This window comes from Streptomyces sp. NPDC045695, from assembly GCF_056432025.1.
Genome location: NZ_JBWKJU010000034.1, coordinates 1 through 46,304, shown reverse-complemented (window position 1 = coordinate 46,304; position 46,304 = coordinate 1). Strand labels below are relative to the sequence as shown.

Annotated in this window: 44 protein-coding genes and 6 pseudogenes; 22 read left to right on the top strand and 28 right to left on the bottom strand. The window is 70.0% G+C overall.

Annotation, left to right across the window (positions count from 1 at the left end):
• Both AC07DU_RS32890 and AC07DU_RS32885 read left to right on the top strand, forming a co-directional pair.
• Positions 1-171, top strand: a 171-nt coding sequence (locus AC07DU_RS32890) for a transposase (RefSeq protein WP_479115523.1), incomplete at its 5' end; no start/stop codon positions are given.
• Between the two features lie 352 nt (positions 172-523).
• A complete protein-coding gene (locus AC07DU_RS32885) occupies positions 524-940 on the top strand; it encodes a transposase (RefSeq protein ID WP_479115515.1) in 417 nt (138 codons plus the stop codon).
• Between the two features lie 493 nt (positions 941-1,433).
• On the opposite strand, the gene AC07DU_RS32880 is transcribed toward AC07DU_RS32885, so the two are convergent.
• The 3 genes from AC07DU_RS32880 to AC07DU_RS32870 are packed head-to-tail and all read right to left on the bottom strand — an operon-like array spanning position 1,434 to position 2,319.
• Positions 1,434-1,808 (bottom strand): hypothetical protein, encoded by a 375-nt coding sequence (locus AC07DU_RS32880; RefSeq protein WP_479115513.1) that lies wholly within the window; start codon positions 1,806-1,808, stop codon positions 1,434-1,436.
• Between the two features lie 20 nt (positions 1,809-1,828).
• Positions 1,829-2,047 carry a hypothetical protein gene (locus AC07DU_RS32875; protein ID WP_479115511.1) on the bottom strand — a complete coding sequence of 73 codons (219 nt, stop codon included), beginning with the start codon at positions 2,045-2,047 and terminating at the stop codon, positions 1,829-1,831.
• Complete coding sequence (locus tag AC07DU_RS32870) at positions 2,044-2,319, bottom strand: hypothetical protein (RefSeq protein ID WP_479115509.1); 276 nt, start codon at positions 2,317-2,319, stop codon at positions 2,044-2,046. The genes AC07DU_RS32875 and AC07DU_RS32870 overlap by 4 nt, the downstream gene beginning before the upstream one ends.
• A gap of 10 nt (positions 2,320-2,329) precedes the next feature.
• On the opposite strand from AC07DU_RS32870, the gene AC07DU_RS32865 reads away from it, so the two are divergent.
• Both AC07DU_RS32865 and AC07DU_RS32860 read left to right on the top strand, forming a co-directional pair.
• Complete coding sequence (locus tag AC07DU_RS32865) at positions 2,330-2,566, top strand: hypothetical protein (protein WP_479038538.1); 237 nt, start codon at positions 2,330-2,332, stop codon at positions 2,564-2,566.
• A 721-nt stretch (positions 2,567-3,287) separates the two neighbouring features.
• Positions 3,288-3,494, top strand: a complete 207-nt coding sequence (locus AC07DU_RS32860; protein ID WP_479115521.1) for a TetR family transcriptional regulator C-terminal domain-containing protein — start codon at positions 3,288-3,290, stop codon at positions 3,492-3,494.
• 110 nt (positions 3,495-3,604) lie between these two features.
• On the opposite strand, the gene AC07DU_RS32855 is transcribed toward AC07DU_RS32860, so the two are convergent.
• The gene (locus tag AC07DU_RS32855) at positions 3,605-4,051 is read right to left on the bottom strand and encodes a hypothetical protein (protein ID WP_360903789.1); all 447 of its coding nucleotides are present in this window, start codon (positions 4,049-4,051) and stop codon (positions 3,605-3,607) included.
• Between the two features lie 539 nt (positions 4,052-4,590).
• On the opposite strand from AC07DU_RS32855, the gene AC07DU_RS32850 reads away from it, so the two are divergent.
• Positions 4,591-4,896 carry a hypothetical protein gene (locus AC07DU_RS32850; RefSeq protein WP_479115506.1) on the top strand — a complete coding sequence of 102 codons (306 nt, stop codon included), beginning with the start codon at positions 4,591-4,593 and terminating at the stop codon, positions 4,894-4,896.
• 346 nt (positions 4,897-5,242) lie between these two features.
• Here AC07DU_RS32850 and AC07DU_RS32845 read toward each other — a convergent pair whose 3' ends face one another.
• Positions 5,243-5,746: an N-acetyltransferase gene (locus AC07DU_RS32845; RefSeq protein ID WP_479038529.1), complete on the bottom strand. Its 504-nt coding sequence runs from the start codon at positions 5,744-5,746 to the stop codon at positions 5,243-5,245.
• Positions 5,747-6,091: 345 nt separating this feature from the next.
• Here AC07DU_RS32845 and AC07DU_RS32840 point away from each other — a divergent pair, with 345 nt between their 5' ends.
• Positions 6,092-6,433 carry a hypothetical protein gene (locus tag AC07DU_RS32840; protein ID WP_479115504.1) on the top strand — a complete coding sequence of 114 codons (342 nt, stop codon included), beginning with the start codon at positions 6,092-6,094 and terminating at the stop codon, positions 6,431-6,433.
• Positions 6,434-6,928: 495 nt separating this feature from the next.
• Here AC07DU_RS32840 and AC07DU_RS32835 read toward each other — a convergent pair whose 3' ends face one another.
• The 3 genes from AC07DU_RS32835 to AC07DU_RS32825 all read right to left on the bottom strand — a co-directional run bounded on the left by AC07DU_RS32835 (position 6,929) and on the right by AC07DU_RS32825 (position 9,249).
• Entirely contained in the window at positions 6,929-7,432 is a 504-nt protein-coding gene (locus AC07DU_RS32835; protein ID WP_479115502.1) for a GNAT family N-acetyltransferase, read from the bottom strand.
• Positions 7,433-7,504: 72 nt separating this feature from the next.
• A complete protein-coding gene (locus AC07DU_RS32830; protein ID WP_479115500.1) occupies positions 7,505-8,701 on the bottom strand; it encodes an MFS transporter in 1,197 nt (398 codons plus the stop codon).
• 119 nt (positions 8,702-8,820) lie between these two features.
• Positions 8,821-9,249, bottom strand: coding sequence for an Rrf2 family transcriptional regulator (locus AC07DU_RS32825; RefSeq protein ID WP_479115498.1), 429 nt, complete (start codon positions 9,247-9,249; stop codon positions 8,821-8,823).
• A 322-nt stretch (positions 9,250-9,571) separates the two neighbouring features.
• Between AC07DU_RS32825 and AC07DU_RS32820 the strand changes: the two genes are divergently transcribed.
• The gene (locus tag AC07DU_RS32820) at positions 9,572-10,645 is read left to right on the top strand and encodes a serine hydrolase domain-containing protein (RefSeq protein WP_479115496.1); all 1,074 of its coding nucleotides are present in this window, start codon (positions 9,572-9,574) and stop codon (positions 10,643-10,645) included.
• A 473-nt stretch (positions 10,646-11,118) separates the two neighbouring features.
• On the opposite strand, the gene AC07DU_RS32815 is transcribed toward AC07DU_RS32820, so the two are convergent.
• Positions 11,119-11,706 (bottom strand): hypothetical protein, encoded by a 588-nt coding sequence (locus AC07DU_RS32815; RefSeq protein WP_479115494.1) that lies wholly within the window; start codon positions 11,704-11,706, stop codon positions 11,119-11,121.
• 459 nt (positions 11,707-12,165) lie between these two features.
• On the opposite strand from AC07DU_RS32815, the gene AC07DU_RS32810 reads away from it, so the two are divergent.
• Entirely contained in the window at positions 12,166-12,861 is a 696-nt protein-coding gene (locus AC07DU_RS32810) for a hypothetical protein (RefSeq protein ID WP_479115492.1), read from the top strand.
• 466 nt (positions 12,862-13,327) lie between these two features.
• Here the strand turns inward: AC07DU_RS32810 and AC07DU_RS32805 are convergent, their stop codons facing one another.
• Positions 13,328-14,059 carry an SDR family oxidoreductase gene (locus AC07DU_RS32805; RefSeq protein ID WP_479115490.1) on the bottom strand — a complete coding sequence of 244 codons (732 nt, stop codon included), beginning with the start codon at positions 14,057-14,059 and terminating at the stop codon, positions 13,328-13,330.
• Between the two features lie 95 nt (positions 14,060-14,154).
• Between AC07DU_RS32805 and AC07DU_RS32800 the strand changes: the two genes are divergently transcribed.
• The gene (locus AC07DU_RS32800; RefSeq protein WP_479115488.1) at positions 14,155-15,006 is read left to right on the top strand and encodes a LysR family transcriptional regulator; all 852 of its coding nucleotides are present in this window, start codon (positions 14,155-14,157) and stop codon (positions 15,004-15,006) included.
• A gap of 300 nt (positions 15,007-15,306) precedes the next feature.
• Here AC07DU_RS32800 and AC07DU_RS32795 read toward each other — a convergent pair whose 3' ends face one another.
• Positions 15,307-16,104 carry a maleylpyruvate isomerase family mycothiol-dependent enzyme gene (locus tag AC07DU_RS32795; RefSeq protein ID WP_479115486.1) on the bottom strand — a complete coding sequence of 266 codons (798 nt, stop codon included), beginning with the start codon at positions 16,102-16,104 and terminating at the stop codon, positions 15,307-15,309.
• 529 nt (positions 16,105-16,633) lie between these two features.
• Here AC07DU_RS32795 and ligA point away from each other — a divergent pair.
• Positions 16,634-18,682: an NAD-dependent DNA ligase LigA gene (ligA, locus tag AC07DU_RS32790; RefSeq protein ID WP_479115519.1), complete on the top strand. Its 2,049-nt coding sequence runs from the start codon at positions 16,634-16,636 to the stop codon at positions 18,680-18,682.
• A gap of 4 nt (positions 18,683-18,686) precedes the next feature.
• On the opposite strand, the pseudogene AC07DU_RS32785 reads toward ligA, so the two are convergent.
• Both AC07DU_RS32785 and AC07DU_RS32780 read right to left on the bottom strand, forming a co-directional pair.
• Positions 18,687-19,031, bottom strand: a pseudogene (locus tag AC07DU_RS32785) (IS481 family transposase); the annotation flags it as partial.
• Between the two features lie 68 nt (positions 19,032-19,099).
• Positions 19,100-19,792, bottom strand: coding sequence for a TetR/AcrR family transcriptional regulator (locus tag AC07DU_RS32780; protein ID WP_360903928.1), 693 nt, complete (start codon positions 19,790-19,792; stop codon positions 19,100-19,102).
• Between the two features lie 54 nt (positions 19,793-19,846).
• Between AC07DU_RS32780 and AC07DU_RS32775 the strand changes: the two genes are divergently transcribed.
• Positions 19,847-20,965: an FAD-dependent oxidoreductase gene (locus AC07DU_RS32775; protein ID WP_479115483.1), complete on the top strand. Its 1,119-nt coding sequence runs from the start codon at positions 19,847-19,849 to the stop codon at positions 20,963-20,965.
• A 1,175-nt stretch (positions 20,966-22,140) separates the two neighbouring features.
• On the opposite strand, the gene AC07DU_RS32770 is transcribed toward AC07DU_RS32775, so the two are convergent.
• From AC07DU_RS32770 to AC07DU_RS32760, 3 genes and pseudogenes are all read right to left on the bottom strand, one after another.
• Positions 22,141-22,683 (bottom strand): hypothetical protein, encoded by a 543-nt coding sequence (locus AC07DU_RS32770; protein WP_479115481.1) that lies wholly within the window; start codon positions 22,681-22,683, stop codon positions 22,141-22,143.
• A 304-nt stretch (positions 22,684-22,987) separates the two neighbouring features.
• Positions 22,988-23,272: pseudogene (locus AC07DU_RS32765) on the bottom strand (PIG-L family deacetylase); the annotation flags it as partial.
• Between the two features lie 43 nt (positions 23,273-23,315).
• Positions 23,316-23,978, bottom strand: coding sequence for a hypothetical protein (locus AC07DU_RS32760; RefSeq protein WP_479115479.1), 663 nt, complete (start codon positions 23,976-23,978; stop codon positions 23,316-23,318).
• Positions 23,979-25,288: 1,310 nt separating this feature from the next.
• Here AC07DU_RS32760 and AC07DU_RS32755 point away from each other — a divergent pair.
• Together AC07DU_RS32755 and AC07DU_RS32750 are read left to right on the top strand one after the other, a co-directional pair.
• A complete protein-coding gene (locus AC07DU_RS32755) occupies positions 25,289-26,047 on the top strand; it encodes a trypsin-like serine peptidase (RefSeq protein ID WP_479034214.1) in 759 nt (252 codons plus the stop codon).
• 5 nt (positions 26,048-26,052) lie between these two features.
• Positions 26,053-26,166, top strand: a pseudogene (locus AC07DU_RS32750) (IS5/IS1182 family transposase); the annotation flags it as partial.
• Between the two features lie 142 nt (positions 26,167-26,308).
• Here AC07DU_RS32750 and AC07DU_RS32745 read toward each other — a convergent pair.
• Positions 26,309-26,800: pseudogene (locus tag AC07DU_RS32745) on the bottom strand (PadR family transcriptional regulator); the annotation flags it as partial.
• Between the two features lie 13 nt (positions 26,801-26,813).
• Between AC07DU_RS32745 and AC07DU_RS32740 the strand changes: the two are divergent.
• A pseudogene (locus AC07DU_RS32740) lies at positions 26,814-27,029 on the top strand (ABC transporter permease); the annotation flags it as partial.
• 241 nt (positions 27,030-27,270) lie between these two features.
• Here AC07DU_RS32740 and AC07DU_RS32735 read toward each other — a convergent pair.
• The 3 genes from AC07DU_RS32735 to sigK all read right to left on the bottom strand — a co-directional run bounded on the left by AC07DU_RS32735 (position 27,271) and on the right by sigK (position 29,233).
• Positions 27,271-27,753 carry a peroxiredoxin gene (locus tag AC07DU_RS32735; protein WP_479115477.1) on the bottom strand — a complete coding sequence of 161 codons (483 nt, stop codon included), beginning with the start codon at positions 27,751-27,753 and terminating at the stop codon, positions 27,271-27,273.
• A gap of 68 nt (positions 27,754-27,821) precedes the next feature.
• Positions 27,822-28,571 carry an anti-sigma factor gene (locus tag AC07DU_RS32730; RefSeq protein WP_479115475.1) on the bottom strand — a complete coding sequence of 250 codons (750 nt, stop codon included), beginning with the start codon at positions 28,569-28,571 and terminating at the stop codon, positions 27,822-27,824.
• Complete coding sequence (gene sigK / locus AC07DU_RS32725) at positions 28,568-29,233, bottom strand: ECF RNA polymerase sigma factor SigK (protein WP_479115473.1); 666 nt, start codon at positions 29,231-29,233, stop codon at positions 28,568-28,570. Before sigK ends, AC07DU_RS32730 begins: the two co-directional genes overlap by 4 nt.
• Before the next feature lie 306 nt (positions 29,234-29,539).
• Between sigK and AC07DU_RS32720 the strand changes: the two are divergent.
• Positions 29,540-29,776: pseudogene (locus tag AC07DU_RS32720) on the top strand (chaplin); the annotation flags it as partial.
• Positions 29,777-29,994: 218 nt separating this feature from the next.
• Here AC07DU_RS32720 and AC07DU_RS32715 read toward each other — a convergent pair.
• Together AC07DU_RS32715 and AC07DU_RS32710 are read right to left on the bottom strand one after the other, a co-directional pair.
• A complete protein-coding gene (locus AC07DU_RS32715) occupies positions 29,995-30,411 on the bottom strand; it encodes an ATP-binding protein (RefSeq protein ID WP_479115471.1) in 417 nt (138 codons plus the stop codon).
• Positions 30,412-30,514: 103 nt separating this feature from the next.
• The gene (locus tag AC07DU_RS32710; RefSeq protein ID WP_479115469.1) at positions 30,515-30,946 is read right to left on the bottom strand and encodes a hypothetical protein; all 432 of its coding nucleotides are present in this window, start codon (positions 30,944-30,946) and stop codon (positions 30,515-30,517) included.
• Positions 30,947-31,517: 571 nt separating this feature from the next.
• Here AC07DU_RS32710 and AC07DU_RS32705 point away from each other — a divergent pair.
• Together AC07DU_RS32705 and AC07DU_RS32700 are read left to right on the top strand one after the other, a co-directional pair.
• Positions 31,518-32,168, top strand: a complete 651-nt coding sequence (locus tag AC07DU_RS32705) for a fasciclin domain-containing protein (protein WP_479115517.1) — start codon at positions 31,518-31,520, stop codon at positions 32,166-32,168.
• A gap of 164 nt (positions 32,169-32,332) precedes the next feature.
• Positions 32,333-33,379, top strand: coding sequence for a S1C family serine protease (locus AC07DU_RS32700; RefSeq protein WP_479115467.1), 1,047 nt, complete (start codon positions 32,333-32,335; stop codon positions 33,377-33,379).
• Positions 33,380-33,617: 238 nt separating this feature from the next.
• On the opposite strand, the gene AC07DU_RS32695 is transcribed toward AC07DU_RS32700, so the two are convergent.
• The gene (locus tag AC07DU_RS32695; protein WP_479115465.1) at positions 33,618-35,045 is read right to left on the bottom strand and encodes a lipase maturation factor family protein; all 1,428 of its coding nucleotides are present in this window, start codon (positions 35,043-35,045) and stop codon (positions 33,618-33,620) included.
• A gap of 347 nt (positions 35,046-35,392) precedes the next feature.
• Between AC07DU_RS32695 and AC07DU_RS32690 the strand changes: the two genes are divergently transcribed.
• The gene (locus AC07DU_RS32690; RefSeq protein WP_479115463.1) at positions 35,393-36,919 is read left to right on the top strand and encodes an ATP-binding SpoIIE family protein phosphatase; all 1,527 of its coding nucleotides are present in this window, start codon (positions 35,393-35,395) and stop codon (positions 36,917-36,919) included.
• A 166-nt stretch (positions 36,920-37,085) separates the two neighbouring features.
• Here AC07DU_RS32690 and AC07DU_RS32685 read toward each other — a convergent pair whose 3' ends face one another.
• A complete protein-coding gene (locus AC07DU_RS32685) occupies positions 37,086-37,577 on the bottom strand; it encodes a metallophosphoesterase family protein (protein ID WP_360905086.1) in 492 nt (163 codons plus the stop codon).
• 586 nt (positions 37,578-38,163) lie between these two features.
• Here AC07DU_RS32685 and AC07DU_RS32680 point away from each other — a divergent pair.
• Positions 38,164-38,604: a VOC family protein gene (locus AC07DU_RS32680; RefSeq protein ID WP_453372731.1), complete on the top strand. Its 441-nt coding sequence runs from the start codon at positions 38,164-38,166 to the stop codon at positions 38,602-38,604.
• Between the two features lie 761 nt (positions 38,605-39,365).
• Here AC07DU_RS32680 and AC07DU_RS32675 read toward each other — a convergent pair.
• Positions 39,366-40,202, bottom strand: coding sequence for a PIG-L family deacetylase (locus AC07DU_RS32675; protein WP_479115460.1), 837 nt, complete (start codon positions 40,200-40,202; stop codon positions 39,366-39,368).
• 663 nt (positions 40,203-40,865) lie between these two features.
• Here AC07DU_RS32675 and AC07DU_RS32670 point away from each other — a divergent pair.
• The gene (locus AC07DU_RS32670) at positions 40,866-41,003 is read left to right on the top strand and encodes a hypothetical protein (protein ID WP_479115458.1); all 138 of its coding nucleotides are present in this window, start codon (positions 40,866-40,868) and stop codon (positions 41,001-41,003) included.
• 561 nt (positions 41,004-41,564) lie between these two features.
• Here the strand turns inward: AC07DU_RS32670 and AC07DU_RS32665 are convergent.
• Positions 41,565-41,999, bottom strand: a complete 435-nt coding sequence (locus AC07DU_RS32665) for a hypothetical protein (RefSeq protein WP_479115456.1) — start codon at positions 41,997-41,999, stop codon at positions 41,565-41,567.
• Positions 42,000-42,371: 372 nt separating this feature from the next.
• Here AC07DU_RS32665 and AC07DU_RS32660 point away from each other — a divergent pair, with 372 nt between their 5' ends.
• Positions 42,372-43,766 carry a Mucin-2 gene (locus AC07DU_RS32660; RefSeq protein WP_479115454.1) on the top strand — a complete coding sequence of 465 codons (1,395 nt, stop codon included), beginning with the start codon at positions 42,372-42,374 and terminating at the stop codon, positions 43,764-43,766.
• Positions 43,767-44,038: 272 nt separating this feature from the next.
• On the opposite strand, the gene AC07DU_RS32655 is transcribed toward AC07DU_RS32660, so the two are convergent.
• Positions 44,039-44,350, bottom strand: coding sequence for a DUF4190 domain-containing protein (locus AC07DU_RS32655; protein WP_453372727.1), 312 nt, complete (start codon positions 44,348-44,350; stop codon positions 44,039-44,041).
• A complete protein-coding gene (locus tag AC07DU_RS32650; protein ID WP_479115452.1) occupies positions 44,350-44,535 on the bottom strand; it encodes a hypothetical protein in 186 nt (61 codons plus the stop codon). The genes AC07DU_RS32655 and AC07DU_RS32650 overlap by 1 nt, the downstream gene beginning before the upstream one ends.
• Before the next feature lie 411 nt (positions 44,536-44,946).
• Between AC07DU_RS32650 and AC07DU_RS32645 the strand changes: the two genes are divergently transcribed.
• Positions 44,947-45,669 (top strand): dienelactone hydrolase family protein, encoded by a 723-nt coding sequence (locus AC07DU_RS32645; RefSeq protein WP_479115450.1) that lies wholly within the window; start codon positions 44,947-44,949, stop codon positions 45,667-45,669.
• Positions 45,670-46,304 lie beyond the last annotated feature (635 nt).

The window sequence follows — 46,304 nt, the reverse complement described above, 5'->3', positions numbered from 1 at the left end:
ATCGAGTCATCACAACGGCTCGGACGCCACCGATGGGTTGTCGAGAGGACCGTGTCCTGGCTGGCAGGCTGCCGTCGGCTCCACCGCCGCTACGAACGCAAGGCTGAACACTTCCTCGCCTTCGTCAGCATAGCCGCAGCCCTCATCTGCCATCGCCGACTCGCCAAATGAAACGGCGTCTTAGATCGCTCGGCGCCGTCGCGGGACCGGGCCGCCCGTACGGTGAACGCCCGGGCCGGTGCCGCTGCTGGGACCCTGCCCGGCCCCGTCCACTAGGACATGGGCTGGGTACACGGTCATGACCTGCCGTTGTCCTCCCGGAAGCGATGCTCCAGCGCATCTGCTGAAACCCTGCTCAGCGCCGGTCCGACGAGGCCTCACGCTCCGCCAGGCGGCGCCAGCGGCTCACAAGTGCTCTCTGAGAGGGGGTTCCGCGAGAGTTCGGTGGCTCTCGTAGCGGTTGAAGGCGGGTTGTCCGGTTCTCGGCTTCACGGTCCGGTCGGCGCGCGGTGTGCTGGTGGGCATGGGCCAACGTCCTCCGTACCCGAGTGACCTGCCGGATGAAGCGTGGGAGCTGATCCGGCCGGTGATCACCGCGTGGAAGGCACGGCATCCCTCGGTCAGCGGCCACGGGGGCGCCTATGACATGCGGGAGATCGTGAACGCGATCCTCTACCAGGCCCGCACCGGCTGCCAGTGGCGCTACCTGCCCCACGATCTGCCGCCGAAGAGCGCGGTGTACTACTACTTCGGCAAGTGGCGTGACGACGGCACCGCCGAGACCGTCCACGACCTGCTGCGCTGGCAGGGCCGGGAAAGCAGCAGGCGGCACGAGGGCCCCACCGCCGTGATACTCGACTGGCAGACGGTACGGGCTTCGGTGAACGCGCCGAAGGAAACGACCGTCTGGATCCGGGCAAGAAGAGCCCGGGCCGCATGATCTCTTCAGGCTCGCGAGTGTCCTTCCGCGGTCTGCCGGTGCGCGCCATGGGTCCAACTCCCCGCTCGAAGGGTGGCTGCCGACGAAATGGGCCGCCCCAGGTGACGAAACGCGAGCCGGTTCGGCGGACCCATCGGTGCTGAGTGCGTTCACGTCGGCGCCGACGCTCAGGGGCGGGAACGTGGGCGCCTTTGCACGGGAACCCAGCGCGACGGAAGCCACGTACCGGCTGGTCAACGAATTTCGTCGGTTGGCCAGGGTGCGCGGCGTCATGCCTCGCTGCGCGGCGCAGCATAGAGGCAGCCACCGACATCGCCCCGGGGCGTCGCCTTGCCGCTGGGACGACCGCGCTGTTCAACCGTCAGGACGGGTTGAAAGACACCGAGGTGGTGCAGTGCGAAGGCCACGGCTGACCGCGCCGAGGCGACCGAAGCTGCGCAGGCCGACATTGCGCGGAGTCGCGATCCAGCCGGCGCGGGCGGCTTTACGTGGTTCATGTGGGGGTAACGGCGGACCGGGTCGGCGCGAGAGGCTCCTGGCGGTTTCGGCGCGGTGTGAGGACCGCGGTGAGGAGCACCGTGGCCGGCCACAGCACGATGCCGGCGGCGATGAGGGTCAGGGGCGGAAAGCCAGCGTGGTGGGCGGCGGACAGCGCGGTGGTGGTCTGCAGGGCGCCGGCGGTCGTCGCGAGGTCGCCGTGCCAGGCCGTGCGGTGGAGCGTGTGCTCCACCAAGTGGCGCAGGGCGCTGGCGCAAGCGACCAGGGCGGGGCCACCGAGGATGCTGATGGCCAGGGCAGCCGCCCACCGGGAGACGTCGGTGACGAGGATGGTGAGCGCTGCGCCGCCGGTCAGGAGCAGCAGGGTCATCAGCGCGGCCGTGGTGATCTTCAGCTGTCCAGCGTGCGATGGCTGGGGCGGGTCAAGAAGGTAGAGGCGGCGAGCAGCAGGCCGGCGAGAGTGCCGAGTGCTGTCGTCCCGGCCGCTGGCAGGGTGGTGATCAACGAGAGGATGCCAGTGATGGCGGCCGCAGTCAGGCCGGCCGCTGACACGGTCGTGCGGCGGGCACCCGTCTCGCGGCGGTGGCCGGCGGCGCAGGTGGCGGTCATGGTGGCGACCAGGGTGTGCGGGGGCTGGTGCGCTGTCGCGGTGGGCGCGTCAGCGCGGGCGGCCAGCGCGGTGTGCAGCCGGGTGAGTCGGGTGCGGGTGTCGGCCGCGGCGGCCGGCGGTCGGGGTTCTTGTCGAGGAGCTCCAGGACCAACTGCTCGAGCTCGCGGGGGGCGCCGTGCACGGACACCCCGTCCACCTCGGCGAACTGGCAGGTGCTGCGCCGTCCCGACGGAATGATGGAAGTCTCCCCGTCGGGCTCGAACCCGCGCACCTGCGTGAGGGTGACGCCGCAGCACAGCGTCTCGGTCACCAGCTGCGGTGACAGGTACGCCGAGTGGACCGTCGCCTACGGCTCCGACGGGCCCGGCAGCGTGGTGTGGGCCGACATCGTGCACACACCCGGCGACTTCTCCCCCTCGTACGGAAAGATCGTGGACGGCCCCGGCGTGACCGGCCGGATCGTGGTGAGGCAGGCCCCCATCGAACCGCACTACTGGGCACTGCAGCCGGCCGGATAGGAGTCGTCGGGTCGATCGCGGTCTCGGATGCCCGATGACCCTTGCCGCCTCGTGCCGCAGGCGGCGCTGCACCCGGTACACCGCCAGCGGTGGAGCCTCTGGCAGCTGGTGGCCCGCTCCCGGCGGGTTCGGGCTCCACGCCACCCATCTGCCGGGCCTCTGACCTGGGTGTTTCCTCAGGCGTCTCACGCGATGGCGCCGCAGAATGTTCAAAGCCCGTGTCATTTCCTCGGCTCACCTGCCACCACGGACACGGCCGCTCCGGCCCGAACGCCCCCTCCGGCAGCCGACCGTGAGTTCCTGGTTGCTCCAGGATGCCCAGGGCCACGGTGACCGCTACTGCTGTGTCCGCGGCTCGGGGCGGGGCCATGAGTCCCGGACGTTCCGCTGCCTGTCCGGTGTGCGGGGAGACCGGATCGGTGCTGAGGTGCGCTTCTGCGATACCAGCCGGGATCTGGTCCCGTAGGACAGCCGCGGGCAGGTCGCTCAGGACACGTATGCCCAGGGCCCGGACGTTCGCCAGCACTGCCGATGCCCGCTGGGGAGGGGTCCGGTAGGGGCAGAGGCCGGTGCGCCCCAATGGGCGGGCCGGTCCTCGACCGTGGTCAGGCAGGTCCGCGTCTTCCAGGGCTCCACATGCTCCCGTTCGTGGGCGCTGAGGGCGCTGTCGGCCTGATCGGCTGCGAGCAGGCCGCCGCCTGGCTCGGCCGCGCAGCAGGAGATCGACGACGGCTGGCGGGACGACCTGGAGGCGCTGCTCGCCAAGGGCGTGGACCAAGAGCGCTTGGACGCCGGCCTGGACATCCACGCCCGCGCCTCGGAGCTGCTCGCCCTGCTCGACGGGCTGAGCACACGGGTGGTGCTGGGCAGCGCGACGCCGCCCGGACGACGTCCCGGGAGCGTGCCCGCGCGGCGGCGGCCCTACTGATCCCGCGCACGTAGGCCGCCGCCCGGGGCGCCCGGCCGGACGCCCCCGGGGTTGTGACGATCCGGGGTTCGGGCGATCCCGGGTTCCGGTGATCCTGGCGGATCACCGGATCACTTGGCCTCCATGTCGCTCCTGATCATGGACATCGCGGAAGCCAGGATGCCGATGGCCCTCTGCACCTCGCGGATGCCCTCGTTGGTCTGGGGCTCGTCCTTCTGGTCGACCCCGGCGACACACGCGTTGCTTCCGTGCTCGAAGTCGGTCAGGGCTTCCTCCCAGAAACCCTTGGCCTTCTTGCTCGGAGGAGTGCCGAACTTCTTCGCCTTGCCCACCGCTGCCAGCAGCTCCTGACAGGCGGTGCGCTTGTCGTCCATCACTTGCATGCTCGCCGTGTTGACGTGGCTCGAGCTGTCGGACAGCGCCTTGACCCTGTCGTCGCCCCCCGAGGACCACCAGTCCTTCAACTCCTCAGCCGGGGTCGAGGAGCAGCCGACGAGCAGCACTCCGGTGGCGACGGTGGCGGTGGCGGTGGCGAGTAAGCGGACGCCGAAACGCATAAACCCCCCTATGTTCGATTCCCATTGATGTTGCCAGGAACCACCGTGCCGGGCAGGGCCAATGCGCGAACTGCCTACCGCAAGCGCTCCTGCTGCCCAGCGACGATGTCCTGCGGCACACGGTCACCGTCGACTTCGGCGGCAGCCCGTACGTGCCCACTCCAGAGGAGCTCGCGCGCCGCGAGTAGCCGGCCCCACCCGTGCAACAGGCGATCGACGCATACCTGGCACGGGCGGCATCCGATGTGGCCCCCGCCGGAACCTGACCCGCACCGCAGCCACGTCCTCTGCACCCACGTTCCCGAACGCTGCGGACGCCGCGCTCCGGCAAGGCCCACGCCGGGCCTGGGTCGGATGCACGGGACGCCCTCACGTCCGCTGAATCCCGAGGTGCGCGACCAAGTACGATCCGCCGTTCGAGACCGCCAGTTGAACGACAAGCTGAACTTGATATTTCAGCTCTGCTGTCGATGTGACTGAGCAATCCGGTCGACCCCTGAGCGTTTCAGCTGGCCGCCAGTTCTGTGAAAGGCTGCGGCATGTCCCATCACCTGCGGTTCTTCTTCGAATACGGCGTCGACACCCCGCTGTGGCCATCTGGCCTCGACAGCCCCTACGAATACCCGTGCGACCCGCAGAAGCTCCCTATCACCCGGGAAACCAGCAAGGAGCTGATGCGACTGGCCGACCTGTACCAGTCCTCACTCGACTGGGACCACCCGGCGGGTCCCTCACCCTGGTCCCGTGAGCAGCACGAATTGTTCCGGCGTGAGGCCGACGCAGCGCTGGAAGCGCTGCGCCGCGAGTTGGGCGACGGCTGGACGGTCAAGGACCGGAGGGGCTGAGTCACATCGGTGTTGGCCCACAAGCGTGCTCGGCTGGTCCGCCGTGGTTCAGGGGACATCATGGCGGGACCGGCAGTGGGGCTGTGACTCTTCGGGCACCGCAGCTTCGGTCGGCCGCATTGCCGTACAGGTGCGCGAGGCAATCGCACGACACGGCGGGCGAGTTGAAGTCAACATGCTCGGGACCGACAACTAAGACAACAGGGCCTCCGGGAACCACTCGGAATGGGATCGCACCCCCGAGCTATCTGGAGGCCCTGCTTTCACGCGCGGAAGCCGCCGCAGTCACCCGATCGAGACTTCCGTTCGACCGACAGCCTTCGAGATCGGTACGGGTGACAACCACTTACGTGTCGGGATGCTGCGGCAGGGCGAGCCAGTCCGACCAGGAGATGTCACGGCCGAGGAAGCGCGGCTGCTCGAACGGCCAGTCGGCGGCGATCCACTGCGGCACCAGCGCGTCGAGGGCCTGCTCGACCTTGCTGCCCACCAGCTCGTCCACCACCCACCAGCAGATCTCGCCGTCCGCGCCGGCCCTCTCCGGCGGGTCGATGTAGACACAGCCGAGCAGCGCTGTCTCCGCCGCGTCGAAGAGCGCGTAGTTGAAGGACTGGTGCGCGGCGATCTCCTTCTCGTGCCGCAAAAGGTCGGCCTGGTCGGCCTCGTAGGTCATGGTGGCCGCGGGCCAGCCCCAGGCCGGGCCGAAGATGGTCCACAGCCGCTCGCGCGAACCCATCACAGCCGGATAGTCGAGCGGGGTGTCCACCTCCCGGATCGGCCGCAGGTGATGACCACCGCCCGGCAGCGGTACCCGGACGGGGTGGACGAAGTCATCGGGAAGCCAGCTCATGATGCCCGACCGTAGCAGCGCGCGGCGGTCGGCTCCCCTGGATTTTCCCCGCATACCGCTACGCTCCGCTCTCATGCCGGGCAAGCCCCGCGATCACCCGATCGAGACTCCCGTCCGATCGACAGACTCCATGATCGCTATGGCAACGGCTTCTCACACCGGAACCATTCCTGCTGCTCACGGGGCCTGGGTGAGGGACCTGCCGGGTGGTCCCAGTCGCGGCTCGGTGAGAAGAGGTACAGGCTGACGATCTTGTCCCGTGGTCTCGGTGCCCGATTCCCGGACCGCCGGGGCTCGTCCATGAGGGATCATCACCTCATGGAGAGGGTCGTTGATCTTGGTGGGGTGGCTGCAGTTCTGGCTGCCCAGACGGTGGGCTGGAGGTCGGCTGGCCTCGAAGTGGGCCAGGTGACCTGGAGGGATGCCGAGGCCTCGTGGCCACAGCTTCTGCAGACCGGCAGGGCCCGGGTGCATGACCCCGACTCGGTGGGCGTGGTCATCTCTGGGCCGGGCGAGGCCGAGCTGTCGGTTGTGCTGTTCCGGGGCGGCTGGGCCGACGTGGACTTCATCGCCAGCCTCGACGACGCAGGGTCCCTCCCGGCCTCGGACATCACCTCGCCAACGGACTTCGAAGCCCGTATGAATCAGTGGGTCGCTCGTGTCTTCGGGATGTGCGGCGGTGCTTAGTGAGTGCTGGCCCGTCTCCGGTAAAGCTGGTGTTCGGCCCGGGCCCGGGTAGTCGTGAGGCGGTGGCAGGTCGGCCGCTGGAGGCGGCACCCTCGCGTCGGACCCCGGCAGGACGGCGACAGGAACGTTCAGGCGCAGCCACACGACGCCCCTCACCGGGGCCCGACTCGCCGACGGGGCTGCCGGGCCAGCCTGCACGGTCCCCGAGGTGCCGCGTCAGCGCCCCGCTCCCCCGGCCGGCGTCACCTCGGCACGAGCACCGACACGGTCACGAACTGACCAACCGTCACCGGCCGGAGCCCGCTGTCTGAAACAGGGGCGCGGCCTGGCGGTACCGCCAGGGAAAACCGGGACCGGGTCTCACCCACACACGCCGGCCCGGACCGCACCCGTTGCTGCACCCGGGTCATATCCAGAACGGCCGGACGTCCCACCTCTGTCGGTCCTCAGTGCTGTCGCACTCTTCGAGACTGACGCAGTCGGCGGCGGTCGCGTTCAGGAGGAGGGGAAGTCGTCTCGGTTCAGGGCATAGACGGTGCAGGGGCGGCCGAGGACTGTGTCCTCGCGTAGGGGCGTGAATCCGAGACGCTGGGCGACGGCAGCAGAGGCAGTGTTGCCGTGGTGGATCATGGCGGTGACCTGTTTGAGCCCCAGCGGACCGAAGCCCCACGCAAGAACGGCTTCGGCTGCTTCCGTGGCGTAGCCCCGGCCCCAATGCGTGCGGGCGAAGGTCCAGCCGATCTCGGTCTCGCCGAACTGCTCCCACCAGTTCAGGCCGCAGCGTCCGATCGCCTCGCCGGTGCTTCTCAGTTCGACGGCGCACAGTCCGTGGCCGCGCTGGGCCCACTGCTGGTGGACGTCGCGCAGGCGCGCGGCGGCTTGCCGGTGAGTGTAGCTGCCGACGAACTGGTTGACGTCGTTGTCGGCGTGGAGGCGCACCCACCAGTCGGTGTCGGCGAGGGTGAGCGGGCGCAGTCGGAGGCGTTTCGTGGTGATCACTGTCGTTCAGTCCTCGCTGTACGTGGGGTGTCGGTGTCATGAGGTGTCGGTGTCATGAGGTGCGGTGCTGCGCTACTTGGTCGGCAACAGTTGCGCCTGTGCCGCGGGCACCTGGTCCGGCCCGCGTCGGCGGATGACGGCGTGCGCTGCCTCCGCCGCTACGAGGCCGAGTGCGATGAACACCGCGCCGACGGCGCCGAGCCAGTGTGCGCCGAACCATGCCATTCCGGCCTGCCCGACCAGGGGCGCAGCCGAGACACCGATGTAGACCACGGCCGAGGCGAGGCCGGTGAGCAGTGGCGCCCCCGTCGGCATAGCGGTGATCAGGCGATGGGTCTGAGGTGCCAGGAGTCCCCATCCGCAGACGCCCCATACGAGGAGTGCTGCGACGGTGGAGAGCAGGTGTTCGCTCGTCCATGGCAACAGGACGAAGTCGATCGCCGCCACAGTGATGGAGGTGTTGATGATGCGGCGACCGCCGAAGCGGTCGATCAGACCGCCCGAGACGAGTGTTCCGACGGTGGCGGCCAGGCCCCACACGAACAGCAGGGCGGCAAGGGTGGTGCCGCTGCCGCCGGTGGCGCGGTCGAGGCTTTCGCCGATGAAGGAGTAGACGGTGTACAGGCCGGTGTAGACGAGGAGGGTGGTCAGCAGGGTCAGGCCGATGCGACGGTCGGCCAGCGGGGTGATGCGCGTGCGCAGCGGGATCGTCGGGGGTGTGGGGATCGCGGGCAGGAGCAGGGCGATACCCGCGGCGGCCAGCATTCCGAGCGCGGAGACGAACACCATGGTGGCGCGCCAGTTGCATGTGAGGCTGCCGATCGCCGTGCCGATGGGCGCACCGAGTGCGGTCGCGGCGCTGAGGCCCGTCATGACGGTGGCGATGGCGCGGCCGCGACGCTCTGGTGGCGCGAGGGCGGCAGCTGCGGCGACGGCGGCGGGGGTGACCATGGCGCCACCGAGCCCGGCGAGCGCCCGCGAGGCCAGGGCCACGCCGAAGACGGGGACGAAGGCCGTCAGGAGGTTGCCCACGGTGAAGATCGCAAAACCGGCGAGAAACAGCGTGCGGCGCGGCCAGCGCGCGGTGAGCGCGGCCATGACCGGACCGAGCACGGCGTAGGTCAAGGCGTAGGCGGTGAGCAGCCAGCCGGCGGTGCCGACGGGGACACCGAGGGAGTCCGCTGCGTCCGGCAGGATGCCGGCGATGACGAAGCTGTCGGTGCCTACGGCGAACATTCCGGCGGCTAAGACGACAAGTGATCGGTACACGACGGAGGAACCTCCAGGATGTTAGGTGTAACAGAAATGGTTACGACAATGGTCCGAAGAAAGGCCGGTCCCTGCGGACCAGCCGGGTGGGACTGGAGTTCAGAGGATGATCCCCAGGCTCAGGCAACCGTCTCCCTCAGTACGTCGGCGACGGTGACCGCAGCCAACTCAGCCTTCATCGACTCCTCCGCCCGGCTGTACGCCTCCCGCAGCACGGGTGGGAGGCCCCGGCCGACGGGGCACTCCTGGTTGGGAGTTGCGGCGTGCAATGCGATGAGCGGATCGGGCTCAACGGCCAGGTAGACGTCCCTCAGTGTGATCGACTCCGGGGCGCGAGCCAGCCTCCAGCCCGCACCCTGGCCGCGCTGCGAGACGACCAGGTCGGCGTCGCGCAGGCTGCCGAGGATGCGGCGGATGACGACGGGGTTGGTATTGACACTGACGGCGATCTGATCGGACGTCACAATGCCGTCGGACCGCTTGGGGCAGACCAGCGCCATCCAGGTCAGCGCGTGCGTGGCCACGGTCATGCGACTACTCGCGCTCATGGAACCTCCCGTTACCTGAAGCGGCCGATGCCGACCGCGTCGCAACTCATTCTGTTACGACAGAGCTGTGCGCGTCCAGTCCTGTTCACACGGGCGTCGACTCCATCCCGGCGGCGCGGCAGCGTCCGGATGGTGGCGTCGTAGTCATCGGTGGTCGGCCAGATTCTTGACCCGCCGCCCCGGCACCCCGAAGGGGGTCGGGCTGAGTTCAGGGGTGGTTCAGGGTGATCACCCATGATCGGCAGGCGGTGCGGAGGCGAAGGTTGGTCTAGCGCGGGTACCGCGCTGATCCGAGCGCCCGCCCCGTACTCAGGAGCCACCGATGACCACTCGTCCCCGCGCCGCCCACCGTCTCACGGTCACCTGCATGGCGCTGGCCGCAGTCGCCACAGGTCTGGCTGCCGCTCCCACGGCCACGGCCGCCCCCAGCGTGCTCGCCTCCCACCATGACACCCGCGACGCGACCACGGTCCGGGCGTTGCTGGCCACCCTGCCGGACGGGGTGACGGACGCGGCCGTGGTGCGGGTGGCCGGCGGGGGCATGCGCGGCCTGTACACCGGGACGGCCGGAGAGGTGGAGGCGGACGGCCGCTTCCCGGTGGGCAGCGTAACGAAGGTGTTCACCGACGCAGTGGTGCTTCAGCTGGTCGCCGAGCACCGGATCGGCATCGACGAGCCCGTCCGCCGCCACCTACCCGAGCTGCTCCCCGTGAACTACGCCAGCGTGACGGTACGCCAGCTCCTGGACCACACCAGCGACCTGCCCCGTCCGGCCCGGGTGCCGCTCGACCCCCGTGGAGTGGTGGCCGCCTCCTTCGCGGCGGACGCGGCGGGCCGCCCCGGCCGCATCCCGACCCCGGGAACCGTCCAGCAGTACAACGGGCTGAACAGCTTCGTCGCCGGGCTGCTCGTCGAGGAGGTCACCGGCCGCTCCTACATCCATGAGCTCGACCGGCGGATCCTGCGCCCGCTGGCCCTGCGCAGCACCTTGCTCTCCGAGGACCCGGCCATCGCCTGGGCCTGGTCGGAGGGCGGGCTGACGTCCACCCCTGGCGACCTCGACGCGTTCCTGAAGGCCCTGTTGGGCGGGCGGCTCCTCCCTCCGGTCCAGCAGCGGCATCTCTTCGAGGTTCCCGCGGTCCCCGGCGCCCCGGAGAACACCAGCTGCCCCACCGGCACGGCCTGCTTCAGTGCCGGCGGGCTGATGGGAATCGAGCTGAACGGAAGGAAGATCTGGGGCAAGACCGGCTCCAGCGGCGGCTGGACGAGCGGCGTCTTCGCGAGCACCGATGACCACCGCCGGACGGTCTACACCCTGCGGCCCCACCCCCTGGCCACTCCCCAACAGCAGCGCACCCGTGTCGAGGCAGTGGTCAAGGCGGCCCTCACCGACTAACTGCAGTCGTAGCCGGCACCGTTTGTACTGGTGTGATGTGACGCGCCGTCCCGGTGCTGTGCCGGGCGGAGCAAAGCCGTCCCCCTGTGCGGGTGGCAGAACGAGTGCGGAGGCGGCCAGAAAAAACCCTCCAGAAAGCCGCCCGGTTCTGGTCGGTGCAGCGGTGGCTGCGCACCGTACTGCCGTCCTACCGCCGCGACGTGGAGGAGATTGCGATCCTGCCAGAGCGCCGATGCCCGCGCAGCAACTGCACGCCTGCGCTGCTTGCCGAGCATGCCCCGGTCATCTACGGCATGGTCCGCGCGGGGCTCCGCCGAGGCACCCCCCGGCCGCCGACGGTGCGGACCGGCCGACACGTCCGAGGTCAGGCGGTGGCGGCCTCGCTCGGTACGAGCGAGGCAGGCTGGGGCGGCAGCGCTGTCGGGAGCGGCCGCAAGACCCCGCCTTCTCCGCCTTCCCGTCCGCTGCCCGGCCTACTCGTGCAGGCCTTCCAGCCGCTCCTGCCCGCCTGGGACCTCGTTGCCATCGGCGTCGGAGACCGTAGCGAACCACGAGGTGGCCCAGACGGTGATCCGGTTCGGCTCATGGGCCGTCTCGAAGGGGTGGTCGTCCCAGTGCCCGTACGACGTGACCATGAATGCCTCGCCGGGCCGCAGCCAGTAGTCCTGCCCGAACGGCTCCAGCCACAGCTCCAGCAACTCGTCCCCGTCATTCGTCACGAGCATCGGCACGGGGTTACCCAGCTTCTGGATGGCCTCATGGCTGAAGTCTCCGGCCTCTGACATGTTCTTCACCAGCGGCGCGGTGAACCGATCGGCCGGGGTGCGATCGGGCTTGTCCTGCTTCTTTCTCCTCCACATGGCCACAATTGTGCTTCCCGTCTCGGACGGCACCCCGGGCAGGTTCAGCTGCGCCGGCACCCGGCTGGTGCACTTCGCCGCCGCTACTTGCTCACCTCCGGCACGATCGGGTGCCGCAGGCCCGTGCGCCCGGGTGTTGTACTGCGCGACTCGTCCGGCAACGTCAGAACAGCCGGCCGGCAGAACGGCGGTGTCGCGCACGAGGCATGCGGACCGGCACCAGAGAGATCCCGTGGTCGGTCCGGTGCCGTGGTCAGGCCGGCTGCTCCGACTGGTCCTGCGAAGGAAGCTGCTCATGCGGCATGCTCGCACCCCGCCCGCCCGGGCCGGCCCTGGATTGCGGCCCCAACAGAAAGCGGCTACGACGAAGCCGCTGCTGATCCCTCCCCCGCCCGCAGGCCATCTCGGCACGGGCTGCCCACCTCGTACGAAGCCCTCCTGATGCCGTGCCTGCCGTCGGCAGGCGCAGCCCTGCCGACGGCAGGCCCGTCAGCACCAGAACGGAGTGGGCGGCGACTTCACGGACGGCTTCGGTAGGGATGCGGTCGGGCGCCGGCCCCTCCCAGGAACCCAGTCCGGGACCGGCCGTGCCGTACCGAAACGACAGCAGTTCCGCGCCTGGCAGCGGCACTGGTGGTCCTCTGCGACGCGCTCAGAGGGGTGGGCCGTCACGAGGAGGCGGTCAAGGAGGGCGCGCCGGCGGTCACCGTGTTGCAGAAGCTCGCCCACACCGCCCCGGAGGCCCATCGACTGCACCTGGCGCTTTCGCTCAAGAGCCTCGGTCGGCCACTGACGAAGCTGACTCGCCTGCACCAGGCCGTCGCGGTCGCAGAGCAGGAGGTCGAAGTCTGGCGCCACTTGGCACAGGCCGACCCCGGCGGCTGCGAGTTCGAGTTGGGCATGGCCCTGGACCGGCTCGGCGGCCTCTTGGCGCGGGTGGGACGGCACGAAGAGGCGGTCATGGTCGGCGAGCGGGCCGTGACGCTCTGGCGGCGCCTCGATGATCCCGCGGCCGATCTGCTGCTGGCGCTTGCCCTCGGCAAGCTCGGCGGGCCGCTGACGGTACTGAACCGGCACGAGGACGTCATCGCCGCCGGGGAGGAGGCGCTTCCCATTTGGCGCCGGCTCGCCGGGGAAGCCCCGACCACTTACCGGCCCCAGCTCGGGTACCTGCTGATCGTCGTGGTGCTGCTGCGGATCGGCCAAGAGCACGGCCTGCGCGAGGCGCTGACCGAGGCGGAGGAAGCGGTGGAAATCTTCACCGCGCTGGCCGCACAGAATCCGGCGCTGTTCCGGTCCCAGCTGAACGAGGCACTGCGGCTACGCACGCACCTGCGCGCCACCGTCCTCCCGTAGCGGAACCAGCCTGCCCTTTGACCTCACCGTGGCTCCGGGTGGGGTCGACGCCATGCACCTGCGGCCGGTGGTGGCCGGAGCGCCGCTGCCCAGGGCAGCCGACGGGCGGCTTGTCGTGACCCTGGACGTGACTGGGCACCGCACCACCGTCCGGGGCCGGCAGGCAGCGGCCCGCCCCGACCTGATCGGCCGCGACTTCCACACCGAACCGACGGCCGTCGCAAGGCGTTGTCTCAGCAGACGCCGATGCGTCCGACGGAGAGCCGGATGCCCAGGTCGGCTGCCAGCCGTGCGCATGCGTGGCTGGTGTATCCGGGAAGTACCGAGGTGGGCGGCGGCGGCCCAGCCGACCATGCTGCGGGAGGCAATGTCGATCACGGTGGCGAGGCAGAGCCTGGCCTGACCTGTGTCGACGACCCGGCGCGGGCTAGGCCGCCTCACTTGGCGGGTGATGACCCCGTACCCATCACCAGGGCACTTCACCGGTGTCTGCGAAGAACTGACCGGTCGGGCCGTCGTCAGGCAGGGTCGCGAGTTTGATGGCGATCGCCGCCCCCTGTTGGGGGGTGCGCACGCCGCGGAAGCCGTTGAGGTCGGTCGCGACGTAGCCGGGGCAGCCGGCGTTGATCAGGATGTTCGTGCCGGCCAGCTCCCGGGCGTACTGGAGGGTGACGGCGTTCAGGAACGTCTTCGACGGCGCGTACGCCACGGCGATCGGTCCCGTCGTCTGCTCGGCAGCGGTTCCTGCCTGCCGGGTGAGGGAGCCGACACTGCTGGACATGTTCACGATCCGCGGTGAGGCGGAGCGGCGTAGCAGCGGCATCATCGCGTTGGTGACGCGGATGACGCCGATCACGTTGGTCTCCACGACCGTCCGGATGGTGGCTGGATCGACCCGGGTGGGCTCCTGCGGCGTGCCGCCGGTGATGGCGGCGTTGTTGACGAGGACGTCGAGGCGTCCGGCCTGCTCCTCGATCAGTCGTGCGGCGGCGGTCACGCTCGCGTCGTCGGTCACGTCCAGGGGTACGCCGAACGCGTCGACGCCGGCCGCGTGCAGCCGTTCCACCGCGGCCTTACGGCGCTGCTCGTCGCGGGCTCCGACGCCGACGCTCCAGCCGAGGGCGCCCAGGCCCGCGGCGATCTCGTAGCCGATTCCCTTGTTGGCGCCGGTGACCAGCGCAATCGTTCGTTCGCTCATGGGGACCATGCTGCCTGCGCACTCCGCCGGGGGTCCAAGACCGATCGGGTGGGCAACGATACCGTCAGGGTATGGATCCGGGGTAGCGTGGCCGGATGGAGACCCGGGAACTGCGTTACTTCGTAGCTGTCGCTGAAGAGCTGCACTTCGGGCGCGCCGCGCACCGGCTCGGGATCGCACAACCGCCTCTGTCACGGGCGATCCAGCAGCTCGAACGCCGGCTCGGGGTAGTACTCCTGAATCGGAGCAGCCGCACCGTTGCCCTGACCGAGGCCGGCTCGGTCCTACTGGCCGAGGGCCGGGCCGCCCTCGACGCGGTCCACGCCGCCGAGCGCCGGACCCGCCGCGCCGCGCTTTCCGCGACCGGCCGACCCGGCCTGGTACTGGTGACGAAGGCCAGCGCGTCCAGAGAACTGCTGGCGAAACTGCTCGACGCGTACGCCGCCGAACCCGGCGCGGTCCTCATCGACGTCATCCTGTGCGGCCCGGCCGAGCAGGCCCGACTCCTGCGCGAGGGCCGGGCCGACGTGGCGCTGCTGCACCGCCCGTTCGATTCGACAGCCGGGTTCCACACCGAAGAACTCAGCACAGAGGGCCAGGTCGTGGTCCTGCCGGCCGGGCATCCACTCACTGATCGGGCCCATGTGCACATGGCCGACATCGCCGACCTGCCGGGCCTGCCCCTGCCACGCTGGCCCGACCCCCACGGCGCCTACCCGCCCGGTCCCGGCCCGCAGGTCCGCGACCACGCGCAGTTGTTGCAGCTCGTCGCGCTCGGCCGGGCCTGCGCGGTCTCACCGGAGTCGTGCCGAACCCAACTGCCCGGTGACCTCGCCGCCGTACCCGTGCTGGATGCGCCGAAAGTCACCACCGTGATCGCCTGGCCACCGCACAGTCGGTCCATAGCCGTCGCCGACCTGGTCCGGACTGCGACCCGTCTCCAGTAGTTCCAACAGGCCCGGCCAGGTTCGGCCGTTCATGGCCCGGGCTCTCACGTCAGACGACGTTGCCTTGGAAGCGCACAAGGAAGTGGGTGCTGACTCCGAGCCTGAAAAGACACCACCACCGACCTCCGGCAGCCAGCACGGCAACGCGCCGCTGCCGCGGCCGTCCGGCCCGGCTACCGCCCGACAAACGCCCCCTCCTCGCACACCAAACCGCCCGGCCCCTGCCACGCCCGCGCCCAGACGCCCGCCCGCGCGCTGCGTCGGGCGGCCGTTCTTCTGGCCAACCACCCCCGATACGTCCTACTCCTCTGGCTCCCAGGCGCGGAGCAGGTCGAGCAGCCCTGCGTCTCCGTCAACGTGCAAGGAGCCGGCGGGGATGCGGTCGTACAAGTAGAGGACCAACTCACTGGCCGTGCCGTGGATGGAGGCGCCGGCTGCGTCCGAGTCCTCGGCGTTCGAGGCAGTGGGCGCGGGGATGCGGGTGGAGCGTGCGCCGTCGCCGTCGACCGTGAGGCGCCAGGAGCGGCCCTCGGTGGTGTGGAAGTCGAAGGCCGTGGGCTTGTGCGGCCAGGCGCTGGGCGTCGCGACGCAGGTGAACAGGAACTCCTCGACACCGTCGAGTGCGACCTCGGCCGGCAGCGGCTGCGGGGCGCCCGCGGCGAGCTCGGCGTCGTAGGTGTGCACCGCGCTCTCCTGGACCCGGTGCCGTGCGACTCCGCCGGAGGTCCGCGGCGTCTGCAGGGCACTCCACCACGCCCAACAGCCGGCGTCCGGCCCTGCCTCGCGCAGGGCGCTCAGCAGAAGCTGCGTCGACGCGGCCAGCCAGGCCAGCAGCGCCTCACGCTCCCGCGGCAATTCCAGAGCGGCGCGCGCAGCGATGGCCTCGGCCGGGGGAACGTCGGCGGGCCCCGCGCCGACTATGGCGGCCCAGTAACGGTCTCCCCCACCCAGGTGCTTCACCAGATCGAACAGCGTCCACCCGGGGCAGGTCGGCACCTGTGCGTCGAGACTGGGCGCGGCGGCGACCGCGGTGCGGAACGCGGTCGACCGTTCATCGATCCGTCGCAACAGGTCAGGGAACTCAAGATTCTTTTCCACGCCGGATGTCTATCACCGTGCCCCGGTGATCAGATAGCGAATTTCACAGTCGCCTCCGGTTGGCCGTTACGGACGTCGTCCTCGCCTCCCACCGCTCGACGAGACACGCTGCGGGACGAAGAACGGCAGGCCTGCGACCTTGTGGGCGGCGAACTCGGCGACTACCGCCGCCGGCAGGCCCGGGTAGCGCCACTTCAGGTCCTCGCCCTCCGGCATCCCGCATCGGCAGCGGCCCATCTCTCCGCAGCATCGTGACGTCGGCGCTGCCGGTGTACCGAGGTGTCGGAGACGAGTTTGAGCCGGAAGGCGCAGAGCGAGTGCGTCCGCAGGTCCATCGCCAGCGTCAGGTGGACTTCACCGGATCGCCGAACACGCCTTCGCGGTCCATCACCGGCAATACGGCGTTTCCAGCGCGACGACTTGGCCCCGACAGGAGACGAGAACGTTCTGCGAACCGGACCATCGTCCGCGTGAGCCGGTCAGTTCGGAGTGCGCCAGGCTGAGCCGGTTGTCAGTGCCGGGCATCATGATGACCTTCATGACGGAAAACAGCGCCCTCCTCTCCCGTGCCGCCTACGCGGAGGCCGTGACCACCGCCCTGGCGGCGTCGGCCGCGTACTACGGCGACGGGACCACCCCGCTCGGTGACGACGAGTACGACGGACTGCTGCGTGCCGTCGCGGCCTACGAGGACGCCCACCCGGACGAGGCGCTTGCCGAGTCGCCTACGGGGAAGGTGGCGGGCGGGGCCGTACAGGGTGACGTGCCGCACTCAGTGCCGATGCTCTCCCTCGACAACGTCTTCGACGCTGACGAGCTCGCCGAGTGGGCCGCAGGGCTGGAACGGCGTCTCGGGCGCCCTGTGGCAGGGTGGTGCGTGGAGCCGAAGCTCGACGGCCTCGCGGTGGCCGCCCGGTACCGGGGTGGCCGGCTCGTTCAGCTCCTCACCCGCGGAGACGGCTGGGCAGGCGAGGACATCACCCACGCCGCCGACGCCGTCGTCGGTCTGCCGCCGGTCCTGACCGAGCCGCTAGATGTCGAGCTGCGCGGCGAGGTGCTGCTGACGACCTCCCAGTTCGAGGAGGCCAACCGGATCCGGCTCGCCCATGAGGCCATGCCCTTCGCGCACCCGCGCAGCGGAGCGGCCGGCACGCTGCGGGCCAAGGACCGCCCCTACCGCATCGAGCTGACCTTCTTCGCCTACAGCGCGATCGGCCTGGACGACCTCGGCCATGTCGCTCTGCTGGAGAAGCTGGCCGCGCTCGGCGCGAATACGGCCGCCAGCACTGCCGCCGCCCCGATGCGCTGCGAGACCGTAGAGCAGGTGCAGGAACGCATCGACGTGATCGCCGGCTTGCGGGCGGAACTGCCGTTCGGAATCGACGGTGTCGTCGTAAAGGCCGACACGGCCGAGGACCAGCGGCAGGCCGGCAACGGCTCGCGCGCCCCGAGATGGGCGGTGGCCCGGAAACTGGCGGCCGAACACAAGGTGACGCGCCTGCTGGCCGTGGAGTGGAACGTCGGCCGCACCGGGATCATCGCCCCGCGCGCCGTCCTGGAGCCAGTCGTCATCGACGGCGTGACGGTCACCTACGCCACGCTCCACAATCCGTCCGACATCACCCGCCGCGGGCTCATGATCGGCGACCAGGTGTTCGTGTACCGCGCCGGCGACGTGATCCCCCGGATCGAGGCACCGCTCGTCGACCAGCGCACCGGCGCCGAGAGCCCGATCCTCTTCCCCGAGGCGTGCCCCCGCTGCGGCGACGCGATCGACTGCGCCGAACAGCGCTGGCGCTGTGTGCGCGGCCGCAGCTGCCAGGTCGTGGCCTCGGTCATCTACGCCGCCGGCCGGGATCAGCTCGACATCGAAGGCCTCGGCGGCACGCGCGCGATCCAGCTGGTCGAAGCCGGACTGGTCGAGGGCATCGCCGACCTCTTCACGCTGACCCGTGAGCAGCTGCTCGGGCTGGAGCGGATGGGCGAGACCAGCGCCGCGAACCTCCTGGCCGCCATCGAGACCGCCCGCGGAGCCGCACTGAGCCGCGTGTTCTGCGCCCTCGGAGTCCGCGGCACCGGCCGCACCATGTCCCGCCGGATCGCCGCGCACTTCGGCTCGATGGCGGCGATCCGGGCCGCCGACGCGGACACCCTGGCCGAAGTCGACGGCATCGGCACCGAGAAGGCCCGCGTCATCGCGGCCGAACTCGTCGAACTCGCCCCGCTCCTCGACAAACTCCAGGCGCAGCGGGTCGGCACGCAGGTCACCACGCCTCAGAAGCCCGCGACTGCGCCGAACGACGGCGAGGAGTCGGCGGGCGGCCCGCTGGCCGGACAGGCCGTCGTGGTGACCGGCTCCATGACGGGCGTCCTCGCAGCGCTGTCCCGGAACGAGATGAACGAGCTGATCGAGCGGGCCGGCGGAAAGACCTCCTCGTCGGTGTCCAAGCGCACCACCCTCCTGGTCGCGGGCGAGAAGGCCGGCTCCAAGCGCACCAAGGCCGAAGAACTGGGCATACGTGTCCTCGACCCCGAGGAATTCTCCGCACTCGTCGCAGACCTCCTCCCCACCGCCTAGGTGATTGACCCGCAGCGGGATTGCGGTGGCTGACGGGCGGGTGTCCGGCCTGTGCGGTGTGGCAGCGATGGTGGTTGCAGGTGTGGAGGCGTTGTCGGTCAGGACCCGTTCGATCCGGGTGATGCCGTGGCAGTGTATGAGCGCGGCCGCGCGGGCCGGCAAGTCTGCGCAGGTCGCGACCTTCTCGTCGGCATGGACCTCGCAGGAGGCGAGGCGGGAGCGGTCGTCGACCGCGGAGTGGATGTCGTCGAAACCCATGCGCGGATCGGTCGTCCCGGGTCACGGCCCAGGACCTGGCGTCCGCCGCCGTACGGGTCCTGCCGAGCGTCTTCACGTCCGCATGAACGACCGACTGCTACCTTCACGGCCCGTGGGCACCGGGCGCCGAGCTCGCTGACCTGCGGCAGGGGCCGAGCGTCATGCCGACGGCCGAGTGAGTCTGGCGGCCACTGCGTCGAGGACCCAGTCCAGGCCGGTCTCGAAGGATGCCTCGGCGTCCACGTCCGTGCCGTCGTACACGGCCTTGGTCAGCGCCGGGAAGCGACCGGTGGCCAACATCCTTGTCAGATAGGGGCCGGAGGCGCGCTGCCAGTCGTGCTTCGACTGGCCAGTGGCGCGCTCGGCCCGAAGGTTCGCGATCTCGCGCCTGATCGCGCCGGTGAAGTAGGCGCTGACCGTCTCCACCGCGCGCATGGCGGTGTCGATGTCGGTGAGGCGGTCCAGGGCGGCCAGCGTGGCCTCGCCCACAGCGAGGGCGTTCGGGCCCAGGGCTGGGCGGCCGCCCAGCAGGTCGGCGAGCCATTCGTGCCGGAGAGCCGCGTGTCTCGTGCGCTGGGCGAGGGTACGCAGCGCTTCCCGCCAGTCGCCGGGCTGCTCCTGGGGGAGGATTTCGGCGTAGACCTCGTCCACCATGAGGTCGAACAGCTCCTGCTTGGTGGAGATGTACCCGTACAGCCGCATCGGGCCCGCATCCAGCCGGGCGGCGACCTTGCGCAACGACACCCCGTCCAGCCCGCCCTCGTCGGCCAGCGCGATGGCGGCGGCGACGATCCGCTCCCGGTCGAGCGGCACGGGGCGAGTCGGCGGCTCCGGCCGGTCCCACACACTCATGGATTCCCACCGTTCTGCTGCGATACATCGGTTGAGGCAATACAGTGTATCGCCATGAGACATCGTATCGCTGTAGTCGGGAGCGGACCTGGAGGCCTTACCTTCGCCCGCGTCCTGCACCGCCACGGCTACCCCGTCACCGTCCTCGAACGTGATCCGGCCCCCGACGTCCGCCCGCCGGGCGGCGCGCTGGACCTGCATGAGGGGCTGGGTCAGCTCGCGCTGGAAAAGGCGGGTCTGCTGACGGAGTTCCAGGTGCTGTCCCGCCCCGAGGGGCAGGCCATGCGCATCCTGGACGCGGACGGCACCGTCCTGCGCGACTGGCGACCCCGTCCAGATGACCGGGCCAATCCCGAGATCGACCGCGGGCAACTCCGTGACCTGCTGCTCGGCCCTCTCGACGTCCAGTGGGGGCGGAGCGTGACGCAGGTGGTACCGGGGGCCCGGGAGGGTGTAGCAGTCCATTTCGCGGACGGACGTCAGGAGACGTTCGACCTCGTGGTCGGCGCGGACGGCGCCTGGTCCCGAACACGGCCGGCAGTCTCATCAGTGACACCGCACTACACCGGCGTCACCTACGTCGAAACCTCCCTCGACGACGTCGACGCCCGCCATCCCGACCTCGCCCGGCTGATCGGCGAGGGTTCCGTGGCCGTGTACGGGGTGAACCGAGCTCTCGTCGCCCAACGCAACAGCGGCGGCCACGTCAAGGTGTACGCCCAGTTCCGCGCCCCGCTGGACTGGCACGCGAACCTTGACCTGGCCGACGGTGAGGCCGTGCGATCGCGCCTGCTGGCGCTGTTCGACGGCTGGGCCGCTCCCGTCCTCGGCCTCCTCCGCCACGCCACCGCTTTCGTCCACCGCCCCCTCTACGTCCTGCCCGTGTCGCACACCTGGACCCACGTCCCCGGGGTGACGCTACTGGGCGACGCCGCCCACCTGATGCCCCCGTTGGGGGCGGGCGCGAACCTCGCGATGCTGGAGGGCGCCGAACTCGCCGAGTCCATCGCCACCGGCCCTGGGAATCTGGACGAGGCCGTCCGCGCCTTCGAGGAACAGATGTGGGCACGGGCCAGCAGATGGGCGAACATCACGACGGCCGGTCTGGAACGCCTCGTGAGCCCGGACCCCGCCGAAGCTCTCGCCCTCTTCGACCAAGTCCAGCCATCGTGACCGCCAAGCGCGAAAGCACCAGCACCAGCACCGACAGCTCGCCCCGGCCTCATGGGCCAGTACGGCACCACTACGGTCCGTTCCGGCAAAAGTTCGCGGTAGTCGCACTCGACCCGCCACCGTGCTTTCGCTAGGCGGACCAGATCCTTGGCGGGAACGTCGGCGGACAGGTTCGAGATCCAGTACTTCACCCGCTCCGAACAGGCTGGGCCGCTCGCCGGGTTTCTCCTGATACGGCTCGCCCGTCGTCACCTTCAGGGCACCCTTGCGCGGCCAGCTATCCGGCAGTGTTCCGCACTCGATCCGGGCCACCCCCTCGCGAACGATCGCGGAGCAGTACGTACGGTCGTACTTCATCCATAAAAGCTCACCGTCGTCCGGCGCATCCCGCCGGTTCACCGCTACGAACTCGTAGGACGGCATCTCGTGGGACGGCAGCGCTTCATGGTCGTGCGGGCCGAAGCCAGCATCGGTCCGTCGGCGACCGTGGGTTGCGCCGCCCGACCGGGATGACGGGCCCCGACGAGGACGGCGGAGTTGGGCGACGAGGGCGACGCAGTGGGTGAGGCCTGCGCCTGCTGCGACACCGGCGCGGTCTCACCAGCCCTCAGACGGCCAGCACGGTCTCCGTCAGCACACCGGCGCCGGTACGGCACTACCCTCCCCTCACCGCGCGTGAGCAACACTCCCCCACGGCTCGCGCACGGGTGCAACCGGCGGGAAATCTTCCTCCTGGGGAGACACCTCCCCAGGGGGCATCCGTACGCCCGATGCCCGTCGACGTGACGGAACTGCAAAGCACACGGCAAAGCGCACGGCCTCGCAGCCCCCCGCCCGCGCCAGTGATGCCTGAGAGCGTACGACCCTTCAGGAGAAGGCGGTGCCGAGCCTCCGGCGCTGGACTTCTGCAGGCCAGCCGTGCCGTGGAGCGCGACTACATCGTCGGCGGCACGGACACCTTCCCGCGCCTGAAGATAGGGCACCGTCAGTGAACTCCCATCCCACGGGGTCGCCCGGTTCAAGGACTTGGGATACGGAGTGCCTCGCCGCCGCGGACGTACACCCGCGAAGCGGCCCAGGCCCTCCGGCGGAGTCCACTGTGGTCGACCAAGCGGTGGGGCTTGACCCACGCTCACGAGACTGCCTCTGCCGCCAGGCGGCTTCGCGTGCAGCGGTCACTTTCCGTCGGTGATGTAGTAATCGTTCTTGAGGTACTCCAGTGTGTAGCTGCCGAGGTCGCTCTCGGTGAAGGTGCCGGAAGTCCGGACCGCTTCGAGCGGCATCTCGATCTTGTCGAGGCTGTGCACGGTGACGCGCTGCGGATCGACGGTCGCGGTTTGCAGCGCCTTCTTCTGCTCGGGTGAAATCATCTGGAAGACGATGACGTACGTCGACGTGCAGGGACCGAATCCCTGGTCCTGTGCCTTTTTCGCGCCGGGCCCGGCCACTTCGCAGACCACGTCGATGTCCTCGCGCCCGAGGCCGTGGAGGTACTGCTCGTACCGCTGGATGGCGCGCTCCTTCGTCTTCGGTGCGGGCTGGTTGCCAGTAGGGGCGGCCGACGGTTTCTCGGGGCCGGTGGACGCGGACGACGCGGCCGACGGCTCTTTCGTCAACGTCGACGCGGACGGCTGCGAAGGCTTCGCGCCCGCATCCTCCTTCGCTTTCTCCGGACCGCACGCGCACGCCACCAGCACCACGCCGGCCGATACCGCCACGCTCACCATCGTCCGTGTTCTCATTGGATCCCCTCCACCAGCCGACTACACCATCAAGGGTTCACGCAGGATCCAGGGGAACGGTTCCCGAGCCGGGCCAGAAGCCATGACCGGTGCTGCTTTCGGTTTCGCCGTCGTAGCACCGACGCCCGTGACCCGACCGTTCTCGGGTGCCTGGTCGAGCATGGTTGGGCCGCCCTGGACCACTCGTCCCGCCCCGGACCTGGCCAGTTTCCCATGGGTCATGTGGTGAGTCAGGGGAGGAGGCGCGCCGCTCGTCTCAGGCTCGGCCTCGACCGAAGTTGAGTTCCTCGATCAGCTCGTCGAGCGGTGCGTCGCAGAAGCGCGTGCGACCTGGGGCGGAGTGTGGGATGCGGTGGTCTGCGTACCCCAGCATTCTCGGCTTGCCGGCGCCCAGGGCCGCTGTGGCGTCGGCGGGTTCTGCGGCGCGATGGCTGTCGGGGGCCCAGGTGATGGTGACGACGGCCGTCCGGGCACCGGAGTCGGCGTGCTGGGCGAGGACTCCGCCAGCGGCGAGGGCCTCGTCGTGGGGGTGGGCGAAGACGCCCAGCAGACTGGGCAACGGCATGGTGGCCTCCTGGCTGGCCGGTCGATCACGAACGCAGCGGCTGTCACCAAGGGTTGCGGACCTTGATGCCTAGAGCCCGGACCCGGTCCTGGTGCTGCGGCGGAAGCCTCAGCAGCAGGTCCTCCCCCACGACGCCGTCGTGCCGCCAGATGGCGCTCAGGCTCTCCATAGACGCTTCCGCGACCTCGGGCTCCTCGTCCGTCGCGGCGAGCACTAGGGCTTCCACGACCGGCCTGGTCCGGAGTTCCGCGACCGCCCGTGCCGTCTGGGCCCGCTGCTGCGCGGGGACGGCCGGGTCGGCGAGCGAGCGCAGGACGTTCGCCGTATCACGGGCGTCGTCGCAGGGCAGTACCCAGATCACGTAGGCGAGCTGCGCACCCACCATGATCAGGTATTGCAGTGGCATGAGCAGCCCAACCGGCAGCAACGGCACCAGCGGCAGTACGACCATCCAGCCGCCCCGGATCCGCTGGGGACCGCCGGTCGGAGGTTCGAACCGCCGACCGGCCAGCAGGACGATCACGAACATGGTCGCGATCGTCAGGAGGGGCACCCCCACGAGCCCGACCCCCATACCGAGCGCGAACTCCTCAACGAAGGGTCCGTCACCGAGGGCGGGCAGCACCGAGGCGGCGGCCACACAGGCGAGCAGGGCGGTCAGAACGTAGCGCCACAGGGATATCCACAGCCACTTCCCCGTACTCATGACGGCTCCTCATTTCCGCAGCGTTTCGCGCACGTGCCGTTGGCCCAGGTGCGGTGGTCAACGGCCTTGCAGAAGGGGCCGGCCGTCCACTCCGTGGCGCATCGTAGCCACTGGCATGGGCCCCTGGCGTCAGGGGCGATCCACCGCCTTCCGACTCTTCCACCTCTTCTGCCTCTTCTGCCTCTTCTGCCTCTTCTGCGCTCGGCGATAGGCGGCAGTCCTGCCCGGAGAACCACTTCGGGATCTCCGCGGCCGCCCTACTCCTGTAGAACACCACGGTCAGCCGTACGGCGGCGAATGACCCGCAACCCGCGCGAACCTGGTCGAAAGGTTCCAGGAGACACAGCGGCACACCCTGCTACTGCTCCTCCCGCCATGCCCGCAGAGGCTCATGCCCCGCGACAGGGCTGCCGCCCGCAATCCACCACCAGGGCCCCGGGGAGTGGGCTGCGGTGGCAGGGGCGGCCCCTGCTGCCCGCCCGAGAGGGGGCCGGAGGGCGGCCCCTGCCCACCGGGCGTTCCACCGCCCCGCCCATAGGACCCTGTTCGAGCGAGTTTCAGCACTGCCATCGGAGGCATGGCCTCATTCACGGGTCGGGGTTCTGGCTCACGTTTGACGTCGAAACCCGCCGACCGATCGACCTGCTGCCCGACCGGGAGTCGTCGAGCCTGGCCGCGTGGCTGGCCCAGCGGCCCGGAATGAGGTCGTGTGCCGGACCGTGAACCGTTCTTCGCCGAGGGTGCACTGCCGGGCTCCACAAGCCGTGCAGGTCGCGGACCGGTGGCATCTCTGGCACGGCCCTCTCAGACAGGCTGAGCGACTCAAGGGGGTTCGCCCGCCGGTGAACCGATTCAGCACAGCGCCTTGGGGCTGCGCTCAGACTCCTAAGGGCCTGTCTCAACGGCCGGCCCGCAAGCCAGCCCTCCGTCCCTCGCGATCAGGGCAAGCGTTGCCTGATGCGGCACCAGGAGTGTCCCTTTCGAAGGCGGCCGTCGCCGTCGACCGTGCTGGTGACGAGCTCCGCCCGGCCACCCGGTCGTGTGGGCCCTCCCGGGCCCTCGTAGGCTCTACGCAGTGATCGACCCGCGCGTGTGCAGGCTCCGGACAGCGACCGGAGAAGGCCGCTGCCCGTACTTCCGTCGGTTTGGCGGCGAGCACGGGAACTGGAACAAGGGACAACAGGGGCATGGGGAACACGCGTACATGGGGAGCGGCTTGCGCGGCCGCCCTCACTCTGTGGGGGACCACGGGCTGCGGCCCGTTGCTCACCGAAGGACGTGACGGTCCTGCACCCGCCGACACGCCCATCGTGGTTCACGACGAGGCCACCCGCGTGGAGGACCGGCGCGCGGCCGAGGACCACTGGACGGGTGGCGGCATCGCGGACGTGGCCCGCTGGGACGCCAAGGATGACCTGGTCCAGCCCGCGTGGAAGGGCGGCGGCTCGATAGCCCGTACGGTCGGGCGAGTTTACGCGTCGGGCGCGGATGGCGGCTCCGGTGCCTGCACGGCAACGGTCGTCGGCCGCCGCACTGTGATCACCGCCGCGCACTGCGTGAGGACGTCGGTCGAAGGCGCTCGCGCGAGCGAGGCCACCTGGGACGGGGGCCTCTACTTCGTTCCGGGGTACGAGAACGGCGCAGGGCCCGCCGGTGGTTTCACGGTGCGTCGGGTACGGATGGCCGAGGACTGGGAGACGGACGGACGGGACGTCGCCATGCTGGAGATGAACCCCGGTCCCGACGGACGGAACATCTCCGATTTCACCGGCGTCCAGCCGATCTCCTTCACTGCGCAACCGGCCACGGAGGCGACCTTCTTCGGCTACCCGTACACGAACCAGGTCCTGTACTGCTCGGGCGTCGCCACCTGGTCGGGCAGGAAGGCACTGTTGCGCGTTCCCTGCATCATGGGGCGGGGGTCGAGCGGCGGCCCGTACCTCTCGGGTGACCCTGCCGAGGGCAGCGTCGTCGCGGTGAACATCAGCAGCGACGACGAGGCAAGCTACGGAACGGCCCTCGGCGCCTTCGCCCAGCGGCTCTACCAGGAGTCCGAGCAAGGCGACTAGGCTGGGGCACCTGGGAACGGATCCTCCCGTCCGTCCTGGCCGCTGAGGACGCCGCCGACGACATCGACTGGACCGTCTCGGTCGATTCGAACGTCGTACGAGCCCACCAGCACGCTGCCTGAGTGCCAAGGTCCATCTGGCCGCCGGCCGGGTTCGGCCTCTGGCCTTCGCCGTCGCCCAGGAGGACCTGGGCCGCCTGGGCACCCAATGACCCGTCGCTGAACGGCGACCCTGAACCCGGTGGCGCCGCCCGGTGTGTCGCTAGCGGTTGTCCTCGGGGTGCGGTCCCGTCGCGTACGGGTTGGGCTCGTCGTCCGCGAGCACGCCCACGAAGGGTTCGCCCTCCCCCGCGAAGGTGTAGGCGCCGGACTCGATCCGCTCGATCAGGCCGCGCGTCCACTCCGCGCCGCCGTCGGCCGCGTGCAGCCACATGTTCATGATTTCACCGATGTGTCCGAGCTGCTCGGGCCCGTTCTGCGGCGTGTAGTACTCGGTGACCTCGGACCGCCACTTCTCAAGCCCCGCGATCCTCTCCTTCAGGAGCGCGACGGCCTCGCCCCGCGGAAGGTCGACGATGAATCCGATGCCGGCCGAGAGCATGTCCACCTGCTGGTCATGCGAGGTCAGGGCCTGGCGCAGCAGCCTGAGGTATTCCTCGGTGCCCTTGTCGGTGATCTCGTACTCGACACGGGGCGGGCCACCGACGGTGCTCGGCGCGACCTCGTGGGCGAGGAGCAGCTCTTGCTTGGCCATCACGCTTGACTCCCCCGAATCGATGCCGTCCTGGCTGGGCGCGATCGTGGAGTGGAACCCGATGTCGGCAACGGCCACCGCGGTGCGCGGTCTGTTCGGCAACCCGGGCGCGGGTGGCGACTCCTGGGCCGCAACCCACGCAGAACTGCTCGCGGTGGCCTGGCCGGTGGCCCTGATCGCGGTCTTCTTCCCGCTGGCAGTGAAGCGGTTCAGGGACCTGAGCCGCTGATCGGGACCTGAGCCGCTGACGGACCCGGGGCTGGGGGGGGGGGAGGGGAGGGGGGGGGGGGGGGGGGGGGGGGGGGGGGGGGGGGGGGGGGGGGGGGGGGGGGGGGGGGGTGGGCGTGAACCCCCCCCACCCCCCCTCCCCCCCCCCCCCCCCCCCCCCCCCCCCCCCCCCCCCCCCCCCCCCCCCCCCCCCCCCCCGGGTCCCCCTGGCGCGGGCGGCGCCAGCCTGCCGCGCCATTGGCTCAGTCCGTCAGGGCGGCGAGCTGCGCGCTCAGGGTGGCCGCGGGCGGGTAGGTGGCGCCGACGGCGGTGACGTGCTTCCAGTGCAGGCGTCCATGGGGGTCGATGATGAACACCGAGCGTCGCAGTCCGATCAGTGGTGCGGTGATCCCGAAGGACTTCGCCACCGCACGCCCTTCGTCGGACAGCAGCGGCATCCGCAGGCGCCGGTCGCGGGCGAAGGCCTCGTGGCTGTCGACTCCTTGCGGGCTGATGCCCCACACGACGGCTCCGGCGGCCTGGAGCTGAGCCAGGCCGTCGGAGTAGGAGCACAGCTGTGCGGTGCACACCGGGGTGTCGTCACCGGGGTAGAAGGCGAGGACGAGGGGCTGACCACGTTGCTCGGCCAGGGCGTAATCGGTGCGGTGGAAGGTGTCGCCGTCCAAGTGCCCGCCGGGCAGGCGGAAGTCGCCGACGACGTCCCCTATCTTCGGGGTGTTGGCCATGAGAGAACCTCGATTGGTTGATGGGTGCGGGCGCCCGGCGGTGGGACGGTGGGGCGGTGGGCGCCCGGTCAGGCGGGAAGGGGCATCAGGAGCAGAGGCTGGGTGGTGGGCTGAGGGGAGCCTCCGGCGGGTTCGAGGGTGAGCCCGACAGCACCCGCGTCGGCGGGGTTGCCGGTCAGGACGACGGTGCCATCGTCGTCGATGAGTCCGGCCGGGCGCATCCTGCCGTCGTGATCCAGCCACAGCTGGTAGGTCCTGCCCGCTCCCGGTGCGGGCAGGTTGGCAGCGGTGAAGACGGCCTTGTTCTGCCGTTCGGAGGCCACGACCGTGGCCAAGGCGCCGTTGGCCGCCCGGCCGTGCACGGTCCGCGCGTCCGGGGCCGCCAGAACGGCGCTCACCGCATCGAGTTGCCGCTCGGCCTGGCGGGCCTGCTGCTTGAGGTCCTGTCCGTTCTGCGTCTGCCATACCGCGACGCCGCCGAGCGCGGCGGCGGCCACGCTGGCGGCCAGGGCCAGGGGCACGGCCTTGCGACGCAGCATGCCGCCGGGGGCGGGTTTGGCGGCGGGGACGGGAAGGCGCGGGGGAAGCTGGCGTACGCCGTCAATGGCGGCCATGACCTGTGCTCTGGCTGCCGGGGGTGGTGGCTGGGAGACGGCTGCCGCCAGGCGCGCCGCGGTCGCCTGGAACTCCGCTGCCTCCTGCCGGCAGGCCTCGCAGGCTTGAAGGTGAGCGTCGAAGTCCTGGCGTTCGCCGTCCTCAAGTGCGCCGAGGGCGTAAGCGGCGGCGAGGGCGTGGGCGTCGGTGGCGTGGTGTTTCATGCGGTCACCCCCATGCAGTCGCGGAGCCGGATCAGCCCGTCGCGCATGCGTGTCTTGATCGTGGGAAGCGGTGTGCGCAGCGCTTCGGCGACTTCACGGTAGGTCAGGCCCTGGTAATAGGCCAGGGTTACCGCCTGGCGCTGGATCTCGGTCAGGCCGCGCATACAGCGGCGTACCTGCTCGGACTCCAGGCGTGTCTCGACCTGTTCGGCGACCTCGTCGAAGGCGGTGGTGTGCTCGCGGGCGGCCTGGGCGTGCTCGCGGTCGGTGGCGGCCTGGGCGGAGCGGACCCGGTCCACGGCCCGCCGGTGGGCGATCGTCGCCGCCCAGGTGGTGACGGAGCCGGCGTCGGCGCGGTAGCGGGCGGCCTGACGCCAGAGGTCGATCATGACCTCCTGGGCGACCTCCTCGGACTGGGCCCGGTCGCGCACGACTTTGACCACGATCCCGAAGACCAGGGGCGCGAGGGCGTCGTAGAGGGCGGAGAAGGCCTGTTTGTCGCCGTGAGCGACTTTCTGCATGACGTCGGTCAGGTCGCTGCGGGCGGGCTCGGCGGAGCGGCCGGGGTTGAAGGGGATGGGCTGGTTCACCTGCGGTGCTCCGGCCGTGGTGAGGAGGCGAAGCGGCGGCCCGGGTCGGCCGTCGTGGGGCGGGGCGTCCATCGCATGCCGGTCCTTGAGTCGTGTCTGTGCGGGGCCGAAGCGTCCCCGTGGGAGGGCCTGGGCCTTCGGATACGTGTGCGCGTGTCGAGGGTTCTTCGTAGCGGACCGGGCTGCGGATGGGAGCCTCTTCGTCCGCCACACCGAGCAGGGTTGGCCCGTTGGAGTGAAGCGGGCGGAAGGCGCCAAGCCGGCCGGGGAGCGGCCGCGAAGACGGCGTGTGAGGGAGCCGGAGGTGTTCACGAGGCTTTCCCCACCGGCCGCGCGGGACCTCCGCGCGGCCGCGCATCCTCACCGGAGGTAACAGACATGGTTCGTGTGCGACGAGGTCTGGCCGTGGCCCTGGTGGCCGGCGCGGTCGTGGTGGCGGGCGCGTCGGCCGCTTCCGCCGACGCGGGCGCGCAGGGCGTTGCCGCGTACTCGCCGGGGGTGGGCTCGGGCAACTTCATCCAGGTACCGATCCACATCCCCGTCAACGCGTGCGGCAACAGCGTAAGCGTCATCGGTCTGCTGAGCCCGTCGTTCGGCAACACCTGCGTCAACGCCTGGCCCCGTACGGCGGGGAGAGCGCCGGTCCGCCGCCCTCACGACGGGGAGGCGCGGACCGGTGACCTGACCCGGCACGGGGCGCGAGGCGCTCCTGGGGGCGCCTCGCGTATGCGCCCGAGCCGGGCGGGCCGGCTGCGGGTGGCTGCGGGTGGCTGCGGGTGGCTGCGGGTGGCTGTCAGCACAGCCACCCGCAGTTCCTGCGTCCTGCGGGTGGCCTACCACGTGAGGACCGCGATGACCTGCTTGCCGATGTCCGAGCGGCTGACGAAGAGGTCAGCGCCCAGCTCACGGACGATCTTCAGTCCGCGGCCGCCCGTCTCGGGCCGCCGCCGGTTGCCGTCTCCGTGGTACTCGGCCAGGTCGGGGGACCCGTCGCTGACCGCGACGCCGGCCCGCCCGTCTTCCAGTCCGACCGTGAGCGCGTAGGGGCCCTTCGCGTGCAGGACCGCGTTGGTGACCAGTTCGGAGACGATGAGTACGAGGTCCTCGGCGACCACGCTCGGGCAGGACGCCGACTCAAGGGCCAGCAGCCCTGCCACGGTCCGTCGTGCGTGCCGGGCAGCCTGTGCGCCCGGCGGGAGCGGGATGTGCAGCGTGGCCGGACACCCGCAGGACGCGATGGCGGTGTCCATGATCATTCCTTGGAGTCAGCGGCACCCGCGGCGGAGACCGGGGTGGAGGGGAACGGAAGTGGGGTCCCGGTCATCCCAGGACCCCACGACGGTCTGCCGGCGGTCACCACTTGTCGTGGCAGTTCCAGTGGCCGGGAATCCAGTGGCTGACGTAGTGGCCGGGCACCCAGTGCTGCTTCCAGTGGCCCTTGCCCCACCAGCCGTCGTGCCACTTCCCGTGGTGGTCGCGGTCGCGGTAGCCGTTGTGCCAGGCGCCCTGGTGCCACTTTCCTTCGAAGTGGCCCTTGACCCACTTCTTGCCCCAGTGGCCCTGCACCCAGCTGCACCGGTCATGCCGGTCCCACCGGTCGTGCCGGTCCTGCCGGTCCCACCGGTCCTGCCGGTGGTCCCGGTCGCCGGTGACCGTCGAGGTCACCGCGGACGGTGCCGGCGCCGCGTTCGCCGTGGCGGATACGCCCAGCACGCACGTCCCGGCCAGAAGCCCGGCCGAAGCCGCCCCGGCCACCAGCCTGCGCACGTTCACGGATGCGGTCATCGCACTCACCTCCTTCGATATCGATCCTTCGATCGGTGTGGTGTGCGGCTCGATCAGGAGCCTCACGTGAACAATTCGGTACGAACCGCCGCACGGATTGCCTCCGTCGTCGCAAACCCCCGTACATCCGTCCCGGGCGGGCGGAAGGGGGTCCGCGGGCGGCCGCAGGGCCGCCCGCTGCCCGCTGCCTGAAGGCAACACCGGAGTACGGGTTGACCCTTTCGGGGGTCGGACCAATCCGCCGCGCCAAGGCTGCCGAATGACGGCTGTGAGCAGCTTCCGCAGCACCCTCTCCCGCGCCGCCCTCGGCGCGCTGGCCGGACTCCTGGCCGCGTTCACGGCGCTCGCCGTGGCCGAGCTGGTCGCCGGGCTGATGCGGCCCGCGGCCGGGCCGGTGACCGTCGTGGGCGGTGCGGTGATCGACCGGACGCCCGCCGCGGTGAAGGACTTCGCGATCCGGACGTTCGGGGAGAACGACAAGGCCGTCCTGCAGCTCGGGATCGTCGCCGTACTCGCCCTCATCGCCATCTCGTTGGGGATCCTCGCCCTGTCTCATCGGGAGCAACCGATCATGAACAGCATGAAGATCCGCCGTACCGCGATCACCGTCGCCGCAGCCGCCCTGCTGCCCTTCTCCCTCGCCGCGTGCTCGGACTCCGGCAGTGACACCAAGGCCAGCGCCCCCGCGGCCGCCGGCGATGAGGGCAAGACCGCCGCCAGCACCCCGGCAGGCGACACGATGACCGGTGACAAGCCCTTCGGCCCGGCCTGCGCCGGCGTCCCTAAGGACGGCGCGGGCTCCTTCGACGGCATGGCCAAGGACCCGGTCGCCACGGCCGCGTCCAACAACCCGGCCCTGTCCACCCTGGTCGCCGCCGTCATGCAGGCCGGCCTGGTCGACACCCTCAACAACGCCAAGGACATCACCGTCTTCGCCCCCACCAACGACGCCTTCGCGAAGATCCCGAAGGCCGACCTCGACAAGGTCCTCGCCGACAAGGAGCAGCTCACCAAGATCCTCACGTACCACGTCGTCGGCCAGAAGCTCACCCCCAAGCAGCTGGAGAACGGCAGCTTCGAGACCCTCCAGAAGGGCATGGTCACCACCACGGGCTCCGGAGGGGCCTACAAGGCCAACAACACCGCGAACGTGGTCTGCGGCAACGTCAAGACCGCCAACGCCAACGTCTACATCGTCGACACCGTCCTGATGCCGAAGTAACGAAGTAACACCGCCTGTCAGAAGCGGAAACGGCCGGTGGTCCCGCCTCCTTCCGAATAGGGAAGGAGGCGGGGGCCTCGGAACGCCCCTTGCCGGTGGGCAATCTCTTCTGACCGCGCCTGTCTGTGCCGGTAACCCGTGCGGACAAATGGAATACTCCGGGCATGCCCGCATCGCTTGCACGACGGTGTCTGCTCTGGCTCGTGACCCTCGCGATCGTCACCCTCGCCGGGTGCTCTAACAGCCCGGCTCGCGAGAGGCCCGCGCCTGCGGCGGCTCCCCAGAATGGGAACGATCTGGAGGACGACTATCAGAGCGTCATCAAGGACGTGCTGCCCTCCGTAGTCCAAATCCAGACGGAGGACGGTCTCGGGTCGGGTGTGATCTACGACGGCAAGGGTCATGTCGTCACCAACGCGCATGTGGTCGGTACGAGCAAGGCGTTCAAGGTCACCGTAGCCACAGGGGAGCAGCCGCTGGAGGCCCGGCTGGTCGCCTCCTACCCGGAGCAGGACCTGGCCGTGGTGAAACTGGACGGTCTCCCGGCCGGCCTGAAGGCCGCAAGGTTCGGCGACTCCCCCGAGGTGGCGGTGGGCCAGATCGTACTGGCCATGGGATCACCGCTGGGCCTGTCCAGCAGCGTCACCCAGGGCATCGTCTCCGCGGTCGGCCGCACCGTGAGCGAGGGGGGTGGAGCCGATGGCACGACGGTGGCCATCGCCAACATGGTGCAGACCTCGGCGCCGATCAACCCGGGCAACAGCGGCGGCGCACTGGCCAACCTCGACAGTGAGGTGATCGGCATTCCGACGCTGGCGGCGCGGGACCCCGGACTCGGTGGCGGCGCGGCACCGGGCATCGGATTCGCCATCCCCGCCTCCACGGTGAAATCGATCGCCGACCAGCTCATCAAGGACGGCCGGGTCACACATTCGGGCCGGGGAGCACTGGGCATCACCGCACGCACCGTGCTCGATGGGGACTACGGGCCCGTGGGCGTCGCAGTGGTGGACGTGGCGCCGGGTGGCGCCGCGGACAAGGCGGGCCTGAGGCCCGGGGACATCATCACGAGGGTGGGTGGAGGGGAAACCAAGACCATCGGGGGGCTGGCCGAGGTTCTGGCTTCGCACAAACCGGGCGAGAGAGTCCGGGTCACGTACCTGCGCAAGGGGATGGAGGCGACGCTGCCGGTCACCCTCGGGGAAGCGTGAGGGAGTGCCCCGCCCCTCATCACTGAGCCTCCGCCAGCGTGCGACACCTTGTCGGCGGAGGCAAGGCGTCCGAGGATCCCTTGCGGTACGAGGACCCGTGGGGGCGGCGATCAGGCATTACCCGACAACGTGTCCGGCTCTCGGCCTTGGACCTCGTAGGTTTTGGTCCAAGTGGTGCCGCATCGACAGTGATAGGTCTCGACCAGCTCGCAAGCATGGCGCCGTGATCAGCACGGCCTCATCTTGCCTTGGTGACGGGAGGGAGGTATTCCCCGACCAAGGTGCGGTGCCACCAGGCGTGGGTGTGCCGCAGCTCGTCGAGGTCGGTGAAGCGGTAGCGGTAGAGGCGGGCGCGCAGGAAGGTGGGCGGGGAAGCCGGGAAGGGGTTGTGGCGCAGCAGCTTGAGGATGGCGGGGTCGTTGTCGAGCAGCTTGGCGAGGAGGGGTGTGAACCAGGGCCGGGCGTACGCGGGTGAGATCGCCGCGAACCACATCATCCAGTCGAGCCGCAGGTGATAGGGGGCCACCTGTGGGGGAATTCGGCGTACGTCACCGGGTTTGCCCTTGAATCCGTATTCCTGCCACACCGTGTCGTCGGTGATCTCTGGTTCGTCGGTGCCTTCGAGCACTACCTCATGGCGCGTGCGCTCGATGGTGCCGAAGGCTCCGTAGGTGCTCATCAGGTGGAAGGGGTTGAAGGAGTAGTTCATCACCTGGTGGCGGGAGAGCAGGTTGCGTACCGGCCAGTAGCTGAGCACCACCATGAGCACGGTGACGGCGAGCACCGTGCCCTCGTACCAGGTCGGCGGGTCGGCGAAGGCGGGGGGCTGGGGCATGCCGAGCACGTCCGCAGCTCGTGCCCCGTCGATCGCGGTGACGGCGATCAGGATGGTGAGCCAGTTGAGCCATGCGAAGTTGCCCGACACCACGAGCCAGAGCTGCGTGACGACGATGAAACCGGCGACCACGCTCGCGGTCGGCTGCGGCGCGAACAGCATCACCGGGGCGCCGAGCTGCGCCACGTGGCTGGCCGCGACCTCGACGCGGTGCAGGGGCCGCGGCAGGCGGTGGAAGAACCAGGTCAGCGGGCCGGGCATCGGCTGGGTCTCGTGGTGGTAGTACAGGCAGGTCAGGTCGCGCCAGCAGGGGTCGTGACGCAGCTTGATCAGTCCAGCGCCGAATTCGAGCCGGAACAGCAGCCAGCGCAGGAGGAACAGGATCATGAGCGGTGGCGCCGTCTCCTCGTTCCCCAGGAAGATCGCCAGGAAGCCCGCTTCGAGCAGCAGCGACTCCCACATGAAGCCGAACCACGTCTGACCGACGTTGACGATGGAGAGGTAGAGCACCCACAGCAGCGCCCACAGCAGCATCGACGCCCATAGCGGCATCCGGTCCGCCGCACCCGCGGCGAGGGCGGCGGAGAGCGCCACGCCCGTCCAGGCGATGACCGCGCAGAAGCGGTCGGAGTAATGGAGCTGAAAGATGCTGGGCGACCTGCGGAAAGGGACGGCCGCGACGAAACGCGGGACCGGAAGCAATCCGCGCTCACCGATGAGCGCCCGGAACTGGTGGGCGGTACTCAAGAAGGCGATGAAATAGACCACGGACAGACCTCGCTGGAACACGAGTCTGCTCAGCCAGTAATCGCCGTCCGTAAACCACTCCACGGCTCCTCCTGAGCGTGGCGTACCGCCTCCCACGCCGAATCCCGGCCGGTGCCGGGATACCGCTTCGCCTCCCCCGCCTTCCTGCTCTTCCCTTCCCCTTCCCCTTCCCCGCTCCTGCCCTCCCTCCCCCTCCCCACCCAGGGGCCGATGATCTCGCGCTGGGTGCAAAGAACCATAGGGGCGCCCGCCACTCCCCCCTCCGAAGCACCTCTTGAAACTTTAAACATTTTGGTTTATGTAGAAATGGAATGACGTGAGAAGACCCTCGCGGGGCCGGCCAAGCGACGCGTCGATCATGACGGAAGGACGTCTTGCCGAAGGCGGGAGGAAGTAGGGGGCGTGGGGACATGCGCCAAGTTGGTGCCACACCGAACATGAGCAGGCCCGGTGCCCTTTTTGATCGCAGCGGCAACGGTTTCGTGCCGGCGACGGAGATCGCTGCGGCGGCTGTCGATGCACGGGGCAGAGTGACGGCCTGGAGTCCGGGCGCCCAGCTGCTGCTGGGTTACGCGGCGCCGGACGTGGTGGGGCGCCCCGCGGCCGACCTGCTGGCGGACGCCCTCCCCGATTCCGCCCGGCGGCATCTGGCTCAGCAGCAGGCCTGGATCGGGCGTGCCCTGCTGCGGGACGAGTCCGGCCGCCGTATCGAGGTCGATCTGCGGGCCTGCCCGCTGTTGGACGGTCACGGGCAGAGCCAGTGGTTCGTCCAGGCGGCCGTGCCCCAGGAGAGCGACGGCGCCGCACTGGCCCTCCAGAGGAGCCTGCTGCGCCAGCGGCCCCCGGTCCAGCAGGCTGTGGAAACAGCCGCCCGCTACCTGCCTGCGGATCCGCAGGCAGGCCTCGGCGGCGACTGGTTCGACGTCATCGCCTTGTCCGGCGCCCGTGTCGCTCTGGTCGTCCGAGACGTCGTCGGCCACGGGATCTACGCGTCCGCCGCCATGGGACGGCTGCGTACCGCGGTCCGTACCCTCGCCGACATCGACCTCCCTCCGGACGAACTGCTGACCGACCTCGACGATCTGGTCCTGGAAGAGGCACGGCAGGACGCGGAAGCCGGTGGAGAGGTCGGAGCGACGTGCCTGTACGTGGTGTACGACCCGGTCTCACGCCACTGCTCGCTCGCCAGCGCCGGCCACCCGCCGCCGGTCATCGTTTCGCCGGACGGCACGGCCGAGTTCGTTGCCGTGGAGACGGGCCCGCCCCTGGGCGTGGGCGGCGTGGCCTTCGAAGCCGCAGCCTTCCCCGTACCCGCGGGCAGTCTGCTGGTGCTTTACACCGACGGCCTGATCGAGGCCGGAGACCGTGACATCGGCGTCGGCCGCCACCAGTTGCGGACCACGCTAACCCACCCCGCAACAGGGCTGGACGACGTCTGCGACACAGTCGTCAAGACGCTGCTGCCCGACGTCCCCGGCGACGACGTGGCCCTCTTGGTGGCCCGGACCCGCGCGCTCGCGTCCTCCCACGTGGCGTCCTGGGCGGTGCCCGGCGACCCGTCCGCCGTTCCCCAGGCACGCCGGCGCGCCACGGCCCAGTTGCTGCGGTGGGGACTGCCCGAGGCCGTTGCCACCACCGAGCTGATCGTCAGCGAACTGGTGACCAACGCCATCCGCCACGCTGATGCCCCCATCGAGCTGCGGTTGATCCACGACGGCAGCCTCATCTGCGAGGTCTCGGACGCCAGCAGCACCTCCCCCCACCCCCGCCGGGCCCACGACCTGGACGAAGGGGGACGCGGACTGTTTCTGGTCGGCCGGCTCTCCAAGCGCTGGGGCACCCGGCACGACTCGACCGGCAAGACCATCTGGGCCGAGCAGTCCTGGCGCGACGCACAGCGCGGCTCCGACGGTCCCCACCCCTCTGCGGCGCCCTGAAACCGTCAAGCCCGAGCCGCTTTGTGCTCGGCCTCCACGGGGGTCAGCGTCGGCCGGGTGGCCTGCGGCCATGAGTGCGGGGTTCCTCGTCGGCCTGGCTCGCTGTCTCGCTGTCTCGCGACGACGCCGCCCGCCGAAGCGGACGTGCAGGCTGTCTCCTGGCTGACTAGGTCACGTTCACGATCCTGGCGTCGGCCAGCGCTCCGTCCTCGATGTCCAGGACGCCCAGGGTGCCGTGCGGCTGACGGCGCCGGTCGGTCGGCGAGCCGGGATTGAAGATCCGGACGCCGTCACCGGTCTGGTCCATCGGGATGTGCGAATGCCCGAAGACGACGAGATCGGCCTCTGGGAACCGGTTGCGCATCCGGCCGGTCCGCCCGGTCTTGTGGCCGCTGTCGTGGATCATGCCGACAGCCAGGCCGTTCAGGGTCAGCTGCAACGTTTCCGGCGCACCCCAGGCAGCGACGTCGGGCCCGTCGTTGTTGCCCATGACCACATGCACGGGCGCGTACTGGGCCAGCTCGTCGAGAACGTCTGCCGTACAGACGTCACCCGCGTGCAGGATCACGTCCGCCTCGCGCAGGTACTCGGCAACGCGTGGCGGACACGACTTCCAGTACCGGGGGGAGTGCGTATCGGACAACACCACGACTCTCATGGTGCGATCCTTCCCCGAATGCCGTGATCACGCCTGCGCAGTCCTGATGCACTTGCGCCGAGCGAAATGAGCCACCGAATCAGTTCCCTGGATTGTGCCCCTTGCGCCTTGCTCACCTCTCCCCTGGCCGCCTGCACACCTGAGCCACACCACGGGCGGGCGCCAGGCTGCCCTGGTGGTTGGAGCAGTGGCGGCTGCGGAAATGCCGCAGCCGTGGTGGCATCGGTGGATGAAGGATCCATTCGGTTGTGAAGAGCCGGCGCTCCTGTCACGGGTGGGCTCGGTGGACCGCGCTGCAGCCCGCCGCGCCCTCGCTGCCAGGGCCACCGGTCCTGCGGATCTCAGGGCCCTGCTGGACATGCTCGGCCTGCAGCCCGAGGACGATCCCCCGGAAGAACGCCGTCGCTGAGCGGGCCACATCTGGCAGCGGCCCCGGGCCGAAGCCTCGATCCTCTTCATGGGAGCAGCAGCATGCACCGCCCGCAGCCTCGGTGGTGGCGCCCGGCTCGCGGGGCTCCGGTAGCGGTACTGAGGCGCGATCCGGATCTTCCACCACCGGCCGGACGAGGGAGAAGGAGAGACGAGCGTGGCGATTCAGCGGATGGACAACGTCGGCATCGTCGTCGAGGACATGGATGCCGCCATCGCGTTCTTCGTGGAACTCGGTATGGAGCTGGAGGGCAGGGCGGAGGTCGAGGGTCCGTTCGCTGATCAGTGCACCGGACTTGAGGGCGTCCGCTGTGACATTGCGATGGTCCGGACCCCGGACGGGCACAGCCGGATCGAGCTCGCGAAATACCGCAGCCCCGCTGCGATCAGCCCCGGGCCGCGCAACCGGCCGCACAACATTCTGGGCACCCACCGTGTCATGTTCGCCGTCGACGACCTTGAGGACACCGTTGCCCGGCTGCGCCCTCACGGCGCCGAACTCGTCGGGGAGATAGCCCGCTTCGAGGACAGCTATCTGCTGTGCTACCTCCGCGGGCCGGAGGGCATCATCGTCGGTCTGGCCGAGCCACTGCGCTGAGAAGCAGAGGCTGAACCATGCACCGAGCGGAGGCCTGGTTCACGAATCCCGACGGCAAATGCCGATGTCAGCGCGTCTCGTAGGGTGGTCTGATGTTCGATCGTTTGGAGATCAGGGTGCTGCCGAGGGGACCCTGGTTTCCTGCCCAGTTGCGGTTCTGGGTCAACGATGAGGATGTGGTCGACGAGGCGGTCGGCGAAGGCGGTCGTGGACCTTACGCGGCCGTTGCGCTGCCGTCCGGCCGGCCCAGCCCTCTAGGGGCGACCGGCGAGGCGCGCCGGCTAGAGCTGGGGGAACCGGAGTGCACCGGCGGATGCTGCGGCTTCCTGACCGTGACCGTGCAGCGGTTCGGGGAGATCGTGCAGTGGTCGGAGTGGGAGGTTCCGTGGGAAGTCGGCCACAGCGCCATGCCCTATCCGCCGCCGGAGCTCCACTTCGACGCGAGCCAGTACGACGCCGAGGTGGCTCGCGCGGAGGCGGACCGACACCGGCGCGGAGCTCGCATCACCCGCCTGAACGGCGAGGAGGGTGGCCATCCCCGGTTCCCGGGACCGCGTCGCGGGGATGGCCGCCAAGCCGGACCGGGACGCCAATGGAACGCGGCGGCACGCGTCGACGCCGGGGGCGGGGGCTTCGAGGCGGGCCGTCAGAGCGAACGCTCGTGCACGTCCTCCGGGCGGGTGGCTCGCTCGGTGGCGCAGTGCGGCGGCCGCTGGGCTTTCCCGGGGCCCGGGCCCCGGCCCCCGGGGCGCGCGGGCGGATCAGCGCAGGCCGGCGAAGAGGTCGTTCTCGGGTACGGGAGCGCCGGTGGCGTCCTTGACACGCAGGAAGGTCTCCATGCCCATCAACTGGCCGAACCTCTCCTTGCCCATCTTGAGGAAGAAGATGTTTTCGCCCTGGCTGGCGTGCGCGGCCAACGCATCGAACTTCTGACCGCTGAACGCGGTGGTGTCCACCCACGTCGTGATCTCGTCGTCGGGAAGGCCGATCTGGGCCATCGCGGCGACCTCCTCAGGATCCGGCTGCGGCATGTCCTCACCGAACTCGCGCATGATCTCCCCGAACCGCTGTACGCCCGAGCGGGGCATCGTCGTCCAATACACCTTCGGTGTCAGCTCGGTCATCTCCAGCGCGGCCATCGTGATGCGGTGGGCCTGGATGTGGTCGGGGTGGCCGTAGAAGCCGTTCTCGTCGTACGTGACGACCACATCGGGTCGGTAGTGCCGCATGAGCTCCGCAAGCCGGGCGGCGCCTTCCTCCACGGGGGTCTGCCAGAAGGATCCGGGGGTGTCGTTGCTCGGCCAGCCCATCATCCCGGAGTCGGCGTAGTCCAGCATCTCAAGGTCGCTGACGTGTAGGACCTCACAGCTCACCTCGAGTTCTTGACGACGCATCAAGGCGACGGCCGCCGGGTCGTGCTCCGGATCACCCGGCTTGACGCCCCCCGGTCCGTCACCGCAGCGGCCGTCGGTACACGTCACGAGAACCGTGCGGATGCCTTCCGCCGCGTACCGCGCGAGGACGCCTCCGGTTCCGGTGGCCTCGTCGTCGGGGTGGGCGTGCACTGCCATGAGCGTCAAGGGCGGCCGGTCAGTCATGAAACAGTCCTCCTGTAAAAGTGCTTGCTGGTCAAAGTGCGCGGCGGGCGTACCGCGATCCTGGGGCCCCGACCCGGGTGGAGCGGACGGCCTTGCGGTCTCCGTGCTCCCCGCCCGAGGCGCGGTCCCCCGGTCGATGCAACAGCGCCGACCGGACCGGCTGTTCCCGACGCGGCCGCTCGGTGCCGCGGGCGATCCTCCGATCCGGCTATCCGGCGGCCGGCTCACCGAGCCATGGGTTCCCGTCAGCAGTCGCTGCCGTCAGTACCGTGGGTACGGTCGGCACGGTCGGCACGGCGAACGTGAAGCCCGAGAAGGAACCCGCCGGGTAAGCGGCTCCATCACCTTCTCCGCCCCACGCGCCAGGACAATAACCGCGGCATCCTTACTCATCTGGCCACTATTTCAGCCGACCGGCCACGCGAGCGACTTTCATGCGCGGCCGCTCTCCACCACCACACCACCGAGGCGCAGGCCCTTCTCAGGAGGCAGTGAGGTGGTCAGACGGCCGGCGGTCCACGCGTGGGCCTGCCTCTGGGCTTCGGTCCCAGCCCGCCGCGGGCACGGGAGCAGCGCTCGCCGACCGTGTCAGTCCCCGTTGAGATACGTACACCATCACGACTTTCCGCGACTTCAACTTCAAGCTCCTCGTGGTCGGAGCACATGGGGGCGCGCGGGATCGAGGACCTCGACGCCTACGTCGAGGAGAACGAGCTCGAGTACACGATCCTCGACGAGGCGCGGGCCTACTTCGAGGAGTTGCAGATACCGCCGGGGCCCTCGCCACCGTGGAGGAGTTGACTTTCGACGGCGGGCACCAGGTCTTCATGGAGTGCGCTCATGGGGGGTGATCTGACTGATGCCGAGTGGGAGCTGCGGCCGTTCCTGCCGGTCAGCAACGGGCGTTGTGGCAGGTCGGCGGGCGCAGACGGCCGCTGGCGCCCGCGGCCCCTGATCGTCACTCCAGGTCAGCGGGCGGACAGCACCCAGTTCAAGCCGGTCCGCGAGGAGATCCGGGTGCCCAGACCTGGCCCGGGCCGGGCCACGCAAGAAGCCCGACAGCCTCGCGGCCGACAAGGCGTACAGCCACGGCCCCATCCGCGAGTACCTGCGACGACGGGGCATCCGCCAGACCATCCCGGACCGGGCCGACAGCCAGGCGGCCTGCATCCGCAAGGGCTCACGCGGTGGACGGCCGACCGGCTTCGATGAGGACCGCTACAAGAAGCACAACACGCTCGAACAGGCGATCAACCACCTGAAGCAGTCCCGGGCGGTCGCCACTCTCTACGACAAGCGCCGCTACGTCTTCCTCGGCACCGACACCGCGGCGGCCGTCGCCATCGCTTCGCACATGAGCGTCTAAGCGACCCAGCAGAAGACGCCCTGGTTCTGGCGCCGGGCGCTGCTGACGAGCTCAGCCAGGTTACTCACGATCGCGTCCGCGATCTCCGTGTCGATGGCCTCGCCGTCCTCCGCCCGCAACTGAGCCCACGCGGCAGCGATGTCACGCAACCTGGACTGGCCAGCGTCCGCGAGTGCAGCAGACAGGCGGGTCGACAGCGCGAAGACGACGCACCCGTCATGGTCCTGGCCGGCGACCATGCGAGGCTCCCCGGCTTCGGCGAGTTCCTCGAAGCTGCCGCCGAGCAGAAGGCATTCCCACTCGACCACCGCCTCTTCGGGATCGAAGTTCCCGAAGGAGAGCGACTCGAATGCCCGTCCCGGCCCGGTCCGGAGGGCCAGACCCGCCGACGTGTCGTCCGGCGCCACGAAGAACTTCACGATGATGCTCACCCGGGCATCATGCCCGACAGCCCACAACCATGATCGGCCGGACAAGTCCAGGCGGTGCTGTCAGGAGCGGCGACCCCTCCCATTCCCAGCCCGTCAGACCAGCGTGCAGCGCGCGTGAGCGTACGGGTCTCACGGCCCTCAGGCAGACCCGTGCTGCGGTACCGAGCCGGACGGGGGTATCGAGACTTCTGGCGACTTGCACCGCCAGGTGTCGGAGCAGCTCTTCGTGGGGCGCGCCCCTGTCGTCGGGCACGGAGTCGATCGGCCTCTGTGCCTGGTTAGAGTCCCCAAGGGGGCGGGCACGGCAACGAACCGATGGCGGGAGATCATGGCCGTGGACCAACCGGGACGAAGACACGGGGTAGGGGAATCATGGTGGCGTTCCACGCGTCCGCGCTGGACGGGGTCGCCCGCAATTCGGCGCTGCCGACACCGCTGCTCCTGCGCCTGCTCGCCTTCGAGGAGGACGGCGAACGTCCGCCCCGTGACGCACTCCAGCGGGCGGAACTCCCCGAGCCGGCCGTCGCGCTGATCCTGGCCCACCCGAACCCGGGCGCCCGGATCGACTTCGCCATGAGCGCCAGGGCAGAGCCTGCACAACGGGCCCGGCTCGCGGACGATCCTTCTCCCAAGGTGCGGGCTGCTCTTGCGTACGGACCCGAGGTGTCCGACCCGCGCAGAAAGGTCGCGCCGCTCCCGGACGCCGTATGCGCCCGCCTGCTCGACGACCCCGCCCCTTCTGTCCGGACGGCACTGCTGGACTCGCCCCACCTGGCGCCGTCGTTCGTGGCCTCGATGGCCACTCATCACAGCTCGGCAGCACGCCGGCAAGCGGTGCGCGCATGGGAGGTCCTGGCACCGGGCGAGCAGTCGGCGCTGCTGGCCGACCCTGACCCCGAGGTGCGACGGGCCGCCGCGCTGTGGGAGTGCCGACGGGACGCACGCGTCACCGCCGAACTCCTCCGCGATCCGAAGTCCGCCGCCGAGGCACTGCGCCGAGGGCTCCTCGTCCGCGCCGACGCCGAGCGATGCGTCGCCGAGCGGGCGCACTTGGCGGCCCTTGCCGAGAACCGGTCGTTGCCCGCCGACCTCGTGGAGCGGCTCGCCGTCGACTCGGACGAGGCCGTGCGGCTCGCGGTCTCCCTCCGGCCCGAGTTGGATGAGGCGCGGCGCATGGCGATCGACTTCACAGTCGGTGACTTCGACCGGGGTGACGGCGTGTGGTGGGTACGGGACGGGCTCGCCGACTCCGAGGCGCTGCGCCGGGCCGCGACCTCCGCCCACCCGCTGCTGCGGCGCGCCGCCGCCCAAAGCCCCAACCTGCCCCCGGACCTGCTGCGCCTACTCGCGCGCGTCGAGGACCCGGTGCTGGAGAACCTCCTGGGCATTCACCACCCCGAGGCTCCGGAGGAGGTCCTGATGCGTGTGTTCGCACGGCTGGGTGGAACGTTCTCCGCCTGGATGGCGGAGACGCACCCCCGCTTTCCCCACGAGGGCCTCGCCGCCCGCTACGCGAACCACCCGGACGGGAACTACCGTCGGCTGGCCGTGCGGGACCCGGCCGCCACGCCGGAGCTGATCGAACGGCTCAGCCACGACCCCAGCGTCTGGACCCGCCAGGCGGCGGCCGGCGACCCGCGCCTGCCGCTCCACCGGCTCCGCGAGGCACTCCATGTCCCCGAGCTGGCCTCCAGCGCAGGTAGCAATCCGGCGCTTCCCGAGGCCGAGATGGCTGCCGTTCTGGACCGTGCCGGTGTTCCCGCCTGACCGACCGCAGGTCCGGAGGGTCGGAGGGTCGGAGGCATTGAGCCACGACGACGCCCGCCGCAGGACGAACGCAACGGAACGGGGACCTGATGGAACAGCGCTGGTCCAAGCCTGAGGTGTGGATACCCGGCGGATACCTCGCCTTGGTGGTCGCCCTGCAGTCTGCGGCTACTTCGGTCACGCCGCGCCCGTAGCCTTCTCCTCGGAATGCCGCGAGAGTTCGCGAGCCCCGTTTTCGGCCTCGGCCTCGCGGCCGGACTGAGCGGTTCGGCTCAGGTCAGGCTCCACGACCACGTGTCGTCGGCGGTGACGAGGAAGGCGAGGACCACGAGGTCGGCCACGCCCAGGGCGATGCCCAGGCGGGCGCGGCCCGGCCTGGTGGTCTGCCGCCACAGGGCGAGGGAGCCGAGGACGACGGCGATCGGGCCGAGCAGCAGGTTCATCACCAGGAGTCCGACCAGACCCAGGACGAACGCGGTGACGGCCATCGCGTCGGCATCACGGTAGCGGCCACGGGTACGAGGGCGGGGATGCGCCGGAACCTGGGCGCGTGCCGGAACCTTGGCGTCAGTACGCGGGTTCATCACAGACCTCCCTGGCGATGGTCGGGGCGCCCGGCACGGTGGCCCGAAAGGCGCTCACGTGCGGCGAAAACAGCGAGCCAGAGCGCGATCGCGAAGCCGGCGGCCACGCTGACCGGTACCGGCAGATGGGCCACGGCGCCCAGGATGACGCCGAGTACGAGCAGTGCACCTACGAGGAAGAGCACGGGAGTTCCTCCTACTTTGAGGTAACAGTCGTCCCCCGACTACCCGGTCCCCTTCGTCTCATGCCGGTGCCTTTGACTGTGCAGGGCGTGACGGCTGTTGAACTAGTGCCAGTTGGCATCGGCAAACCACTGCATGGGCGCAGCCCTGAACACCGGATGCCGTGCCCGGACGGAGGGGCGATCGCCCCTCCGGTCGCGGAGACGTCGCAGAGACGTCACGGAGACTCCGTGGGAAAACTCGCTTGGAGGGCCCCCGGCGGCCTGCTACGTTTCCGGAGGCCGTGGGAGAGAACGAGGAGGTGGTACCCGTGAACGCAGTATCGACATGGGTGCTCCCCTCCGGGGTCACGGTCGGACGATAGGCAGGTCGTCCGGGAGCGCCGTTCCTGAGCACTCCCGAAAGGCACGACCATGCATATCCTTTCCGAACAGCGCCTCGACGACGGCGTCCTCGAACGCGAATTCACCCTCGGCGAGATCCCCGGAACCCTGTGGACGCCTGAATCCGCCGGACCGGCGCCGCTGATCCTGATGGCCCACAACAACGGCCTCCCCAAGGGAGCAGCCCGGCTGGTGGCCCGTGCACGGTACTCCGCCTCGTGCGGCTACGCGGTGGCCAGCATCGATGCCTACGGGTGCGGCGACCGGCCCCGTTCCGCCGCCGACGAACAAGCTCGCGCCGAACTGCGCCGGGCGATGCAGGCCGGTGAGCCGGTCGATGAGATCTTCGAGTCCTTCATCGGCCCGCTGGTCGAAAAGGCGGTCCCGGAATGGCGGGCCGCCCTGGACGCCCTCCTTGCGCTTCCCGAGATCGGCGGCCCGGTCGGGTACTCGGGGTGGACCGCCGTCGGCATCCGCCTTGCGGTGACCGAGCCGCGCATCGCGGCCGCCGGTTTCTTCGCTGGGGGGTACGTACCCCGCGCGCAGCGCGAGGAGGCCCGCCAGGTCACCGCTCCGCTGCTGTTCCTGCTGCAGTGGGATGACGAGGGCAATCCGCGGCAACGGGCCCTGGACCTGTTCGACGCCTTCGGCGCCACGGAGAAGACGCTGCACGCCAATCCGGGCGGACATACTGGCACACCGTGGTTCGAGGTGGAGGACGGGAACCGGTTCTTCGACAGGCACCTCAAGTGAGCCGGGCTGTCAGGTCGTCAGGCTGACAGGCTGGTAACAGGCCTTCGAGGAGGGCCCCTGGCCTGCGCTGACGGATGCCCTGCGCCCGGGTCGGTAGGGAGTGTCTTTTCGGTTGCCCCCCCGATGACCTGCGGTGGGAGGCGGCCGTGACGGGGGGACGGTCCGCTCACGTACCGCGAGAACACCCCCGCCCTGACATCTCCTCAAAATTCTTTGGGGTGTGAGCGTTTGCCGGACGGCAGTCGGGTTAGACGCGTGAATGTCGGAAGCGAACCCGTGGGTGCGGGCGCTTCCGGAGCGGGCCCCGCCGCATGACTCCCTTCCCCCCGGCGTCATGCGGCAGGCTCGCCCGCACGAGGGGCTGCCGCCTCGATCCGTACGGCATCCCGGACACCCCGCCCCGGCCCCCTCCCCGGCCGGGGGCCCGGGGTCGCCCGGCTCGCCCCCGGCGCCGGCGCTCATACCGCCGCCCCCGGGCAACGGACCCCGGCGGCAGCAGCCCGGCACGGTCCGGACACCGACAGCGGGGGGGGGGAACCCACAGGGGGGGGAGGCGCTGGTTGGGGTTGAGCTATTGTTTGAGGTCGTTTTTTTTCCCTGTTTTTTCCCCCAAGTGGGTTGGTGTGGGCTTCTTT

What these genes read in the sequence shown, in the direction of transcription:
- AC07DU_RS32685 (WP_360905086.1), bottom strand. Translation starts at nt 37,577, where the DNA reads ATGAGAGTCGTGGTGTTGTCCGATACGCACTCCCCCCGGTACTGGAAG.
- AC07DU_RS32760 (WP_479115479.1), bottom strand. Translation starts at nt 23,978, where the DNA reads ATGAGTACGGGGAAGTGGCTGTGGATATCCCTGTGGCGCTACGTTCTG.
- AC07DU_RS32710 (WP_479115469.1), bottom strand. Translation starts at nt 30,946, where the DNA reads ATGACCGCATCCGTGAACGTGCGCAGGCTGGTGGCCGGGGCGGCTTCG.
- AC07DU_RS32880 (WP_479115513.1), bottom strand. Translation starts at nt 1,808, where the DNA reads ATGACCCTGCTGCTCCTGACCGGCGGCGCAGCGCTCACCATCCTCGTC.
- AC07DU_RS32705 (WP_479115517.1), top strand. Translation starts at nt 31,518, where the DNA reads ATGAACAGCATGAAGATCCGCCGTACCGCGATCACCGTCGCCGCAGCC.
- AC07DU_RS32820 (WP_479115496.1), top strand. Translation starts at nt 9,572, where the DNA reads ATGACCACTCGTCCCCGCGCCGCCCACCGTCTCACGGTCACCTGCATG.
- AC07DU_RS32875 (WP_479115511.1), bottom strand. Translation starts at nt 2,047, where the DNA reads ATGACCGCCACCTGCGCCGCCGGCCACCGCCGCGAGACGGGTGCCCGC.
- AC07DU_RS32660 (WP_479115454.1), top strand. Translation starts at nt 42,372, where the DNA reads ATGGTGGCGTTCCACGCGTCCGCGCTGGACGGGGTCGCCCGCAATTCG.
- AC07DU_RS32805 (WP_479115490.1), bottom strand. Translation starts at nt 14,059, where the DNA reads ATGAGCGAACGAACGATTGCGCTGGTCACCGGCGCCAACAAGGGAATC.
- AC07DU_RS32780 (WP_360903928.1), bottom strand. Translation starts at nt 19,792, where the DNA reads ATGAGTGTGTGGGACCGGCCGGAGCCGCCGACTCGCCCCGTGCCGCTC.
- AC07DU_RS32690 (WP_479115463.1), top strand. Translation starts at nt 35,393, where the DNA reads ATGCGCCAAGTTGGTGCCACACCGAACATGAGCAGGCCCGGTGCCCTT.
- AC07DU_RS32700 (WP_479115467.1), top strand. Translation starts at nt 32,333, where the DNA reads ATGCCCGCATCGCTTGCACGACGGTGTCTGCTCTGGCTCGTGACCCTC.
- sigK (WP_479115473.1), bottom strand. Translation starts at nt 29,233, where the DNA reads ATGGACGCCCCGCCCCACGACGGCCGACCCGGGCCGCCGCTTCGCCTC.
- AC07DU_RS32775 (WP_479115483.1), top strand. Translation starts at nt 19,847, where the DNA reads ATGAGACATCGTATCGCTGTAGTCGGGAGCGGACCTGGAGGCCTTACC.
- AC07DU_RS32735 (WP_479115477.1), bottom strand. Translation starts at nt 27,753, where the DNA reads ATGGCCAACACCCCGAAGATAGGGGACGTCGTCGGCGACTTCCGCCTG.
- AC07DU_RS32845 (WP_479038529.1), bottom strand. Translation starts at nt 5,746, where the DNA reads ATGAGCTGGCTTCCCGATGACTTCGTCCACCCCGTCCGGGTACCGCTG.
- ligA (WP_479115519.1), top strand. Translation starts at nt 16,634, where the DNA reads ATGACCTTCATGACGGAAAACAGCGCCCTCCTCTCCCGTGCCGCCTAC.
- AC07DU_RS32645 (WP_479115450.1), top strand. Translation starts at nt 44,947, where the DNA reads ATGCATATCCTTTCCGAACAGCGCCTCGACGACGGCGTCCTCGAACGC.
- AC07DU_RS32800 (WP_479115488.1), top strand. Translation starts at nt 14,155, where the DNA reads ATGGAGACCCGGGAACTGCGTTACTTCGTAGCTGTCGCTGAAGAGCTG.
- AC07DU_RS32850 (WP_479115506.1), top strand. Translation starts at nt 4,591, where the DNA reads ATGTCCCATCACCTGCGGTTCTTCTTCGAATACGGCGTCGACACCCCG.
- AC07DU_RS32715 (WP_479115471.1), bottom strand. Translation starts at nt 30,411, where the DNA reads ATGGACACCGCCATCGCGTCCTGCGGGTGTCCGGCCACGCTGCACATC.
- AC07DU_RS32825 (WP_479115498.1), bottom strand. Translation starts at nt 9,249, where the DNA reads ATGAGCGCGAGTAGTCGCATGACCGTGGCCACGCACGCGCTGACCTGG.
- AC07DU_RS32670 (WP_479115458.1), top strand. Translation starts at nt 40,866, where the DNA reads ATGGGGGCGCGCGGGATCGAGGACCTCGACGCCTACGTCGAGGAGAAC.
- AC07DU_RS32675 (WP_479115460.1), bottom strand. Translation starts at nt 40,202, where the DNA reads ATGACTGACCGGCCGCCCTTGACGCTCATGGCAGTGCACGCCCACCCC.
- AC07DU_RS32655 (WP_453372727.1), bottom strand. Translation starts at nt 44,350, where the DNA reads ATGAACCCGCGTACTGACGCCAAGGTTCCGGCACGCGCCCAGGTTCCG.
- AC07DU_RS32730 (WP_479115475.1), bottom strand. Translation starts at nt 28,571, where the DNA reads ATGAAACACCACGCCACCGACGCCCACGCCCTCGCCGCCGCTTACGCC.
- AC07DU_RS32855 (WP_360903789.1), bottom strand. Translation starts at nt 4,051, where the DNA reads ATGCGTTTCGGCGTCCGCTTACTCGCCACCGCCACCGCCACCGTCGCC.
- AC07DU_RS32885 (WP_479115515.1), top strand. Translation starts at nt 524, where the DNA reads ATGGGCCAACGTCCTCCGTACCCGAGTGACCTGCCGGATGAAGCGTGG.